Annotated in this window: 48 protein-coding genes and 4 pseudogenes (1 of these 52 cut by a window edge); 26 read left to right on the top strand and 26 right to left on the bottom strand. The window is 71.1% G+C overall.

Annotated features, from left to right (window positions below; genetic code table 11):
• On the top strand, window positions 1–639 hold the 3' portion of the coding sequence (locus tag ACFYYN_RS32685; protein ID WP_500548609.1) for a SigB/SigF/SigG family RNA polymerase sigma factor. 249 nt of this gene lie to the left of the window's left edge; only the last 639 of its 888 coding nucleotides appear in the window; the start codon falls outside the window, past its left edge; the stop codon is at window positions 637–639.
• Window positions 640–665: 26 nt separating this feature from the next.
• On the opposite strand, the gene ACFYYN_RS32690 is transcribed toward ACFYYN_RS32685, so the two are convergent.
• Together ACFYYN_RS32690 and ACFYYN_RS32695 are read right to left on the bottom strand one after the other, a co-directional pair.
• Window positions 666–1,859, bottom strand: coding sequence for an SRPBCC family protein (locus ACFYYN_RS32690; RefSeq protein ID WP_500548610.1), 1,194 nt, complete (start codon window positions 1,857–1,859; stop codon window positions 666–668).
• 4 nt (window positions 1,860–1,863) lie between these two features.
• Window positions 1,864–2,598, bottom strand: coding sequence for a histone protein (locus ACFYYN_RS32695; RefSeq protein WP_500548611.1), 735 nt, complete (start codon window positions 2,596–2,598; stop codon window positions 1,864–1,866).
• Between the two features lie 452 nt (window positions 2,599–3,050).
• Between ACFYYN_RS32695 and trhA the strand changes: the two are divergent.
• Both trhA and ACFYYN_RS32705 read left to right on the top strand, forming a co-directional pair.
• Window positions 3,051–3,700, top strand: a pseudogene (trhA, locus tag ACFYYN_RS32700) (PAQR family membrane homeostasis protein TrhA).
• Window positions 3,701–4,475: 775 nt separating this feature from the next.
• Window positions 4,476–5,747 carry a PP2C family protein-serine/threonine phosphatase gene (locus ACFYYN_RS32705; protein WP_500548612.1) on the top strand — a complete coding sequence of 424 codons (1,272 nt, stop codon included), beginning with the start codon at window positions 4,476–4,478 and terminating at the stop codon, window positions 5,745–5,747.
• Window positions 5,748–5,806: 59 nt separating this feature from the next.
• Here the strand turns inward: ACFYYN_RS32705 and ACFYYN_RS32710 are convergent, their stop codons facing one another.
• The 5 genes from ACFYYN_RS32710 to ACFYYN_RS32730 all read right to left on the bottom strand — a co-directional run bounded on the left by ACFYYN_RS32710 (window position 5,807) and on the right by ACFYYN_RS32730 (window position 8,364).
• The gene (locus ACFYYN_RS32710) at window positions 5,807–6,415 is read right to left on the bottom strand and encodes an alkaline shock response membrane anchor protein AmaP (protein ID WP_500548613.1); all 609 of its coding nucleotides are present in this window, start codon (window positions 6,413–6,415) and stop codon (window positions 5,807–5,809) included.
• Window positions 6,416–6,434: 19 nt separating this feature from the next.
• On the bottom strand, window positions 6,435–6,923 hold the full coding sequence (locus ACFYYN_RS32715; protein WP_500548614.1) for a DUF6286 domain-containing protein: 489 nt from the start codon (window positions 6,921–6,923) through the stop codon (window positions 6,435–6,437).
• Between the two features lie 252 nt (window positions 6,924–7,175).
• Window positions 7,176–7,589 carry an Asp23/Gls24 family envelope stress response protein gene (locus tag ACFYYN_RS32720; RefSeq protein WP_500329176.1) on the bottom strand — a complete coding sequence of 138 codons (414 nt, stop codon included), beginning with the start codon at window positions 7,587–7,589 and terminating at the stop codon, window positions 7,176–7,178.
• On the bottom strand, window positions 7,586–7,777 hold the full coding sequence (locus ACFYYN_RS32725) for a hypothetical protein (protein WP_500548615.1): 192 nt from the start codon (window positions 7,775–7,777) through the stop codon (window positions 7,586–7,588). The genes ACFYYN_RS32720 and ACFYYN_RS32725 overlap by 4 nt, the downstream gene beginning before the upstream one ends.
• Before the next feature lie 92 nt (window positions 7,778–7,869).
• A complete protein-coding gene (locus tag ACFYYN_RS32730) occupies window positions 7,870–8,364 on the bottom strand; it encodes an Asp23/Gls24 family envelope stress response protein (protein ID WP_500329178.1) in 495 nt (164 codons plus the stop codon).
• A gap of 152 nt (window positions 8,365–8,516) precedes the next feature.
• Between ACFYYN_RS32730 and ACFYYN_RS32735 the strand changes: the two genes are divergently transcribed.
• Genes ACFYYN_RS32735 through ACFYYN_RS32745 form a run of 3 tightly spaced genes read left to right on the top strand, consistent with a single transcriptional unit; the run spans window position 8,517 to window position 10,170 of the window.
• Complete coding sequence (locus ACFYYN_RS32735) at window positions 8,517–9,149, top strand: RNA polymerase sigma factor (RefSeq protein WP_500548616.1); 633 nt, start codon at window positions 8,517–8,519, stop codon at window positions 9,147–9,149.
• On the top strand, window positions 9,140–9,799 hold the full coding sequence (locus ACFYYN_RS32740) for an Asp23/Gls24 family envelope stress response protein (RefSeq protein ID WP_500548617.1): 660 nt from the start codon (window positions 9,140–9,142) through the stop codon (window positions 9,797–9,799). The genes ACFYYN_RS32735 and ACFYYN_RS32740 overlap by 10 nt, the downstream gene beginning before the upstream one ends.
• The gene (locus tag ACFYYN_RS32745) at window positions 9,796–10,170 is read left to right on the top strand and encodes an Asp23/Gls24 family envelope stress response protein (protein WP_500548618.1); all 375 of its coding nucleotides are present in this window, start codon (window positions 9,796–9,798) and stop codon (window positions 10,168–10,170) included. The genes ACFYYN_RS32740 and ACFYYN_RS32745 overlap by 4 nt, the downstream gene beginning before the upstream one ends.
• A 56-nt stretch (window positions 10,171–10,226) precedes the next feature.
• Here ACFYYN_RS32745 and ACFYYN_RS32750 read toward each other — a convergent pair whose 3' ends face one another.
• Entirely contained in the window at window positions 10,227–10,628 is a 402-nt protein-coding gene (locus tag ACFYYN_RS32750) for a hypothetical protein (protein WP_500548619.1), read from the bottom strand.
• Between the two features lie 214 nt (window positions 10,629–10,842).
• Window positions 10,843–11,049 (bottom strand): cold-shock protein, encoded by a 207-nt coding sequence (locus ACFYYN_RS32755; RefSeq protein ID WP_499509778.1) that lies wholly within the window; start codon window positions 11,047–11,049, stop codon window positions 10,843–10,845.
• Between the two features lie 286 nt (window positions 11,050–11,335).
• On the opposite strand from ACFYYN_RS32755, the gene ACFYYN_RS32760 reads away from it, so the two are divergent.
• The gene (locus tag ACFYYN_RS32760) at window positions 11,336–11,587 is read left to right on the top strand and encodes an SCO5918 family protein (protein WP_500329183.1); all 252 of its coding nucleotides are present in this window, start codon (window positions 11,336–11,338) and stop codon (window positions 11,585–11,587) included.
• Between the two features lie 13 nt (window positions 11,588–11,600).
• On the opposite strand, the gene ACFYYN_RS32765 is transcribed toward ACFYYN_RS32760, so the two are convergent.
• A complete protein-coding gene (locus tag ACFYYN_RS32765; protein ID WP_500548620.1) occupies window positions 11,601–12,032 on the bottom strand; it encodes a DUF5994 family protein in 432 nt (143 codons plus the stop codon).
• 299 nt (window positions 12,033–12,331) lie between these two features.
• Window positions 12,332–12,898 carry a hypothetical protein gene (locus ACFYYN_RS32770; protein ID WP_500548621.1) on the bottom strand — a complete coding sequence of 189 codons (567 nt, stop codon included), beginning with the start codon at window positions 12,896–12,898 and terminating at the stop codon, window positions 12,332–12,334.
• 305 nt (window positions 12,899–13,203) lie between these two features.
• Here ACFYYN_RS32770 and ACFYYN_RS32775 point away from each other — a divergent pair, with 305 nt between their 5' ends.
• Window positions 13,204–14,493 (top strand): tachylectin-related carbohydrate-binding protein, encoded by a 1,290-nt coding sequence (locus ACFYYN_RS32775; RefSeq protein WP_500548622.1) that lies wholly within the window; start codon window positions 13,204–13,206, stop codon window positions 14,491–14,493.
• Between the two features lie 123 nt (window positions 14,494–14,616).
• Window positions 14,617–14,970, top strand: a complete 354-nt coding sequence (locus ACFYYN_RS32780) for a VOC family protein (RefSeq protein ID WP_500329187.1) — start codon at window positions 14,617–14,619, stop codon at window positions 14,968–14,970.
• 178 nt (window positions 14,971–15,148) lie between these two features.
• Here the strand turns inward: ACFYYN_RS32780 and ACFYYN_RS32785 are convergent, their stop codons facing one another.
• Window positions 15,149–15,322, bottom strand: coding sequence for a hypothetical protein (locus tag ACFYYN_RS32785; RefSeq protein WP_500548623.1), 174 nt, complete (start codon window positions 15,320–15,322; stop codon window positions 15,149–15,151).
• Between the two features lie 178 nt (window positions 15,323–15,500).
• Here ACFYYN_RS32785 and ACFYYN_RS32790 point away from each other — a divergent pair.
• From ACFYYN_RS32790 to ACFYYN_RS32815, 6 genes and pseudogenes are all read left to right on the top strand, one after another.
• Window positions 15,501–16,215, top strand: a pseudogene (locus tag ACFYYN_RS32790) (helix-turn-helix transcriptional regulator); the annotation flags it as partial.
• Between the two features lie 1,284 nt (window positions 16,216–17,499).
• Window positions 17,500–18,681: an alanine racemase gene (gene alr / locus ACFYYN_RS32795; protein ID WP_500548624.1), complete on the top strand. Its 1,182-nt coding sequence runs from the start codon at window positions 17,500–17,502 to the stop codon at window positions 18,679–18,681.
• A complete protein-coding gene (locus ACFYYN_RS32800) occupies window positions 18,678–19,697 on the top strand; it encodes a D-alanine--D-alanine ligase family protein (protein WP_500548625.1) in 1,020 nt (339 codons plus the stop codon). Before alr ends, ACFYYN_RS32800 begins: the two co-directional genes overlap by 4 nt.
• Entirely contained in the window at window positions 19,694–19,963 is a 270-nt protein-coding gene (locus ACFYYN_RS32805; protein WP_500329193.1) for a hypothetical protein, read from the top strand. The genes ACFYYN_RS32800 and ACFYYN_RS32805 overlap by 4 nt, the downstream gene beginning before the upstream one ends.
• 65 nt (window positions 19,964–20,028) lie before the next feature.
• Window positions 20,029–21,174 (top strand): sensor histidine kinase, encoded by a 1,146-nt coding sequence (locus ACFYYN_RS32810; protein WP_500548626.1) that lies wholly within the window; start codon window positions 20,029–20,031, stop codon window positions 21,172–21,174.
• Window positions 21,171–21,818: a response regulator gene (locus ACFYYN_RS32815; RefSeq protein ID WP_500329195.1), complete on the top strand. Its 648-nt coding sequence runs from the start codon at window positions 21,171–21,173 to the stop codon at window positions 21,816–21,818. The genes ACFYYN_RS32810 and ACFYYN_RS32815 overlap by 4 nt, the downstream gene beginning before the upstream one ends.
• Before the next feature lie 18 nt (window positions 21,819–21,836).
• Here the strand turns inward: ACFYYN_RS32815 and ACFYYN_RS32820 are convergent, their stop codons facing one another.
• From ACFYYN_RS32820 to ACFYYN_RS32840, 5 genes are all read right to left on the bottom strand, one after another.
• Complete coding sequence (locus ACFYYN_RS32820; RefSeq protein WP_500548627.1) at window positions 21,837–22,280, bottom strand: cytidine deaminase; 444 nt, start codon at window positions 22,278–22,280, stop codon at window positions 21,837–21,839.
• 78 nt (window positions 22,281–22,358) lie between these two features.
• Window positions 22,359–23,552, bottom strand: a complete 1,194-nt coding sequence (locus tag ACFYYN_RS32825) for an ABC transporter permease (protein ID WP_500548628.1) — start codon at window positions 23,550–23,552, stop codon at window positions 22,359–22,361.
• On the bottom strand, window positions 23,549–24,262 hold the full coding sequence (locus ACFYYN_RS32830) for an ABC transporter ATP-binding protein (RefSeq protein ID WP_500548629.1): 714 nt from the start codon (window positions 24,260–24,262) through the stop codon (window positions 23,549–23,551). Before ACFYYN_RS32830 ends, ACFYYN_RS32825 begins: the two co-directional genes overlap by 4 nt.
• Window positions 24,259–25,383 (bottom strand): efflux RND transporter periplasmic adaptor subunit, encoded by a 1,125-nt coding sequence (locus tag ACFYYN_RS32835; protein WP_500548630.1) that lies wholly within the window; start codon window positions 25,381–25,383, stop codon window positions 24,259–24,261. Before ACFYYN_RS32835 ends, ACFYYN_RS32830 begins: the two co-directional genes overlap by 4 nt.
• Window positions 25,367–25,963 carry a hypothetical protein gene (locus tag ACFYYN_RS32840; protein ID WP_500548631.1) on the bottom strand — a complete coding sequence of 199 codons (597 nt, stop codon included), beginning with the start codon at window positions 25,961–25,963 and terminating at the stop codon, window positions 25,367–25,369. Before ACFYYN_RS32840 ends, ACFYYN_RS32835 begins: the two co-directional genes overlap by 17 nt.
• 124 nt (window positions 25,964–26,087) lie before the next feature.
• Between ACFYYN_RS32840 and ACFYYN_RS32845 the strand changes: the two genes are divergently transcribed.
• From ACFYYN_RS32845 to ACFYYN_RS32860, 4 genes are all read left to right on the top strand, one after another.
• Window positions 26,088–26,798, top strand: a complete 711-nt coding sequence (locus tag ACFYYN_RS32845; RefSeq protein WP_500548632.1) for a response regulator transcription factor — start codon at window positions 26,088–26,090, stop codon at window positions 26,796–26,798.
• Window positions 26,795–28,579, top strand: coding sequence for a sensor histidine kinase (locus ACFYYN_RS32850; protein WP_500548633.1), 1,785 nt, complete (start codon window positions 26,795–26,797; stop codon window positions 28,577–28,579). The genes ACFYYN_RS32845 and ACFYYN_RS32850 overlap by 4 nt, the downstream gene beginning before the upstream one ends.
• Before the next feature lie 327 nt (window positions 28,580–28,906).
• Entirely contained in the window at window positions 28,907–29,251 is a 345-nt protein-coding gene (locus ACFYYN_RS32855; protein WP_500548634.1) for an SDR family NAD(P)-dependent oxidoreductase, read from the top strand.
• Window positions 29,252–30,205: 954 nt separating this feature from the next.
• Complete coding sequence (locus tag ACFYYN_RS32860) at window positions 30,206–32,155, top strand: N-acetylmuramoyl-L-alanine amidase (protein WP_500548635.1); 1,950 nt, start codon at window positions 30,206–30,208, stop codon at window positions 32,153–32,155.
• 147 nt (window positions 32,156–32,302) lie between these two features.
• On the opposite strand, the pseudogene ACFYYN_RS32865 reads toward ACFYYN_RS32860, so the two are convergent.
• Window positions 32,303–32,692, bottom strand: a pseudogene (locus ACFYYN_RS32865) (VOC family protein); the annotation flags it as partial.
• A gap of 413 nt (window positions 32,693–33,105) precedes the next feature.
• Here ACFYYN_RS32865 and ACFYYN_RS32870 point away from each other — a divergent pair.
• A complete protein-coding gene (locus tag ACFYYN_RS32870) occupies window positions 33,106–34,137 on the top strand; it encodes an AraC family transcriptional regulator (RefSeq protein ID WP_500548636.1) in 1,032 nt (343 codons plus the stop codon).
• A 13-nt stretch (window positions 34,138–34,150) separates the two neighbouring features.
• On the opposite strand, the gene ACFYYN_RS32875 is transcribed toward ACFYYN_RS32870, so the two are convergent.
• From ACFYYN_RS32875 to ACFYYN_RS32885, 3 genes are all read right to left on the bottom strand, one after another.
• Window positions 34,151–34,678 carry a YbhB/YbcL family Raf kinase inhibitor-like protein gene (locus ACFYYN_RS32875; protein WP_500548637.1) on the bottom strand — a complete coding sequence of 176 codons (528 nt, stop codon included), beginning with the start codon at window positions 34,676–34,678 and terminating at the stop codon, window positions 34,151–34,153.
• A 19-nt stretch (window positions 34,679–34,697) separates the two neighbouring features.
• Entirely contained in the window at window positions 34,698–36,092 is a 1,395-nt protein-coding gene (locus ACFYYN_RS32880) for an NADP-dependent succinic semialdehyde dehydrogenase (protein ID WP_500548638.1), read from the bottom strand.
• 74 nt (window positions 36,093–36,166) lie between these two features.
• Window positions 36,167–38,368 carry an FUSC family protein gene (locus ACFYYN_RS32885; RefSeq protein ID WP_500548639.1) on the bottom strand — a complete coding sequence of 734 codons (2,202 nt, stop codon included), beginning with the start codon at window positions 38,366–38,368 and terminating at the stop codon, window positions 36,167–36,169.
• 477 nt (window positions 38,369–38,845) lie between these two features.
• Here ACFYYN_RS32885 and ACFYYN_RS32890 point away from each other — a divergent pair, with 477 nt between their 5' ends.
• The 3 genes from ACFYYN_RS32890 (at window position 38,846) to ACFYYN_RS32900 (ending at window position 42,063) form a co-directional block, all read left to right on the top strand.
• On the top strand, window positions 38,846–39,898 hold the full coding sequence (locus ACFYYN_RS32890; RefSeq protein WP_500548640.1) for an NAD(P)-dependent alcohol dehydrogenase: 1,053 nt from the start codon (window positions 38,846–38,848) through the stop codon (window positions 39,896–39,898).
• A 463-nt stretch (window positions 39,899–40,361) separates the two neighbouring features.
• Entirely contained in the window at window positions 40,362–41,726 is a 1,365-nt protein-coding gene (locus ACFYYN_RS32895) for a carotenoid oxygenase family protein (RefSeq protein ID WP_500548641.1), read from the top strand.
• 88 nt (window positions 41,727–41,814) lie between these two features.
• Entirely contained in the window at window positions 41,815–42,063 is a 249-nt protein-coding gene (locus ACFYYN_RS32900; RefSeq protein WP_500548642.1) for a hypothetical protein, read from the top strand.
• 75 nt (window positions 42,064–42,138) lie between these two features.
• On the opposite strand, the gene ACFYYN_RS32905 is transcribed toward ACFYYN_RS32900, so the two are convergent.
• Both ACFYYN_RS32905 and ACFYYN_RS32910 read right to left on the bottom strand, forming a co-directional pair.
• On the bottom strand, window positions 42,139–43,050 hold the full coding sequence (locus tag ACFYYN_RS32905; RefSeq protein WP_500329221.1) for an NAD-dependent protein deacetylase: 912 nt from the start codon (window positions 43,048–43,050) through the stop codon (window positions 42,139–42,141).
• A gap of 590 nt (window positions 43,051–43,640) precedes the next feature.
• Window positions 43,641–47,465 (bottom strand): S8 family serine peptidase, encoded by a 3,825-nt coding sequence (locus ACFYYN_RS32910; RefSeq protein WP_500548643.1) that lies wholly within the window; start codon window positions 47,463–47,465, stop codon window positions 43,641–43,643.
• A gap of 440 nt (window positions 47,466–47,905) precedes the next feature.
• On the opposite strand from ACFYYN_RS32910, the gene ACFYYN_RS32915 reads away from it, so the two are divergent.
• Window positions 47,906–48,454, top strand: a complete 549-nt coding sequence (locus ACFYYN_RS32915) for a GNAT family N-acetyltransferase (protein WP_500548649.1) — start codon at window positions 47,906–47,908, stop codon at window positions 48,452–48,454.
• Window positions 48,455–48,569: 115 nt separating this feature from the next.
• On the opposite strand, the gene ACFYYN_RS32920 is transcribed toward ACFYYN_RS32915, so the two are convergent.
• Window positions 48,570–49,229, bottom strand: a complete 660-nt coding sequence (locus tag ACFYYN_RS32920; RefSeq protein ID WP_500548644.1) for a hemerythrin domain-containing protein — start codon at window positions 49,227–49,229, stop codon at window positions 48,570–48,572.
• A gap of 443 nt (window positions 49,230–49,672) precedes the next feature.
• Here ACFYYN_RS32920 and ACFYYN_RS32925 point away from each other — a divergent pair, with 443 nt between their 5' ends.
• Window positions 49,673–49,894, top strand: coding sequence for a hypothetical protein (locus ACFYYN_RS32925; protein WP_500548645.1), 222 nt, complete (start codon window positions 49,673–49,675; stop codon window positions 49,892–49,894).
• Between the two features lie 131 nt (window positions 49,895–50,025).
• Window positions 50,026–50,436 carry a cupin domain-containing protein gene (locus ACFYYN_RS32930; protein WP_500329215.1) on the top strand — a complete coding sequence of 137 codons (411 nt, stop codon included), beginning with the start codon at window positions 50,026–50,028 and terminating at the stop codon, window positions 50,434–50,436.
• 106 nt (window positions 50,437–50,542) lie between these two features.
• Here ACFYYN_RS32930 and ACFYYN_RS32935 read toward each other — a convergent pair whose 3' ends face one another.
• Both ACFYYN_RS32935 and ACFYYN_RS32940 read right to left on the bottom strand, forming a co-directional pair.
• Window positions 50,543–51,049, bottom strand: coding sequence for an MEKHLA domain-containing protein (locus ACFYYN_RS32935; RefSeq protein ID WP_500548646.1), 507 nt, complete (start codon window positions 51,047–51,049; stop codon window positions 50,543–50,545).
• A pseudogene (locus ACFYYN_RS32940) lies at window positions 51,042–51,152 on the bottom strand (ketol-acid reductoisomerase); the annotation flags it as partial. The pseudogene ACFYYN_RS32940 and the gene ACFYYN_RS32935, both read right to left, overlap by 8 nt.

A 51,152-nucleotide genomic window follows, 5' to 3' on the forward strand; every position in this document is an offset into this window, starting at 1 on the left:
CGTCGTTTCCGAAGCCGCGGTCCCGAGGAGCAGGAGGACATCCTGCAGGTCGGCACCATTGGCCTGATCAAGGCCATCGACCGGTTCGACCTGAGCCGCGAGGTCGAGTTCACGACCTTCGCCGTTCCCTACATCGTCGGAGAGATGAAGCGGTTCTTCCGCGACACCTCCTGGGCCGTGCATGTGCCGCGACGCCTGCAGGAGTTGCGGGTGGAACTGGCCAAGGCTCGTGACCACCTCACTGCGGTCCTCGACGCCCCGCCCAGTGTGGCGGAACTGGCGGCGTACCTGGAGATCGGCGAGGAGGAGGTCATCGAGGGTATGGTCGCCGCCAACGGCTACAGCGCCGGCTCCCTCGATCTGCCCACTGACGAGGAGGGTGAGGGTGGCAGCCGCTCCTACGCCGACACGATAGGTGCCTGCGACCCGGCGATCGAGAAGGTCGAGGACTTGCGGGCGCTCGCACCCATGCTGGACCAGTTGGGTGAGCGCGAACGTGTCCTCTTGCAGATGCGGTTCGGCCAGGAGTTGACCCAGTCCCAGATCGGCGTCGAACTCGGGCTCTCCCAGATGCACGTATCCCGGCTGCTTTCACGGCTGCTCTCCAAGCTCCGTGCGGGGATGCTCACCGACTCCTGAGCCCGCGTCCTCCCGGGGGTGGCCGATCATCGCCGCCTGCGGCCGCCACGTGCCCGCCCGGAGGAGCGATCAGGACTCTGCTCCTCGTCCTCCTCTTCGTCGCCCTCCTCTTCTTCTCCGTCCTCTTCTTCTTCGTCCTCGGGGTACTCGTCCTCTTCTTCCTCTTCGTCCTCCTCTTCGTCGCCCTCCTCTTCCTCTTCGCCCTCTTCTTCCTCTTCGCCCTCTTCTTCCTCTTCGCCCTCTTCTTCTTCGTCCTCGGGGTACTCGTCCTCGCCTTCCTCTTCGTCCTCCGGGTACTCGCCCTCCTCTTCCTCTTCCTCCCCCTCTTCGCCCTCGGGGTACTCCTCCTCGTCTTCGTACTCGTCAGGCTCCTCCGAGCCTTCCTCTTCGGCGGCCTGCTCTTCTTCCTCGATGGCTTCCTCGTGCGTCCGGACCACTTCGCCGTCGCGGATCTCGCCGCGCCAGCCGTCCGCTTCCTCGTCGGTGAGGGTCACGTAACGCTGGAAGTGCTTGAAGTCCAGGCGCAGACGACGCCCTTGGGCGCGCCAGATGTTTCCGGTCTTCTCGAAGAGGCCAGAGGGGTAGTACTCGACCACGAGCACGATGCGGGTGAGGCTGGGTGCCAATTCGTGGAAGCTCACGCAACCGCGCGTGGTGCCCTTGGCGCCCTCCGAGGTCCAGACGATGCGTTCGTCCGGCACCTGTTCCTGCGTAGTGGCCTTCCATCCGCGTGTCGACGGGCCCACCTTGACCTTCCAGTCGCTGTCCTCCTCCTTGCCCCGTGACGCACTGCGGACGCCCTTGGTGAAGCTGCTGAACTTCTCGTACTGAGTCCAGTGGTCGTAGGCGAAGCGCAACGGCACACCCACGTCCAGCACTTCAATGATGTTCATGACCTTGGGCGTACCGGACTTACGGCCCTTGCCCCCTCCGCCGCCGAACACCCCCTTGACCTTGTCGACGACGCTGTCCTTGATGCTCTTCGCCTTCTCACCGATCAGAGCCTTGACCGGTGAGTCCCCTTGGAGCATTCGCAGACCCGCCTTGGGGAGCACGCCGCCCCCGTCAGCCACACCCTGGAGCCCGCTGGTGACGTCGCCGAGTTTGTCCGTGGCCTTGTCCGCCAGATTCTGTACCTGGGCCCCCAGGAAGCTCGTGAACGCGCCGCGCAACTGGTCGAGCCCCGAGCCCTGTTCGCCTTCGCGTGTCGTGCCGGCCATGGGCCTACCTCCGCCGTGTGGATGCCTTCTTCGCCGCCGTCTTCTTCGCCGCCGTCCTCTTGGCCGGAGCGGAGGCCTTCTTCGCAGCTGCCGTCTTCTTCGCGGGAGCGGAGGACTTCTTCGCCGCCGTCGTCTTCTTCGCGGGCGCCGTCTTCTTCCCTGTCGTCTTCCTGGCCGGCGCCTTGTGGGGAGCCGCCTCGGCCGGGCGGCGGGTTCCGCCACGACCGCGCGCACCCTCGTCCCGGCCCGCGTCCTTGCGAGCTGCCCGGCGACGCCTGGGCTCGGGCTTCTCCGGCTCCTCCTCTTCCGTCTCTGCCTCACCCTCGGATGTTCCCTCCTCTTCCTCCTCCTCGGGCTCCTCGGGCTCCTCCTCTTCCTCCTCGTATGCGTCCTCGGGCTCCTCCTCTTCCGGCTCCTCTTCCTTGCGCTTGCCTATGCGCTCAGTGCGTGCCTGCAGGGAGTCGGCCAGCGCCGAGAGCTTGCGGTCGGCAACCGCGCCCATCGCCTGACGGCCGGCTTTCAGAGCCTCACCGCGTAGCTGCTCGCTGAGTTCTTCGAATTGCGGAAGTTCACGCAGCCTCTTGACCCCTTCCGTCAGCAGCTGTTGGGGTTCGAGGCCGACCCGCCGTCCGGCCAGGTAGGTCGCGATGCCGAAGGCCAGCCGCCCCTTCTTGGTCCGGCCGAGGATGTAACCTCCGGCGACCGCGACGGCAAGAGCGACTTTGGGTACGTCGTTCATCGAGTTTCCCTTCGAGAGGGTTACCGAGCTGGTGTTCCGGGTGGCGCCCGCCGTCGCCGGGAACGGGGGCTCGCTCGTCAGGGCGAAGCGCCCACGTGGGGTGGCGGGCAGTGGCCGCGCTGCTCGCTCCGCTATCTCCAGTCTGGGTTGTGACGTCAGCAGGCGCATGTGGAGAGCGGAACGCCATGGAGAATTGCGGCCACCCGATCCGCGCCTCCGCGGTCCGTGAGTCGCCCTGCCACCTCATGCGCCGACGTGGGCGGGCTCCTAGCATGAGGTGTATGTGCGCAGATGACGTCCAGCGGCCTCTGAGGCAGCCGGACTTCACGGCCCACACCGTGCCCACCAGCGCAGTTCCTGGTCACAGGGCAAACGGGACGCGTCAGCGAGCGGTCGGTCTTACCGAGGCAACCGGACACGGAGCCGCGGGGGCCGCCCACCAGGTTGGCGAGATGGCGGAGGCGGCCGCCGGGGCCATGGAACTGCTGAAACCGAGACTCCGTGGCTGGTTGCACGCCGGCATGTTTCCGGCCTCACTGATCGCGGGCATCGCACTGATCTGCCTTGCACGCACGACTCTGACGACGCTCGCCTGTGGAATCTCCTCCGCGTGGCTGCTGTTCGGCACCAGCGCGCTCTACCACCGCGGCACCTGGCGTCCTCGCGGTGAGACGGTCCTGCGCCGACTGGACCACGCCAGCATCTTCGTGATCATCGCCGGCACGTACACACCCCTGACCGTGGTCCTTCTTCCCAGCACAGACGAGCCGTCCTGCTGGGACTCATGTGGGCCGGCGCCCTCGCCGGAGTCGCCTTCCGGGTGCTGTGGGTGGGGGCTCCCCGCTGGCTGTACACCCCTTGCTACCTTGCGCTCGGCTGGTCCGGTGCCTTCCTCCTACCGGACTTCCTGCGCGTCGGCGGGGCCTTGGTGGCGATCCTGATCGCCACCGGCGGAGTCCTCTACACCGCAGGCGCAGTGGTGTACGCGACGAAGCGACCCGACCCCTCTCCGCGCTGGTTCGGCTTCCACGAGGTGTTCCACACCTTCACCCTGGCTGCTTTCACCGCCCACTACGCGGCGATCGCCCTGGCCGCGGTATGACCGGCATGAGGCCTGCGGTTCCTGGCGTGCGCAGCGGGACCCGTGGAGCGTAGCGTGGGATGTGTCCGCCCGGCTGGCCGTGTGAACACCCCACGAGGCCCGGGCCCCAACCGGGCGGGCCCAGGCTGTCCGCAGCATCGCCCCCTCCCGGTTTGCCGCAGCCGAGGCCCGCTTGCGGCAAGGGAATGGATTCCTGCCTCTGATCAGTGGTGACAAGCCTCCACGGGAGGAGCTCATGGCCGTACAACACCGTTTGGTGGGCGGATCCCCACAGGAGGTGTGGGCCGCCCTCGCCGACGGCTCGCGCTACGGCGAGTGGGTCGTCGGCCCCTCACATTCCCAACAGAGCGACGACCGGTGGCCGCACGTCGGGTCCTCCATCGAGTTTGATCCAGCTCCGGCACCGCAGCATGCTCGGCAGGCCGGCCGGCGCCGTGGAGAACGACGTCAGTGAGCAGGAGAAGGCGAGCTGACCCGCGGTTTGCGTGCGCGGGCCGGCGCTGACGGTGCTCCGAGGCGTCCTTGTTCGCAGCGAGGATACGGGCCTCCATGCTGGTGCCATGGACGGCAGCACCGCCGCCCCACGCCGGCAATCGTCTTCGTTGTCCCCGGCACCGGACCGCTGGTGGCTACGGTAGTCGTGTGACAGTCCATTCGATGACGGTGTGCGATCGATCCAACACTTTCTGATGTACCGGAGGCGGTCGTGGGGGCACGGAGACGTTTGCACGAGGGCCTCGCGATCCCAGGCGAGACGCGGCCCGACGGCCTGCCCGTGGCACTGTCCGATCGACGGCGGCTGGCCGCGGTGGAGGCGACCGGGTTGCTGGACACCGGCCCCGAGGCGGCATTCGACGACCTGGCCCAGCTCGCGGCCTCGGTGACCGGCTGCGGGCGGGCGTTCATCACCCTGGTCGACGAGCGTCGTTCGTTCTGGAAGTCCTGCGTCGGGGTGGACGCCGGGGAGGTGGCCGAGCGGCAGATCCCTGTCCGGGAGAGTTTCTGCCCGTTTGTGGTCGGCCGGCACGGGGAGCCGTTCGTGGTCGCGGACGCCGCCGCCGACCCCCGCACGAGTGGCCATCCCGCGATCACGCGTATGAAGATCGGAGCCTGGGCCGGGTACCCGATCCTCGCCCCGGGCGGAGAGGTGCTGGGCAGCATCAGCGTGGTGGATGAGAATCCGCACACCTGGCAGCCCCAGGAACTGGCGGAACTGGCCACGATCGCCCGCGCGGCCAGCAACGAGATCAACCTGCGCACCTCGCTGGCCGTTGCCCAGGACGCCCTCGAGACCGCAAGCACGCTGGCCCGCAGCCTCCAGGACAGCCTGTTGCCCCCGGTACTGCAGAAGGTCCCCGGCCTGGAGACGGCCGCCTCGTACTTGCCGGCGGCCGGTGGCAGCACCGTGGTGGGCGACTTCTACGACCTATTCCGGGCCAAGGGGCCTTGGTGGTGCACCGTGATGGGCGACGTGTGCGGGAAGGGCACCGAGGCGGCCAAGGTCACCGCCCTGGCCCGCTACACCCTGCGCGCCGAAGCCACCCAGCACAAGTCCCCCGCCTCGGTGCTCGATCACCTCAACTCCGCCCTCATGGAGCAGCGCAAGGGAGAGCGGTTCCTGACCGCCGTCTACGCCACTTTCCGCACCACACCCGCGGGAATTGCGGGGCGGCTGTGCACCGCGGGACACCCCCCGGCCCTGATCCGCCGGGCCAACGGCCGCATCCAGGAGGTCGGACGGTCCGGAAGCCTGCTGGGCATCCTCGCCGACGTCAGGCTGACCGACGTACCGTTCCGGCTCGCCCCCGGTGACGCGCTGCTGCTCTACACCGACGGCGCCACCGAGGCCCGGGCCCGTCGCACCGCGTCTTCCGGCGCCCGGCCGCAGTTCGGCGAGGAAGCACTGGCCGCCGCCTTCGCCGGATGCCGAGGAATGGATGCGCAGGGCATCGTCACCCACCTCGGCGACCTCATCGCCGAGCACACGGGTGACTGGGCCAGCGACGACACCGCGCTGCTCGCCCTGCGCGTCCCCCCGCGTCCCTGACGGGGCGTGGGTCGGAGCGGGCGGCCTTGCCGGTGCCCACCGCGCCCGATGAGGGCGCCCTATTCGACGCGTCGCGCTTTGTGCCTGCCGACGTCGAAGCGCGCCCGGGTGGGCAGTTCGGTCAACCCGGTGCTCTCGCGCGCGTGCGCGACCGGGCCGTGACACAGCGCCTGCAGGACCGGGGCGGGTGCGGCGTGATCCGTCAGCGTGACGGCCACGTCGAGCCGGGGGTGCGCCGGGCGTCCGCTCATGTGGGCGCCCGCCCGCCCGACGCCGGGCAGAGCGCTTGCTTCAGCGGCCACGGCGTCGCTGAGGGCGCGGCCGCGCAGTTCGACACCGTCGGGCGGAGGCGTTCCGCCCAGGTGCACCGAGCCTGGACGTTGGCGTCGGAACTGGGCGATCAGCCACAGGAGGGCCAGGACGGTCGCCAGCGTGAGGCCGGCGATGACGGCGGGCCACCACCACCAGCCCTGGTCGCTCCAGCGGATCCGGTCCGCGTTGCTGAGCAGGACGTCATTGTGCGTGGTCAGCGGCCAGCCGGCGGGCGCAGCCACGTGAACCCGACGGTAGAGGTCGAGAGCTGCGGTGAGGATCAGCAGCCCGCCACCCAGCAGCACCAGGCCGCTGATGGCCAGGAGGAGGCGGTTGAGTGTGGATCGGCCGTTCATGGCGCGCTCCCGGGCGGGGTCAACGGGTGTGGTGTCGTAGGCGGACCGCCAGCCGTGGGGCATGTGCCAGAGCGAGCTGGCGGCACTGGTCCTGCAAGGCCTGGGTGAGGTCGTCGCGGACGGTCGCCGGGTCGCGGAAGCGGACGTCCGCTCGGGCGATGACGCGGCGGCGTCCGACCCGGACCCGGGCTCGGGCTATGCCCGGGACCCGCATCGCGGCGTCGCGCAGCACCAGTTCGGCTCCCCGACGGTCCAGCCAGGCCCGCAGTCCGGTACAGCCCTCGGGGGCCCGCAGCGGCAACTGCCGGCGCAGGCCTGGGGTGAGCGCGAGGACGAGCAGCCACAGGCCGAGGAGGACGGCGACGCAGGCGCCGACCAGCAACCACAGGTCGTCGACCGGGCGGCTGGCCAACTCGTCGGCGAGACCGGTGCGCCACGCCCCGGCGCGCTGCCCGGCACGCACGGCGATCACGTCGTACAGCACCACCCCGAAGGCGCAGACTGCCACCAGAGCCACCACGGTGGCCGGGATGCGGCGCGCCGACCACAGGCGAGGTGACCTCGCCCCACGGCCGTCGCGCGCCGGCGACCTCGCTGCGGGAGCACGGATGCCGGGCCGGCCCGGGTCTGCGGCTCTTTCGGTCTTGGGCCGCGATGCATGGCGACCGGGAGGTGCGATACCGGAGGGGAGAGTCATGGGGGTTCCTTGGTCTGTGCGTGACGATGGCCGGTTCCGTCCGGCGCCGCCGAGGCGGCGGGGTCACTGAACACGGTCGGGTCCGCCGACGGTGGCCAGGCGCCGGATCGTCAGCGTGACGTCGCGGACGTCCAGCCCGGTCAGTTGGGCCACCCGTTCGGCGACCTCGCGCTGCAGTTGCCGGCAGGTGACGGCGATGTCAGCGGGGTAGGGAAGGTCCACCGACAACGCCAGTTGTGCCGTTCCGCCGTACGTGGTCGCACGCGCCCCCGGTGCGGCCAGCTCCGTGCGCGGCTGCCTCGGGCCGACGAGTCGGCGCAGCGCCGTGCCGGCGACCCGGACGGCGATGCGGGCCACGACCCGGTCGGGTATCACCGTCGCGCCACGCGCGGCAGGCGGCACGCGGCCGTGGACGTCGTCCGCAGGCTCGCCGGGGGGACGGCCGGACGAACCGGCGGCACGGGTGGTGGTGTTCACCGTGGCCGCCGGGCGGACACGTCCCGCTGCCGCCGGGTGAACACGTCGGAGTCACCCTGCAGGACGAGACCGACGCCCAACCCCACGGCGCCCAGGACCGCTACCAGGAGGAAGGCCCAGAACCCGCCGAAGAAGCCGGCGAATCCCAGTGCCATTCCGGCTGCCAGACCCACTGTCGCTGTATTCATGATTCACTCACCTGTCCCGCGCCGGCGTGTGCCGCCGCCTCGGGCGCGCTTCGTGCCGCGTGGGTGGACCCACTGACGGCCCACTGACGGGGTCATCGGACGCGGCCCTCGCCCGGCTCGGTTTCGTCTTCCTCTTCGTCGTCGGGCAGCTTCACGTCGTCGACGACGAGGTTCACCTCGACGACCTCAAGGCCGGTCATGCGTTCCACGGCGGAGATCACGCTGACGCGGACCTCTGCTGCCACATCGGGGATGGCGTAGCCGTACTCGACGACGACGTCGAGGTCCAGCGCGGCCTGGCTCTCGCCCACCTCGACCTTCACCCCGCGGCTCACGCTTCCGGTCCCGCCGCCGGGGACGCGTTCGCGCATGGCGCCCATGGCCCGGGCCATGCCCGCGCCGAGGTTGTGGATCCCGGGGACCTCGCGAGCGGCAGTTCCCGCGATCTTGGCCACGACGCCGTCGGCGATGGTGGTCTGGCCCCGCGTTTCGGGGGAGGTGTTCGCGCCGGTCGGCCCCTTGAGCATCGTCCCGGTCCCGGCGGAGCCGTCCTGTCCGGTGAAGGGACGGTCGGTGGTGTCCGTCATGGCAGTCGCCTCGATCAGTTGCTGCGGGCACCGGTACGGCGCCCGTCACAGGTTTGGACACATCCGGGAGGCAATTCGTCATGCATATGCGCGAACGGGCATCACATGCCTGAAGGCGGGCACGCGTAACAGCGCAGGGAGGAGGTGCGGTCATGACGCACAGCGCCGGCACTTCCCCGCGCCGATCGGCCGCACTCGGCACGTCCCCGGGCCCCGTTCCCCCAGGCCTGGCCGACGGCCTGCCGTCCGCGCCGGACGACCTGCTGGCGACCCGGGCCGGCGAAGGCGACGAGGAGGCATTCGCGATCCTGGTGCGGCGTCACAGCCGCCCGCTGCTCGCCCTGGCCTTCCACACGCTGGGCAACCTGCAGGACGCCGAGGACGCCGTCCAGGACGCTTTCATCAGCGCCTGGCGGCGCCTGCCCGATTTCCGTCACGGCGCGGCGTTCAGGACCTGGATGTACCGCATCACCGTCAACCGCTGCCTGAACTCGCTGCGCCACCGGCCGGCCCCGGTACCGTTGAACTCGGTGGCCGAACCCGCCGCCCCCGGAATGCGGAGCTCGCCGGCGCGGGCAGCCGAACAGGACGCCCTCACCGACGCCCTGGCCGGTGCGCTCGGCGCGCTGGAACCGCAGCAGCGCATCTGCTGGATCCTGCGGGAACTGCACGGACTCCCCTACTCCCAGATCGCCCACGTCACGGGCACCACCGAGCAGACGGTCCGCGGGCGACTGTACCGGGCACGACGAACCCTGAAGGAGGCACTGGGCCCATGGCGCTAGACGACCATCCCCCCCGGCCTCCGGCGGACGGCTGCCCTCTCGACGAGGTCCGCCGTCACACCGGCGACGAAGTGCTCACCTGCGGGCGCACTCTCAGTCACGCCTGGGAGCAGGCCAGGGACACCGGTCCGCCCGTGGACCCCCACCTCGCCGAGTGCTCGTACTGCCGCGATGCCGTCGACGGCCTGGCCGCACTGGACAGGGCGACGCAGGCGCTGCGGGAGCAGGAACCACCCAGCACACAGAGCCTCGTCTCCCGCGTCATGGACATCGTCCGCAGCGAGGTACTGCTGGGGCCGATGCTGCCGCTGGGCGACCCCACGCGCACTCTGCGGATCGCCGAACACACCGCGGCCGGCGTGCTGCGGAGCGCCGCGGACTCGGTACTCGGCGTCACGACCGCCAGTTGTCGCCTCACCCGAGCCGACGAGCCGACGGGCATACGCGTGAGCATCGCCCTGGCCGCCGCTCTGAACCGCCCTCTGCCCGAGACCGCGGCACTGGTGCGACACGCGGTACGGGACGCCGCGCACAACGCGCTGGGCCTGTTGGCGGCCGCGATAGACGTCACGGTGATCGACGTACGCTACGCCGGATGGCCGCCGAGCATCTCGGAGCCCGCGCACGGCGGGCCGGAACCCGGCCCATGACGGGTTGCGACCCTGCCGACATCCGCCGGAGCGCCGCCGAGGCCGCCCTCGGGGTCGACGGGGTGCTGGGCTTGCAGCCCACTCTCGCCAGCCGTCTCGCCCGAGCCGCTTCACGCCCGGTTCCGGGATCAGCACACGACAGGTTCGCGTCGCCGCTGTCGGGCATCCGCGTGGCGCGCGACCCGGACGGCTCGGGCTGGCAGGTGGAGATACGCTGCGTCCTCGCCGAGGGTCACCGGGCCGTGGACGTCGCCCGCACGGTCCACGACCGGACCCGGGCGTCACTCATGCCGCTCGTCACGGCCCGCGGGAGCGGGGAGGCCCTCACCGTGACCGTCACCATCACCCGGATCGCACGGAGCCGTGCGTGACCCGGCCCCGAATGGGCCCGCGTCCACCGTCGTCGCTGCGAAACGGCGTCGAGAGACTAGGGATTCGTCTCCCGCTTCCCGCGCGGAGGCCCGCCGGACGGCTCCTGCGGGTCCACCCCGGTGGTTTCCGAGGCGTCCTCCGTCCCGCTGGGACGTCCCGAGGGGCCCCGTCGCCCCGTGTCCTGGATGCCCCTCTTGCCGGACTTCCCTGACCGCTCCTCGCCACTGCGGGAGATGCCTTCCACGGGCGTGCCTTCCAGCGAGTCCTCAATGTCCTGCCGGCTCGGCTCGCGGTTCTTCCCGCCCGGCGCATAGGTGTCCGGGTGGAAGGAGCGATGCGCGCTCGGGTTCTCCTCCTGACGGGTCGCGTCCACATCCTGCGACCATCCGTGCTGGTCATCGCCCTTGAACCGGCTCGGACCCTCGCCCTGCCGGCCCTTACTGTGCTTCTTCACCATGACAGCCTTCCTTCATCAACCCCCAGAGGAATGATTTGCCCTATCTGCAACCATGCCCAATATTCGACAGTCAAACGGGCATGCGCGGGGCCACAGGGCAACGTCGCCGTAGCGACCGGCGAAACCTGAGAGCCACCGCCAGGGGGACTGCCGGGGAATACGGAAGGGGCCGGCCCCCGAAGGGTGCCGGCCCCGACCTTGATGCTTTCCGACGTCAGCCGATCGGAACGATGTTCTCGGCCTGCGGGCCCTTCTGGCCCTGCGTGACGTCGAAGCTCACCTTCTGGCCCTCCTGGAGCTCGCGGAAGCCCTGGGTGGCGATGTTCGAGTAGTGGGCGAAGACGTCAGCGCCGCCGCCGTCCTGCTCGATGAAGCCGAAGCCCTTTTCCGCGTTGAACCACTTAACGGTGCCAGTTGCCATGATGAAGCATCTCCTTCTGGAGCAGTTGCCTGAAGTCCACACTGCGCGGACTCCTGTCGCCGCAATGACCCTCCGGAAGGACCGGAAAAACAAAAATGCACCTGTGGGTCAGGTGCACATAACGTTCATGGGTACCAAAACTGCAACACATCAAAGCTAACACACATGCTCCGCCGGCGGCGGATCACGCAGACCGAATTATTCGTGTCGTTCTCCTGTCGCTCCGGCAGCCTTACTGTGCGACGCTGACCCCCCGAGGCACATCCGACCATCGTGTGGAGACCCAGTGCGCTGCATCATCGCCGGTTACCCCTTCGACCTCACCCCCAGCGAGGTGCAGCAGGCCATGAGCGGCGTCTCCCCCGAACCCCTGGCCGGCGAGTCCGTACGTATCGGGCAGCAGTACTACCCGGTCAAGCAGGTGGGCGCCGTGATCACCCGCCAGGATCGACGCGACTTCACCGCGGCGGAGGTCACACGTGCCATGACGCGCCTCGGATTCACCTGCCACACCGTCACCGCCGCCACCGACGTCTGATCGTCGGTGGCCCTCACCTCGGCGGGCACCCGGCGCGGGGGCCGTCGGAAGCGACGACGGAGTCCATGAGACGGCGCGCCTCATCAGGCGTCGCGCCCGGAGGCACGACCAGGAGGTCGCAGCGGCCGACCCCGTAGGACACCAGACAGATGGTGTTCGGCCGCGGGGTCGCGGCGGCCCGGTTGATGTGCATGCTCCGGCCGCCGAACCGCAACTCCTGCGGCCCCATGCGCCACATCGGACCGCTCACCGTGATGCGGCTGATGCCCGGCCAGCGTTCGTCCAGGGCCGCCAGCAGACCGGGCAGGCCCTTGCCGAGATCGTGGGTCCGCGGCCACCACACGCCGTCCAGCCAGTGCGGCCCCAGGTCGCGCCGGACCAGCCTGACCCGGACGGGCCCTTCCTCGGCCCCAAGGCGGGCGGACTGCATGCTGCCGATGGGCATCTCAGCCACCCGTCCGTGAAGCGGCGGCGAGCCGATCGTCGTCGCGGCCATGACGCCGCCTTCCGGCCCGGCTGGCGCGCCGGGCGTCCTGTTCCGACGACGACGCCAACGCTGATGCCAACGCACGAAATGCCTTCGGTGCCCCCACCGTACTCCTGATTACCGACGATCAAGGCCGTTATGGCTCTGACCAGCGAGAACGGAGGCTCCACCTGGTTCGAGGCCGGTGGGCCGCCCCGGCGGCTCCTCAAGCGGCCCGGGGGCCGCGGCCCGCACCGCCTTGAGGTGCAGCTGTTCAGCTATTCATTGCCGGCGGCAGGATCCCCGTCACCGAGCCCCACCCACCAGCTTCCGCTGTCGTTCACCAGGAGCAGTTCCTGCCGCTGCCCCGTCTTGTCATAGGTCAGGACGATGTCGTTGAAGTACGGGACCGTTCCTTCGACGACCACGGGCTCGACATGGCCCTCGGCTCCGTCGGAGTACTCACGCACGAACGTCGCGGCGTCCTCCTGGGGGTGCTCGTACGCCGGACCGGACAGCTTCGCCAGCCCCTCGACGTCTCCCGCCTTGAGCCGCTGTACGTACACCTTGATGAGGGTTTCCACCTCGTCGGCCGCCTCCGCCACATCCGGGTAGTCCGATTCCTCGGCCCGGACCGTCACATCGACTCCCGGCGAATCGGCGAGCACGTAGGGCGTCCGGAAGAACGCCGCCCCAACACCGAACGCAATGCCGGCGACGGCCACCAGGGACACCGCCCCGGCCACCGGAACGGTGCGGCGCAGTCCGAGCCTGTGTCTGATGCTCAGGTCGGCCGCACGGGCATGCGGAAGTTCCACGCCTCTTGGACGCACGGTTCCCCCCATTGCGATGTTTCTCCGTGTCCTACGGAGACGGTCGTGGCGATCTCCATATAAAATTGGTCTGTCCGCGACAAGAATCGCGCAGCAAGTCCACCAGCGCGCCCGGCGCACCGTCAGGACGCATTGGGCCAGGGACGTTTACGTCCATTCGTCTTCTCTTCCGAGCCGCGTGACCTGCGGCGAGAGTAGTTCCCGCCACCGGGCGGGGCGTCACACCCGAGACATCCTTCACAGCTGCACCTGCAGGGCAGCTGTTTGGGCCGGGGATGTGCCTTCGCCCGCTCGAACTACCCACCGCAGGAGAAATCATGAGGCTGGGCCATGCCGTCCGTCGTACCACCGCCGCCGTGGTCGCCGTCAGCGCGATGTCCCTCGGCTTGGTCGCGACCACCGCCGGAGCCGCGCACGCCGTCGCGTCGTGCACGGGTGACGTGTCGATGTACGGCACGCTGTCCGACGGCCGGCTGACGTACACGCAGATCGAGCCGAACACCGGCGACCGCGTGAAGACGCTCATCGGCCCGAACCTCGGCTTCACCCCCAAGGCGATGGCGTCCCTCAACTTCAACACGGTGCTGGTCACTTCGACGACCGGCGACCTCTACCGGGTCGACGTGCAGACGAACAACACGTCCCTCACGCTCGCGGGCGTCGTCAAGATCTGGGACGGCGGCTGGACCTTCGACAAGTTGGTCTACGACGGCGCCGGTCACCTCTACGGGACGGTCGACGGCCAGCTCCACCAGTACTTGGTGTCGCAGGCCAAGCCCGCAGGGTCCGCCCACATAGGCCAGCACGTCGTGATCGACACCGGCTTCGTCCTCAAGACGCTCGCCGCCGCGGGCGACGACCGCATCATCGCCTCGACCGCGGACGGCCGACTGCTCAGCTACAAGATCAACGGCGTGAACGACTGGGACAGCTCGGTCCTGAAGCCGAGCGGCTGGTCGGCGGTGGACTCGCTCTCCTCGCCGGGCGGCGGCCTCTACTACGGCCGTACCAACGGCGGCATGTACTGGTACCACGACTCGGACCCGACCGACGGTGACGGCAGCGACATCGCGTACCACTCCGACGACCCGGTGGACGCGTCCGGCTGGACCCAGAGCCTGCTGTCGGCCTACGCGAACAACTGCGCCTACGTGGCGCCGGCCCCGCCCAAGTCCGTGCTGGGCGGCACCATCTACCGCAACGAGGTCATCGCCCGGGCCAAGGACTGGTACAACCGCAACATCCAGTACAGCCAGAGCGCCTACGCCACCGACGTCGACGGGGACCACTCCTACCGCACCGACTGCTCCGGCTTCGTCTCCATGACCTGGCACCTCACCACCTCGCTCACGACCGAGACCCTCCCCAGCGTGAGCACGCAGATCAACAAGGCCGACCTCAGGCCCGGTGACGCGCTGAACGACTACTCCGACCACGCGGTCCTCTTCGCGGGCTGGAAGAACCAGGACGCGGGCACCTTCTACTACTACGCCGAGGGCAGCACGGCCACGGACAAGAACTACTCGACCGCGAACGTCTACAGCGGCGACATCGGCGGCCACCCGGCCTCGTCGTACGTCGCCCTGCGCTACAAGAAGATCGCCTGACGCCCCACCCGACGCCTCGAAGGCCCCGCCGGTCCCCGCGGGGCCTTCGAGGCTTCCTCGACCCGGAGCTCCGAGCGCTTCAAGCGCCTGCGTGCGAAGGGGCGGCAGGCCTACACTCGGAAGATGACCTTGGAATGGGAACAGGTAATCGTTCACTCGGTGAATCCGGTGGCCTTGGGGCAGTGGTGGGCCGAGGCTCTCGGCTGGGTCGTGGTCCACTCCTCCGACGACGAGTTCGAGATCCGGCCGGAGCCGGATCGCATGCCAGGGTTGGACTTCGTCCGGATCAACGAGCTCAAGCAGGGCAAGAGCCGCCTGCATCTCGACTTCAGGCCCGATGACCAGGACGCCGAGGTGGCCCGTCTCGAGGCCCATGGCGCCAAGCGCGTCGACATCGGCCAGGGTGACCAGTCGTGGGTCGTCATGGCGGACCCGGAAGGCAACGAGTTCTGCATCCTCGGCAACCGACGTCAGTGAGAACCCCCGCGCCTGACACCGATCCACTCAGGCGGACGGCGGCGGCCGACGCCCACCAGCCATAAAGGGCGGCGCCCCTTCGCTACGAAGGGGCGCCGCCCTTTGCATGCCCGGCGGCGTCAGTACGAGGTGTTCGCCCGCAGGAAGGTCAGGCGGTGTCGGGTGGTCGCGGGGCGGCCTACTGCCAGCCTGCGTCCGCCGGGGTGACCTGCCAGCCGGCGTCGGCGACGAGGACGGAAGAGGACGGAACCGCGTCGGCCGTGGACGGACGCGTGACCATCGGGGCGGCGAGAGCCGCAGCGACGACGAGAGAGCAGACCGCGGCGACCTTGGCGATTCGGTTGCGAAGCATGCCTGGTTCCGTTCCTTCCGGAGGAGAGATGCGATGTCCGGCCCGTCCTCGCGTCCCGCGGTGACGCTCGGCCCGGCCGGTGACCAATAGGTTCGTCGCAGCTCAAGCCTGTGGAAAGGCTTCAGGGATGGACGGAAGGGCCTTGGACTGATGCGTCCACACGGGCCGGTTCAGTCCACGGGCCGCCGCGGCCCAGCTCGTCTCCGAGTACGCCGAGCTCCGCCCCGCCACCAGCCATCCCGGGGTGGAGCATCTGGTGGGCCTCGACCGGATACGCGACCGGCTGACCGTGCTCACCCGCGAGGTACGCGAGGAATTCCTGACCTTCGCCCCTGGCGGTCCGCAGACCGCGGAGAACATGGCCGCTTCACGGCCGCTCAACGAGGACCTGCTCGACCGCGGGGTGCGCATGCGCACGATCTACCTCGACAGCGTCCGCACCCACCGGGCCACCGTCGAGCACGCCACCTGGCTGGCCGGACTGGGCGGCCTGATCCGCACGACCCCGTCCCTGCCGACCCGGATGATCATCATGGACCGGCTGACCGCCATGATCCCGGTCAGCAGCGACGACACCGCCGCGGGCGCCGTCCTGCTGACCGGCCAGGGCACGCTCACCGCGCTGTGCGCGCTCTTCGAGACCACCTGGGACGCCGCCCAGCCGCTCGGCGAGATCGTGCCGACCGACCCGCACGGACTCACCGGCCAGCAGGCGACCACCCTCCGGCTCCTGGCCGAGGGCCACACCGACGAGGCGATCGCCAAGCGGCTCGGGGTGTCGCACCGCACGGCCCGGCGGCGCCTCCGAGCTGATGGACCGCCTCGACGCACGCAGCCGTTTCGAGGCCGGCGTGCGCGCCGTGCAGCGGGGCTGGCTGCCGGCCCGGTTCTGAGGCCCGGGCCGCAGGCACCGGCCTGGTGGGCCTTTGCGGCGCGTCGGCCGCAAGACCACGTCGGACGGCGTGGGGTGTGGCTACGCTTGTCGAGTTGTCCGCGGCCACCACCGCGGGCACGGCCCGAGGGCCCCGATGGCGACACGGGGCCCTTCTCCTTGTCCGGGCGGCCCCGGCCAGGGGGCATCGTGAAACACAGGCCGGAGCCGCTGCCGAGACGGTGATCGCGGCCGGCGGAACCGCGCCGGGAGCCCGCCCGGCCCCGTGCACCATCACCACACGCAACCGGGCAGGCGGCTCCCTAGGGTCGCCTAGCCTCCCACGCGCTACCGAAACCTCGGGAGACGAAGCCCTTACGACGCATCGGCTCGTGATCAGCGCGGACGACGTCGCTCGCCTCAGGGTGCGCTCAAGGCCTGCCCGCTCCGAAGGGATACACGCCAGGCGGTCCGCGGGAATCCCCGGATTAGCGACGCGAAATGCGGAGGCCCTCGTTCGAGGGGGGTTACGTTCCACCCCCGGTGGGCCTGACCCCGGGTGGCGCCGACGCCGACGCCGGCGGCGGCGGAATCGGCCGGGACACGGAACAGCCAGGTCTTCAGGCCGCGCCCCGCCGGGGACGACTCGAATGCGCCGAAAGCCCGCACGTACGTCCGCTCGACCAGTCCCCCGCTGCGGCGCGGTCATCGGTCAGGTGGATCGACGCGGCGTACAGCCGGTCGAGAAACGGCACGGGGTCGCAATCGAACCCGGCGACGACGTCGGACGGGCGCGCCGCGTCGGTGCCGTCAAGGGCGCGGGAACGGCGGGCAGCCGCGGGAGGCCTGGTGCGGGAGGGGACCTGGCGGGGATGTGTCGCACAGCCGCTGATCACCTTTCTGAACACCCGCCCCGGCTCAGGTGGCCGGGGTCCGGCACATCCAGGGCACCATCCGCGCCGAAGGCCGGGACCCCCGGACCACACGGGGACGCGCCTCGGCGGCGGGGTGACGGAGCGGTCTTCGTTCTCGTCTTTCGGTGGCAGCCGCGTTCAGCCGAAAGTCGTAGCGGCGCCCCAAGGGGTCCGACTTCCGCCCGAAGCGGACGGCCACCGTCGCTTCATAGCCTTCCTGGCATGAGCTCCGGCTCGTGCACCACATCCGCGGGCGGCCCCGCCCGGGGCTGCAGGGCCGGGCCGAGCGCCCGGACCGGCGGGGGCTCACACCTCACCCACCTGCGGTGATGCCCTGAGCCTTCCCGGTCGCAGGGCACCGGCCTGACTGTGACACCTCCGAAGGGCACCCCATGCACCGCGTTCCACCGATCGGTTCCGCCGTCCGTACCGCCGACCCACTCCGTACGCTGCCCGGCCACCGGGCCGGGCCGGAGCTGCGGGTGGACCTGACGGCGGTCGCCGCGAACACCCGGGTCTTCGCGGCGCGCGCCGCCCGCGTGATGGCCGTGGTCAAGGCCGGCGGCTTTGGACACGGCGCGGCGGAGGCCGCTTCCGCCGCCCTGGGCGCGGGGGCGACCTCGCTCGGCGTGACGTCCGTCGAGGAGGCGCTGCACCTCAGGCGAGCGGGATTGCGGGTGCCGATCCTGAGCTGGCTCAATCCGGTCGACGCCGCTTTCGAGGAGGCGCTGCGGGCGGGTGTCTCACTGGCCGTTCCCGGGCACGAGCACCTGGCCGCCGTGGCCCGTGCCGCGTCCCGGACGGGCCGGACCGCCGAGGTCCACCTCCAGTTGGACACCGGGATGGCCCGCGAGGGTGCCGACCCCCGGGAATGGGCCGACCTGTGCCGTCGGGCCAGGAACGCGGAGCGTGCGGGCCTGGTCCGGGTGGTCGGCGTCATGAGTCACCTGGGCTGCGCGGACACCCCGGGCGACCCGTGCACCGACCAGGCCCTCGAGCTGTTCCGGGCGGCGACGGTCACCGCGGCCGAGGCCGGTCTGCGGCCGGCCCTCCGGCACGTGGCCGCCACCTCGGCGACCCTCACCGACCCGCGGACCCGGTTCGACCTGAGCCGTGTCGGCGCCGGGCTCTTCGGCATCGATCCGACGCGGACGACCCCGCTGCGGCCCGCGCTGACGCTGACCGCCCCCGTGGTCTCCGTCCGCACGGTCACCGCCGGGACCCGGGCCGGCTACGGGCACACATGGAGCGCCCGCCGCGGCACCCACCTGGCACTGGTGGCCGTCGGATACGCCGACGGGCTTCCCCGCGCCGCGTCAGGCCGGGCCGAAGTGCTCCTCGCCGGGCGCCGCCGCCCCGTCGTGGGCCGGATCTCCATGGACCAGATCATCGTCGACACCGGCGAGCACCCGGCCGCCCCCGGCGACGTCGCCACCGTCTTCGGCGCCGGTGACCATGGCGAACCCACCCTCCGGGAGTGGGCCCGCTGGTCCGGCACCATCGAGCACGAGATCGTCACCGGCCTGGGCGCGCGACTGCGCCGCACGGTGCAGCAGCCGGCGGTGGCCGCATGATCCCCGTGTCCGAGGCCCGGCGCGTCCGGGTCGCCGTGATCGGCGGCGGGCGGAGCGACGAGCACGAGGTGTCCCTGGCCTCCGCCGCATCCGTCGGCGCGGCACTCGATCCCACCGCCTACGACGTGCTGTCGCTCACCATCGGGCGGGACGGGGTGTGGCGGGACGCCGCCGGGCACCCGCTGGCGGGCACGCCCGCGGCGAGCCTGTCCGCGGCCCTGACCCTGCTCGCCGGCTGCGACGTGGTGTTCCCCGCGATGCACGGCCCGCAGGGCGAGGACGGCACGCTCGCCGCCCTGCTCGACCTCGCGGACCTGCCGTACGTCGGCGCCGGTGTGCGCGGCGGCGCCCTGGCCATGGACAAGTGGGCGACCAAGCTGGTGGCCGAAGCCGTCGGCATCGCCGTCGCCCCGGGCTTCCTGGTCACCGCCGCCAACGCCGACCAGGTGCGCTTCCACGGCCCGGTCGTCGTCAAGCCCGTCGCCGCGGGGTCCAGTCACGGAGTGGCCCTCGTCACCGAGGCGGCAGAGCTCGCCCCGGCCGTCGCCGCGGCGCTCCGGATCGACGACCGGGTCCTGGTCGAGGACCTCGTGAGCGGACGCGAGGTCGACCTCGCCGTGCTGCAGCGCGCGGACGGGCGCCTGACGGTCGGGCCGCCGCTGGAGATCCTGCTGGACGACGGCCGCCTCTTCGACACGGAGCAGAAGTACGACGGCGGAGCCCGGTTCCGCATACCCGCCGCCCTGTCCGCCGCCGAGCTGGACCGGCTCACCGAGGCGTCCCTCGACCTGTTCACCGCGCTGGGGTGCCGCGGAGTGGCCCGCTGCGACTTCTTCCTCACCCCCGACGGTCCCGTGCTGAACGAGGTCAACACGATGCCCGGCATGACCGCCCAGTCCCAGGTCCCCAAGATGTTCACGCACCAGGGCCTGGGCTACCCCGCACTCCTCGACGAACTGGTCCGGGGGGCGCTCGCCGCACCGGACCCGTCCTCCCCGGCGCAGGTGCGGCCGTGACCGGGCAGCACCGCCTCACCACCGACCAGGGTCCCGGCGCCGCCGCGATCCATCACGAGAGCAACGGAGGGCACCACCGCATGCACCACCTGCTGCGCACCGCCAGGGTCTACGCCCAGACCGTCTTCGACGTCGTCGTCCTGGGCACGGGAACGGACGACATCCACACGAAGCCGGAGCGCACAGCGCCTCCGCCCCCGGCGCCGGACGCGGCCACACCGATGGTGCGCGCGGATGGATCCGGGGCTTCCGGGGCGTATCGGTGACACTGGAGGCGACACCCGGAGCGGTTTCCGCTCGGCAGGCGAGCGGAAGTGGAGACGACGAGAACGTGGGCACCACAGCGGACGGCGTCTTCGAACGGGCGGTGCGGGGCATCGGGTGGCTGGCGGCCACCGGGGCCCTGCTGGTCCTCGGCATCCTGGACGTGAGCCTGAACCAGGCCCATCCGTTCACCGTCCTCCTGGCGATCATGGTCGCCCTGGTGACGCCACGGCTGACCGCCGTCCCCCTGGGCAACGGCGCGCTGTGGCTGGGAGCCCTCGTGCTGCTGGCGACGCTCGCCACTCCGCCGGCCGACTACAGCACCGTGCCGTTCGGGTTCACCGCCGCCGCCGTGACCGTCCTGGTCATCGGGGTGACCGCATGGCGGGCCGAGCCCATGCGCGCCTCCTTCGCGGTCATGCTCCTGCTGGCGGGGCTGGTGCTCGAACCCCTGAAGTCCCACCAGCGCATCGCCCTGGCCCTGGCCCTGGCCCTGGCGCTCGGCGGCGTGATCGCCGCCGCCACGGGCCTGTCCGTACGGATGCTCCAGACCAACCGCCAGCGCCAGGTGACCGCCGCCCAGCTGGCCCAGCGGACGGGCATCGCGTCGGACCTCCACGACTACGTCGCCCATCACGTGACCGGCATGGTCGTGCTCGCCCAGGCCGCCCAGACCGTGGCGGCGAGCAAGCCGCAGGCCGTGCTTCCCGCCCTGGAACGCATCGAGGCGGCCGGCGACGAGGCCATGACCGCCATCCGCCGCATGGTCACCCTGCTGCGCGAGCCCGACGCCCAGGCCCGCCTGTCACCACCGGGCACGATCGCCGACATCGCCTCCCTCGCGGGACACTTCACCTCCGAGACCGGTCCTGACGTGAGGCTGCGCATCGAGGGCGACTTCGACGACATCGCCATCGACGTCCAGTCGGCGGTCCACCGGGTGGTCATGGAGGCCCTCACCAACGTGCGCAAGCACGCGGACGCGGTCCGCACCCTCGACATCCACGTGCGCCGCCAGGACCGGCCCGACGCGGTGACCGTCGAGGTCACCAACGACGGCCGCAGCCGTGGCGGCCACCACCCCGACGGCGGCTACGGCCTGGCCGGCCTGCACGAGCGCGCCGCGGCACTCGGCGGTTCCCTGAACGCCGGCCCCCGGCTCCCGGAGGGGTGGAGCGTGCAGGCCCGGATCCCCGCCGGGGGGGCACGATGACCATCCGTGTCCTGCTGGCGGACGACCAGGCCATGGTCCGCACCGGGTTCTCCCTCATCCTCGGCGCGGAGGACGACATCGAGGTCGTGGGAGAGGCGAAGGACGGCGTCCAGGCCCTGGAGATGTCCCGCACGCTCAACCCCGACGTCGTCCTGATGGACATCCGCATGCCGCGCATGGACGGCCTCCAGGCGCTCCGGGAACTCAACCGCCCCGGAGCCGGCGACGCCCCCAGGATCGTGGTCGTCACCACCTTCGACGACGACGAGTACGTCTACCAGGCACTGGACAACGGAGCCTCCGGATTCCTCCTCAAGGACTCCGGCCCGGCGCTCCTGACCGAGGCGGTGCGCGCGGCGTACTCCGGGGAAGCCCTGGTCAGCCCCGCGATCACGATCCGGCTGCTGCGCGGCATCAAGCCGCCCCGACCCGCCGCGCCGGAAGCCTCCGACCTGTCCTCCCGCGAGACGGACGTCGTCCGGCTGGTGGCCGAGGGCAAGACCAACGCGGAGATCGCGGCCGAACTCTTCGTGTCGCTGGGAACGGTCAAGACCCACCTGGGCAACGTCCAGACGAAGCTCTCCGCCCGCAACCGCGTCGAGATCGCCCTGTGGGCCTGGCGCACGGGCCTCGCCGGCGGGTAGGGCCGGACCGGCGGCTCGTCACCCGCTGTGCTGCGCCGAGGACGGCCATTCCCCGTCGGCGAATTGCCGCCCCCAGTAGTGGGGGTTGACCTCCGACGAGGTCCGCGCCTCCCGGGCGGTCGGATCGTCCTCCTTGGGGACCGCAACCGCCACGGCCGGTCCCCAGAGGGCCAGTCGCTCCTGGCAGATGCCGCACGGAGGAAGGATCAGGACCCGGTCCTGCTCCGGGTCCCTGCAGACGCAGAAGGACGCGACGACCACCCGGTCCTGCGTGAAGGCCTGTATGAAGGCACCGGTCTCCTGGCAGAGGGCCACTGAACCGTGCAGGTTGTCCAGTCCGACGCTGGTCAGGATCCCGCCATCGGCCGGCCGCACGGCGGCCGCACCACCCGGTTCGCCCGGCGGCCGGCCCCGGTTCATGAGGTCGACGGCGGCGTCCACCAGCGCTTGACCGAGGCGCATCGGCCGGAGTCCGGCACATCCGGCAACCGCATCAGCACAACGGTGCCGGCCCGCACCGCACCCCGGCCCACACCGGCGTCAGACCGCCGACAGGGCCTGTGTCGGGGGCAGGCGCGAGGCGCGCAGGGCGGGGTAGACGCCGGCGGCGGCGCCCACGGCGATCGCGCCGGCCATACCGGTGGCGAGGGCGAGGGGCGGCAGGACGGGCGGCCAGGACTGGGAGATCGCGTATGCGGCCGTGCCGGCCGCTCCGAGCAGGGTGCCGCTGAGCCCGCCGAGCACGGACAGCATGACGGACTCCGTCAGGAACTGCCCCCGGATCTGGCGGCGGTTCGCGCCGAGGGCGCGGCGCAGACCGATCTCGCGGCGTCGTTCCAGGACGGAGACGAACATGGTGTTGGCCACGCCGATGCCGCCGACCAGGAGGGCGACACCCGCGAGACCCAGGAAGAGGGCGGAGAAGGCGTGCTCGGTGGCGCGTTTGGCGGCCAGGGCGTCCGAGGGCCGGCTGACCTGGACCAGTCCGGGCAGCTCGGGGTTGACGGAGTCGGGCAGGACCGCGCGTACCGCCTCGATCCGTGACTCGCGCGCCTTCACGTAGACCACCGTGGGATGCCCGTCGAAGGCCAGGACGTCGCGCGCCGCGTCCCAGCCGACCAAAACGGAACTCTCCAGGTCGGGGGTGAGCGGCATCGGGTCGAGGATGCCGATCACCGTGAACCGGTGCTCGCCGATCGTCACCAGTGGCTCCCGTCCCGGGAGGACCCGGTCGATCCCGAGCCGCGACGCGGCGCGCGTGCCGAGGACGGCTGTCGGGAAGCGCTCGGTGGCCCGGCCGAGGAAGTGGCCCGCGCGTACGGTGCCGCCGACGGTGGACAGCAGGTTGGTCCTGGCGGCGAGAACGGTGATCCCGATGGAGTCGTTGGGGTCGGACAGGTCGGAACGCCGCACGGTCGCGTGGGTGTTGGCGACGGCGGTGGCACTGGTCACCGGGCCGATACGGGCCGCCATCGCGTCCGCCGCCTCCGGCAGCCGGGCCTTCTGCTCGGTGTCGGGCTGGGGCTGGGCGCGCAGCATGTTGGTGCCGAGCGCGGACAGTTCCTCCATGAGCGCCCGCTGGCTGGACGCGGGGATGCCGGTGACGACGACGAGCGTGGCGATGCCGATCGCGATGCCCAGGGCGGACAGCGCGGCGCGGGTCCTGCGGGTGCGCAGGCCCAGCAGTCCCAGCCGCAGGACGTCGAGGGGGGACAGCCGGATCGGTCGGTTCATGCCGGGCTCCCGGCGGTCGTGCGGGTGGCGGTGTCCGAGGCGACGCGGCCGTCGCGCATCTCGATGCGGCGCGGCATGCGGGCGGCGATGTCCCGGTCGTGGGTGATGACGGCGATGGTGGTGCCTTCCTGGTTCAGTCGCGTGAGCAGGTCGAGGACGGCCTGGCCGTTGGCGCTGTCCAGGGCTCCGGTCGGTTCGTCCGCGAGGACGAGGGCGGGTTCGTTGACCAGTGCGCGGGCGATGGCGACCCGTTGGCGTTCGCCGCCTGACAGTTGCTGGGGCAGGTGGCGGGTGCGGTGCGCCAGGCCGACCCGGGCCAGCGCCTCCTCGGCGCGGGGGCGGCGCAGCCGGGACGGCACGCCGGCGTAGAGCAGGCCGGTGGCGACGTTCTCGGTCGCGTCGAGGCCGTCGGTGAGGTGGAAGTGCTGGAAGACGAAGCCCAGCAGCCGTGCGCGCAGCGCGGACAGCCGCCGGTCGGACAGGCCGGCGGCGGCGTGGCCGGCGATCTCGACCGTGCCGCTCGTGGGCTGGTCGAGGGTGCCCATGATGTGCAGCAGCGTGGACTTCCCGGAGCCGGAGGGGCCCACGATGGCCAGGAGTTCCCCCTCCTCGACGGTGAGGGTGACCCCGTCCAGGGCCGTGACGTCGCCCGGGTAGGTCTTGGTCACCTCGCGCACGACGAGGGCGAGGTCGGGTCGCCCGGCGTTCATGAGGAGGTCACCACCGTCATGCCCTCGCCGACCCCCGTGCCGCGCACCTCGACCAGGCCGTCGGCGAACACGCCTGTCTCCACGGCGACCAGGGAGGAGTCGGGCCGTTGCAGGGCGTAGCCGCCTTCGCTGAGCGCGAGGAGCGCGGTGACGGGGACGGCCAGGACGCCCTTGCGGTCGGTCGCGGTGAAGCGGACCTGGACGGAGGCGGAGTCCAGGTCCTTCACGTCCGTTGCCCGCTGTGGCGTGATGGTGACGGCGACCGTGGGCGCGCCGGTCTGAACCGTCTGCTCCTCGCCGGAGCCGCCCTGGACGGCGCGGGCGACGGTGGTGATCCTGCCGGGGACCTCGCGGCTGTCGGGCAGCGTGATCGTCACGCTCTGCCCGGTCCGGAGTGCGCCGACCTCGGTCGCGTCCACGCTGACCGCCACCGACTTCGCGGTGGTGGTGTACGTCAGCAGTTCCCCGGCGACCGGGTCTCCGAGGGCGGCGGTGACGGTGTTGACGCGCGCCCTGCCCGGAAGGACCAGCGCTTGGCCGGGCTTCAGGGTGCCGGTCGCCGTCTGCCCGGTGTCGTGCTGCCAGCGTCGGAGGGCGGCGCTGAGCGCGGGGGTGAACTCGGAGCCGCCGGTCGTGAGACGGGAGGGGCCGGGGTCGGCGGTGTACCCGATGTCGTAGCCGAGGGCCCGAAGGTTGTCCGCCAGCACCGTGACGTCATGGCCGTGCAGCCCGGGCTCGTCCAGTGCGCGGAAGAACGGGGTGTCGCCGAAGAAGACGGTGACGGGCCGGTCGTCCACCCAGTACAGGGGCTTGCCGCGCGCGGTTGTCGCGCCCGGAGGGGGCAGTTTGGTGATCACTCCGGTGCCGTTGCCCTTGAGCGTCCGGAGCGGGCCGTAGCCGAGGGTGCCGGGCAGGGTCCGGTCGGTGGAGAGGTCGGTCTTGACGACCTTGACGGTGTGGAGCGGGATCGGGTGTTCCGGCGCGGTCTGCGGGCTGCCGTGCCGCGCGCTCCAGGCCGCGGTGGCCCCTCCCGCGCCACCGGCGGTCAGGAGCACGGCCAGGGCCACGGTGAGCCGGCGCCGTCGCCGTCTGGGGAGGCGGTGGTCAGCGGTCCTTGCCACCGAAGGCCTCCATCGTGCAGCTCTTGTCGACCTTGGTCTGCTCGGTGTCGCTCATCGTGGTCTGGCCGTCGTAGGTCCAGCCGGAGTTGTCGGGCAGCGCGACGACCTTGAGTCCGTGGGAGTTCAGGCACGTGACGTAGGCGCGGTAGTCGTCGTCGTAGTGCGGGTTCCTGTCACGGTCCAGTTCGGGGGGCTGCAGGGGGAGTTTCCCGGCACAGGTCTTCTGCGCGGCCCGGGCGGTGGGGCTGTTGTCGTGCTGGTCGATGGAGTAGGGGCCACGGGACAGGATCATCTTGTGCCCGTGGTCCTTCAGGCAGGTGGCGTACGCGTTCCAGTAGCGGTCGCGTTCGGCGTCGGAGCTGTCCAGGCGCAGTTGCGGACGGCCTTCCTCGGCGCTTCGTGAGGGCGCGGCACCGGACGCCGTGGCGGACGGCGAGCCCGTCGCCAGGGAGGCGACGTCGCGCTTCCCGGACTCGGCGTCGGTGTGCCCGGCGGACCCGCCGCACCCCGCGAGGAGGGTGGCGCACGCGAGCGCGGCGGCCGCGCCGAGGCAGCGGTGAGGGAGACGTGAGTGGTTCATGCCGCTGGATCGTGGCCGACGGATGTCAGCATCCTGTCAGGAAGTGTTCGTGATCCGGTGGCCCCGGCGCGGACGCCGCCCGGGGCGCCCGAATGCGCCACTTGGCCTACTTATACTCCCGGTCATGAGCGCCCACATATTGGTTGCCGAGGACGACGAGAAACAGGCGGAGCTGCTGCGGCTCTATCTCGAGCACGAAGGGCACTCCGTGACCGTCGTCCACGACGGGCGCGCCGCTCTGGAGGAACTGCGCCGCAATCCCCCGCAGCTCCTCGTGCTGGACGTGATGATGCCGAGGGTCGACGGGCTGGACGTCTGCCGCATCCTGCGCCGCGAGTCCGACCTGCCGGTCCTGATGGTGACCGCCCGCTGCACCGAGGACGACCTGCTGCTCGGCCTCGACTTGGGCGCCGACGACTACATGGCCAAGCCGTACAGTCCGCGGGAGCTCACCGCCCGGGTGCGCACCCTGCTGCGCCGTGCCCGCCCCGCCGCGCCCCGCGTCCCCGAACCGGAACCCGAACCCGATCCGGTGCTGACCGTCGCCGGCCTGAGCATCGACCCGTCCCGGCACCAGGTCACCTGCGACGGCGCCCCCGTGGACTGCACGCCCGGGGAGTTCCGGCTGCTGGAGACGCTCGCCGCCCAGCCGGGCCGGGTCTTCACCCGGGAGCAGATCCTCGGGCACCTGCACGGCACGGGGCGCTACTTCACCGTGCGGACGGTCGACACGCACGTCATGAACCTGCGCCGGAAGATCGAATCCGATCCCGCCCGGCCTGTGCGCCTGCTGACCGTCTACGGTGTCGGCTACGTCCTGTCCGACAGCGCGTGAACGCCCGCTTCCACCGCAGCCTGGTCGTGCGGCTGCTCGCGCTGTCGGTGCTGATCTCCGTGTGCTCGATCGCGGCCACCGCCTGGCTCGCGGTCCGCACAACCGCCCGGGCGATCCGGCAGGAGCAGGGCCAGGCCATCTCGGACGACTCCCGGATCTACGAGGCCCTCGTCGCCAGGGCCGCCACGCACGCCGACTGGCGGGGTGCGCAGGCACTGGTGGACCGCCTCGCCCGGGAGACGGGACACCGCGTCGTCCTCACCACCCAGGACCGCCGGCCGATCGCCGACTCCGACTCCGGCCGGAGGGCCCCGTTGCCCGACCGGGCGTCGGCGACGGTGGACGCGCTGTCCGTCGACGCCGGCATCTCGGGCTCCCGTGGCAGCGACCGCATCGACTCCCGCGCGGTCGGCCCGTTCCGCCTGACACCGGCGGAGCGCACGGAACTGACCGCCCTCGCGCAACGCCGCGTCAACTGCTTCGACCAGATCCCGGGCATTCGCGCCACCATCGCCACGGCCCCCAACGGACGGCCCCGCGTGGACGCGCCGGGCTACACCGGAAGCAGGTGCGCCAACGACGCCCTGGACCGCCCCACCCGCACCGAGGCCCGTGCGCTCGCCCAGCTCGACACCCTGGTCGGCACCTGTCTGAGCCGCCGCGGCAGCGGTCCGGTACGGCTCGCGCCGGACCTGACCTGGACGGGCACGGGAAGCCGTACCCCCGTGGACGATCAGCTGGTCCCCTCGTGCCTCGACAGCGCCCGCCGCGAGCAGCTCGCCTCGTACGTCGCCCCGGCCGCGCTCTTGTTCATCGGCTCCCCGGACCAGGCCGCCGCCGTCTCGCCGTTCGACCTGTCCGCACCCAACCGCCTCCGCATGGCCGCGGTCGTCGGCAGCGTGCTCCTGCTCACCGTCGCCGTCACCGTCGGCCTGGGCCTCCGGTTGGTCAGGCCGCTGCGGGCCCTCACGGCGGCCGCCCACCGCATGAAGGCGGGTGACCTCGCCGCTCGCGTCCAGGTGACCGGCAAGGACGAGATCGGCCGGCTCGCCGAGGTGTTCAACGAGATGTCCCGGCACCGCGCCGAGCTGGAACGGCTGCGCACCGAGATGGTCGGTGACATCGCCCATGAGCTCCGCACTCCGCTGAGCAACATCCGCGGCTGGCTCGAAGCCGCCGACGACGGCGTCGTCCCGGCCGACCGCGCCCTCGTCGGCTCGCTCCTCGAGGAGGCGCTGCTGCTCCAGCACGTCGTGGACGACCTCCGGGACCTCGCCGCCGCCGACGCCGGAGCGTTGCGGCTCCAGAGGGTGCCGTGCGACGTCGCCGAACTCCTCCAGCAGGTCGTCACCGCCCACCGCGGACGCGCCGACCACGCCGGCGTCGTCCTCCGCGCCGAGGACGGGGGCGGCCTCGGCACCGTCGACGCCGACCCGGTCCGCCTCCGTCAGGCTGTGGCGAACCTCGTCTCCAACGCGGTCCGCCACACCCCGTCAGGCGGCACGGTCACGATCCGGGCGCACCGGGAGGACGACACGGTCGTCATCGCCGTGGCCGACACCGGCGGCGGAATCCGGCCCGAGGACCTGCCCCGGGTCTTCGACCGCTTCTGGCGTGCCGAGAAGTCCCGCAACCGCGGTACGGGCGGCAGCGGTCTCGGTCTTGCCATCGTGCGCAACCTCGCTCACGCGCACGGGGGTTCCGTCACCGCCGAGAGCACCTACGGCGAGGGCTCGCTGTTCACGCTGCGTCTGCCGGCCGGGGGTGGGCGTCGGCGTTAGGCGTCCGTACGGGCCGTTCCCCCCTCCGGACCGGGCGGAGCCGAACGGCGCCTTCACGTGCCGTTCGCCGCCAACGCCTCGACACCCGCGCGCAGGGAAGGTCATGGCCGCGACGACGTCGTCACGTGTCGGCGTGGGGCCGAGGGACGAGCACAGCGCCGCCGCCGCGGCGGCCGTCATGCGGGCGTCCCTCTCGTCGGGAGGCGTGTCCATGTCCTCGACCAGACGACGTGCCCCGGCCTCGACGATCTCGGCCATGCGTGCCTTGTGGGGGCCCAGGAGCTGCGGGTTGAGCGCGAGCATGCGCTCGGTGAGTGCGCTCGGCTCATGCGGGTGGTCCGGTTCGCCGTACAGCCAGTGCTCGACGGCGTCGATGATGCTCCAGCCCGGGTGAACAACGTCTTCTCGTCGCCGGACCTCGGGGCGTGGCTCGGCAGGCCGTTCTGGGAGTTGCCGCTCGCCGCGTGGGATCAAGTGCTGGACATCGGCACACGGTCGCACTACGTGGCGAGCGTCCGTGCGGCACCGCTGTTGTTCGCGGCGGGCAGGGGGCTGATCGTCAACATCTCGTCGGCAGGCGCACGCCAGTACTCCCACACCACCGCGTACGGCGTGGGCAAGGCCGCGCTCGACAGGATGACGGCGGGCTCCATGCCGTCCGCCGTGCAGTAGCCCGTGCCGCTCCGGCCCGGTCGGGTCGTGGCGTCAAGGTTCTATACAGCACCGCGCTTCACCTGATCGGATGGTGGAGCCGTTACGCGGAATGCCCCGTGCACTGTCGTGGCGGTACTTCGCCGAATGTGCGCAAGCGGAAAGTCAGTGGGGAAGGTTCGTCGTGTCCGGCATCGCCAAAGAGAACACCGCCGCAGTCGTACCGTTTCGGCACGATCCACGCGAATCTCGACGCTGACGGTTTCAACGACCGAATTGACCCTTGGCGGCCGGTCACATGCCGGCCGGCCGTCAGGAGTTGCAGGGGTTGACGTCTCTCCGGCCACGGCAGGGTCGGCTCAGCCGACGCCCGCTCATCCCGCCCTCCCCAGGGGCCGGAGATCGTCGTGTCACCTGCACGGCAGAGGGCCCGCAACACCACTGCGGCGTTGCGGGCCCCTGAACGCGCACGCGCGACGTGCCGCAGCCGCGGTCGAGGGCCACCACGGGTGCGAGCCCGCTCCCCCGTGCTCCGCGGCGCCTTGGCACAAGCCCCCCGACGTCCGGCGTCCATGTCGTGCCCGCCGGACGTCGGGGACCAAGAAATGTCATCCGCGTGCCTCGTGGCAGAAATTACCGGCGGGGGTGGACAAATGACACCCGCACGCTCCCGGTGAACTGACGGCGCGAAAGGCCCAACCGGCCTGCCCCTGAAAAGCATTCACGCCATGTTCACAACTTCCGGGAATTTCTCCCGGTGGCACTGTCTTCTTTGATTCCGTCCGCCGCGCTCTGCTAGCGTCACCAATCGTCCTCAGGTCGATTGCGAGCGAACGCCGGACGCGGTTCGGCGCCGACAGACGGCAGGCACACCTCCGTAGGGAGTCCGGAGTGCCGCGCAGAACGGCTCATGCCGTGTCAGTCAGCTCGCCCACAGGGCGACATGACCGTCTCAGACACACTCGGGAATAATTGATGACGACAGAGAGAACGACTCGCCGGCGGCATGCCGAACGGCGTCGGCCCGTGCTGCTCGCGGCCGCGGCACTGGCGGTGGCCGGTGCGGTGGCGGTGCCGGTGGTGGCACAGGCGACGGGCGAGAACTCCCCCTCCACCTCCACGCGGCAGGCCGACTTCACGGCCGCGGCCGCGGAGTTCGACGTACCGGAGCAGGTGCTGCTCGCGGTGGCGTACCAGGAGTCGGCGTGGGACGCGCATGCCGGGCAGCACAGCACCGATGGCGGTTACGGGCCGATGCATCTCACAGATGTCACGCCGTCGATGCTCTCCGCCGGTGACGCCGGCATGGCCGGCCGGGCGGACGTGGCCGAACTGGCCGCGGACCCGGCACTGCACACGCTCCAGGCCGCGGCGAAGCTCACCGGCCTGTCCGTGAAGGACCTGCGCGAGAACGCGACGGCCAACATCCGTGGCGGGGCCGCCCTGCTGGCGTCGTACCAGGAGGCGACCGGCGGGAAGGCTTCGACGGATCCGGACGACTGGTACGGCGCGGTGGCCCGCTACAGCCAGTCCACGCAACGGCAGGGCGCCCGGGCGTTCGCCGACCGGGTCTACGCCACGTTGAAGAAGGGCGCGAAGCGCACCACGGCCGACGGTCAGCGGGTGGCACTGGCGGCCGGGCCGGGAGTGACCCCGGCCACCGGCCAGCTGGACCGTCTGCGCCTGACCACGGCGGCGACGACGGACACCGAGTGCCCCACCACCGTGGACTGCACCTTCGTGCCGGCCGCCCCGTCCAACGGCCAGGTGTCCGACCGCCCGGCCAACGGGATCCGGATCGACTCGATCGTCATCCACGACACCGAGTCCTCGTACGAGTCGGCGATCGCCACGTTCCAGACGGCGGGCGGGAGTTCCGCGCACTACGTGATGCGGTCCGCCGACGGTGCGGTCACGCAGATGGTCCCCACGAAGGACCTGGCGTTCCACGCGGGCAACTACTCCACCAACATGCACTCCATCGGCATCGAGCACGAGGGCTACGCCGCACACGGGGCGACCTGGTACACCGAGGCCCAGTACGAGGCCACGGCGGAGCTGGTGACCTACCTGGCCGAGCGCTTCGACATCCCGCTCGACCGGCAGCACGTCATCGGTCACGACAACGTTGTCGGCCCGACGTCGGCGACCGTGTCGGGCATGCACTGGGACCCGGGACCGTCCTGGGACTGGGAGCACTTCATGGCCCTGGTCGGCGCCCCGCTGACCGGCAGGCACGGTGTCGGCCAGGTCGGCAGCGTCGTCACCATCGCCCCCGGCTTCGCCGGCAACCGGCAGACCGTCCAGATCTGCCCGTCCGACGACCCGACCGGCGCCACGCCTGCCTGCACGGACGTCGAGCAGCCCGCCAACTTCGTCTACCTGCGCACCGCGCCGGACGACACCGCGCCGCTCTTCGGCGAGCAGTCCATCCACCCCGGCGCCGCCGGGACGAACCGGATCAACGACTGGGGCAGCACCGCCCAGGCCGGCCAGCAGTTCGTGGTCGCCGGCAAGCAGGGCGCCTGGACCGCGATCTGGTTCAGCGGCAGCAAGGTCTGGTTCCACAACCCGAAGGGCCGGAACACCGTCCCCGCCCACGGCGTGACCGTCGTCAAGAGCGGCAGGACCTCCGACACCCCGCCGGTGAAGGTCTACGGCTCCAGCTACCCGGACGCCGCGGAGTACCCGGCCGGGTACGGCGCCTCCACCCAGGCCCCGCTGAGCATGTACAGCATCCCGTCCGGCCAGGCGTACGTCGCCACCGCGCCGCCCGCCCTGACCGACGACTACTTCAAGGCCGACGGCAAGGTCGTCTTCGGCGCCAAGAAGATGTTCACCATCCAGTACAACCACCGCACCGCGCTGGTCTACGAGGGCGACGTCAGCGCCAAGCGCCCGGTCAACCCTCCCAGCCACGGCTGACGCACGGCACGGCACCGCATCCGTGGTGGTGTCCGGGGCATCCGCGCCCCGGACACCACCACGCGTGCTCGTCGCGCGGCCCGTCCAGGCCGTCGCCGTACGGGCGTCCGTCAGGCGAGGGCGAGGAACTCGGTTGTCGGGGTCGCGGAACACGACGGTCGAGTAGGCGAACGGCTCGGTCTCGTCCCTGATGGGTGTGTGCGCGATGCCCAGCTCGTCGAGCCAGGTCATCCAGGACTCGAGGTCGGTGCGGGAGCCGACCTGGAAGGAGATGTGGTCAAGACCGGTCCGGGATTCGAGGAAGCCCTCGTGCTGGTTCCCCGTGTTCTTGTGCAACCCGATCACCAGGCCGGAATCCGGGGTGACCAGCAGCACCCCGTACCCCGTCGATTCCCGGTAGAGGTGGTTGAACCTGTAGTCGACGCGTTCGGCGCTGAACAGCCGCTGGTACCAGTCCAGGCTGCCCTCCAGGTTGGACACGGTGAAGGAGAGGTGGTGGACCCCGGTGATCCTGGGGCCGGCGATGACCTGGGCCATGGCATACCTCCGGTGGCGAGTGCTGGGCCCCTCCGTCGCGGCGTCCGCGACGGGCACGAGCCGGCGCCGCCCGAGAACGGGACGCGAAAGTGCCGATGTTCCCTATGGATCGATTGTCGGCGGGCGCCGCTTGGGGGTGCACATCGTGTGGGATTCGGCGTGGACGGTCTGCGGCAGCACACAAGGCCTTCTGAAAATGCGTGCCACGCCATGGAAGATCCGTGCCACGGACGTACCGGATCCATTCCGCGGGGCGCGTGGCGAGTTGTTGAATTCCGAACCAGTAGTACACTCGAACACGCACGCATCGGTTGGCAAGGCATCGATCGCTCGGCACCTCCGGTGGAGGATCGCGAAGTGATCGTGAGAGGGTGCAGGTGGAATACGAGCGATCGGCAGGCTTGGCGACCGCCATGCCGAGTCCCGACAGCACCATCACCTACCGCGCCGGAATGCGCCTCACCGCCGAACAGGCGGAATCCTCCGAGCGGCATTTTCGTCACCGGGAACACAACCCTTTCGGAGAGCACGGTCCGTTCTCGCACCTCACACGCCTCGCCGTCCCGCACTCCGCCGCTTCTCGCGGATTTCGCTTCGACGCACGTGGCCAGCTCATCGACGGATTGCTGTCCGCCCAGGTCTACGTCGATTCCCTGACAGGGGTTTCCGGGAAGAACCTGCCCCAGGATCCGATCGTCGCCGACGTGGTGACCTCGGGCTGGATCGAGTTTCTGGCGGGCAAGAAGACGTACTACGTCAAACCAGGACAGATCTGCATCCGCGACACGAAGGCCTCCTGGCGGTTCTCCTGCTCGTCGGCCACGAATGTGCACGTCATCTCCATCCCGCGTCACCTGGTGCTCCCGCACGTCGGATCGGGGAAACATCTGGGCCAGGCTTACGTCGCCGACACCTCGGCGCCCGAGGTGCGGTTCCTCCTCAACTACCTCGAGGCGGTGCGGAGCAGCAGCCGGGAACTGGAGACGTCGGACACAGCACGGCGCATGGCGCGTGACGCCTGCGCAACCCTGTTCTCGGGCATCTTCTCGGAACGTCCCGGTTCGGCGCTCGACGACCACCCCGGGGCCATCGTGGCGGCCGCCAGGAACGTCATCGAAAGGCATCTCGAAAGCGGAGACCTGTCTCCGGCGATGGTCGCCCGGCACGTGGGAGTGTCCCTTCGGACGCTGCACCGGAGCTTCTCGGCCGCGGACGACTCCGTGATGGCCTGCGTCCGCAGGCGGCGTCTACAGAAGGCCCACGACGAACTCGTGGACCCGGACACCACGGCCGGGATCGCCGAGATCGCGGCACGCTGGCGCTTCTCGGACACCAGTCACTTCATCAGGAACTTCAAGTCGGGTTACGGGGCCACTCCCGCCGCGTACGTGCGGGACCGCCGAGCCGTCGGCGGTGGCGACGACCCGGGCCGCGGCATCCTGTAGGCCCCGGGCCCTGTCATCGCTCGAAGGTGCCGTACATGGTCGCCCGCGCGATCGCGTGCGTGAACAGCTGGAACTCCATGAGGGCGGGTGCCGTCGTCTCGGACACGTCCAGCTTCTCCACGTCGACGGCGTGCACCACGAGGAAGTAGCGGTCCGGGCCGTTCCCCGGAGGTGTCGCCGGACCGAGGTACCTCCGGTAGCCGGCGTCGTTGGGCAGCGTCACCGCTCCGCCCGGCAGCGCGCTTCCGTCCCCCGCCCCGGCCGGCAGGTCGGTCACGGAGGCGGGGAGGTTGGCCACGGCCCAGTGCCAGAAGCCCGAGGCGGTGGGCACGTCGGGGTCGAACATCGCGACCGTGAAACTACGGGTCCCCTCGGGGAAGCCGGACCAGCTCAGCTGCGGTGAGACGTCCGATCCGCCCGCTCCCAGGATGCCGCTGACGTGCTCGCGCGCCAGTTGCCCGCCGTCGGCCAGGGACTGCGAGGTCACCGAGAACGCCGGGATCGGCGGCATGAAGTCGTAGGGGGCATAGGGCTTGATCATGACGGTCCCTCGCTTTCGGCTACGACGTGCCGCCCGCGCTCTCGCCGATCCAGACGGTCTTGGCGTTCATGAACTCGCGCATGCCAAGGTCCGACAGTTCGCGTCCGTACCCGCTGCGCTTCACGCCGCCGAAGGGGATCTCCGGGTAGCTGGTCGTGTTGCCGTTGATGAAGGCCATGCCCGACTGCACGTCACGTACGAACAGCGCCCGGTCCGCCTCGTCCTCGCTCCACAGGTTGGAACCCAGCCCGTACGGGTGGCCGTTGGCGATCCGGAGTGCCTCCTCCAGCGAGGACACCGTCCACACCTGCGCCACCGGACCGAAGACCTCCTCGTGGAACATCTTCATGTCGGCGGTGACGTCGGTGAGCACCGTGGGAGGGTAGAACCAGCCGGGCCGGTCCGGTCGTTCCCCGCCCACCAGCACCGTCGCCCCCTTGCTCACGGCATCGTCCACGTAGGCCTCCACGTCACGGCGGCCGGACTCGGTGGCCAGCGGGCCGACGTCGGTCCCGTCGTCCATCGGGTCCCCCACGACCAGCGCGCCCATCTTCGCGACGAACATCCCGATGAAGGTCTCGGCGATGTCCGCGTGGACGAAGAACCGCTTGCCGTTGATGCACGACTGCCCGTTGTTGAGGCATCGTGCCCTGACCGCGGCGTCGGTGGCCCGCTCCAGGTCCGTGGACGGCATCACGATGAAGGGGTCGGAACCGCCGAGTTCGAGGACCACCTTCTTGATCGCGTCCCCGGCGATGGCGGCCACCGACCGTCCCGCGGGCTCGCTGCCGGTGAGCGTCGCGGCCGCCAGGCGCTCGTCCCGCAGCACCTGCTCGACCCGTCCGGAGGAGATCAGCAGGGTCTGGAACACGTCGTCCGGGAAGCCGGCCTCACGGAACAGCCGCTCCATGTAGAGAGCGGTCCGGGGCACGTTGGAGGCGTGCTTGAGCAGGCCCACGTTGCCCGCCATCAACGCGGGCGCGGCGAACCGCATCGCCTGCCACAGCGGGAAGTTCCACGGCATCACCGCCAGGACCACACCGAGCGGCTGGTAGGTGACGTACGTCCGCCGCGCACCGACGCTCGGGCCGTCACCGGGCCGGTCCCGCAGGAACGCGGGTGCCTCGGCGGCGTAGAAGCGCAGCCCGCGCACGCACTTGACCACTTCCTCCCGGGCGGACCGGAGCGTCTTGCCCATTTCCGTGGTGAGCAGCCGGGCGACGGCGTCGGCCTCCTTCTCCAAGTGGTCGGCGGCCTGTCCGACCCATCCCGCTCGCTGCTCCGGTGTCGTCAGGCGGTACGACGCGGCCGCGGCGGCCGCCCGGGCCAGTTTGTCCTCGAGTTCCCCGGGGGTGAGTTCGTCGAACCGTTCGAGGACCTCGCCGGTCACGGGGCTGATCGTTGCGATGGCCATGCTTCCACGCTAGGACCGGCCATTCCGACCGGCAATTCAGGCCGCGCCTCGAGGCATCCGGCGTCGCGGCGACGTCAGCGCCACGGGGAGGTCGTCGTACCGGCCGCCGTGCGCGGCGAGCGGGCAGCGTCGATCGCGCGCCGCAGACTGGCCAGCCAGATGGCGGCGTCCACGGCGTAGTACAGCAGCGGGTCGGGGGCCCGGCCGGGCGACGCGAGGCAGACGTCGTGGATCACGGTCGTGTCGGCCGGGGCGTCGTCGGTGGTGCCGTCCACGGGGGCGGCCTGCGCCTCGCCCGAGCGCAGTGCGTGGCTGAACGGCAGCGTGGACAGCCGTAGCCTGTGGGCGGCGTCGCGTAGGTGCGTGGCGCTCCGCGGCCAGGCGGACAGCGCGCCCGGCGGGCAGTTGTCCAGCAGGACCTGCCCCATCGTGATGACCCGGTTGCCCACCAGCATGATCACCTGGAAGTCGGTGTCGGAGGCCGCCCCTTCGCGCCGCGGGGGGTGTCGTTCGGTGGCGTACTCGGCGTAGCTCGCCTCCGCGATCCGCTGCGCGAGCCTCGCCCTGGGCAGGGCGTCGGTGACCCGCACGCCCTCGGTGATGGTGCCGGTCACGTCCGTGACCGCGCGGGTGCCCTCGTCCAGCACGCGCGCGCAGGCCCTCCGCAGCTCCCCGGTGCCGCCGTGAGGCCACGCGAGCAGTCCGACGACCGCACCGATCAGCGCCCCGGCCAGCACGTCCAGCACCCGGGCTGCCGCCAGCTCGGGCCCGCTGGGGGCCACCTGCGCGAAGGCCGCCGCCACGGTGAGGGTGAAGAACGCCTGCCCCCATCCCGGACCCAGCACCGTGCCCGACGCGAACGCCAGCAGCATGCAGGGCGGCAGCATCACCGTGTACACGGCCGGCGCGTCCGCGGCGAAGTGCAGGATCAGTGCCGCGACGACCGCCCCTGCGAGTGTCCCGCGCAGCGCGGGCCGCAGAGCGGTACGGGTGTCGGCGGCACTCGTCCGCATCACGGTCAGGGTCGTCAGCAGCGCCCAGAAGCCGTGCGCCAGGCCCAGCTGGCCCACGACCAAGCGCGCCGCCGCAAGGGCCACCGCGATGCGCACCGCGTTCTGGAAGCACACCGACCGCGGGGTGAGATGGGCCAGCACCCGCCGGTAGTACAACTCCGCCGTCGACCGGCCCACGTACCAGAACGCGCCCCGTACCTCCGGAGACGCGGTCCCGGCGGGCACCGGGGCGCCCAACGCGATCCGGGTCGCCGCCACCACCAGGTCCGCCGTGTGCGTGATGTCGAGGGCGATCGCGCCGTTCCGCACCATCGTCGCCGAGTCCGTGCCCGCCTCGCGCGGTTGGCCGCGGTGCGACTCGAACGCCCGCACCGCGTCGCCGCACAGGGCCGGCATCGGCGGCGGTGCCTTCCCCGTCAGGGCCCGCGCCACGTCCTCGCACGTGGCGGCGGACGCCAGCAGCAGCCCCTTCGCGACGGGTTCGCTCAGTGCCGCCCCCTCGGCCGCCGACTCCTCCAGCTGCCGTGCCTGCGCCAGCAGATGTCGCATGTGCCCGGCGCCCTCGGACAGCGCCCGGTCCCGCGCCGACGCCGACACCGGACGCTCGTCGGCGGGTACGTGACTCATGCGCAGCGCCTGCGACACCTCCAGCAGCAGCGCCGGGTCGGAGCGCCGCGGCGGATCCGCCGCCAAGCCGTACAGGGCACCGGCGGCCACCTGCCCCGCCCGCGCCAGCCGGTCGTGGTAGCGGCCCGGACACGCCGCCGGCCACAGCCACAGCTCGGCGGCCGCCATCAAGGCCATCCCGGCGACCAGGCCCGTGAGCCGCAACCCCAACGTCGAAGGCGCGTACGGCGGGAAGCACGGCAGGATGTAGAACAGCTGCAGCCCGTTGGCCAGCCCGACGAACTTCGGCCCGCCGACCCCGCTGTACGTCACGAGGAACCCCACCACGAGCATCCCCAGCGCCGCCGCCCACCCGTACGCCGCCAGCCCTGTACCGAGCGTCACCAGCGCCATCGCGAGCGGCAGCACCGCCAGCAGCGTCACCGCCCGCTGACGCGGCGTCCCCGGCACGGACGACAAGCCACCCGCCGCGACGGCACCGAAGAGGGCGTAGATCGCGACCGTCCGGTCGCCCAGCCCGTACCGCGCGGCATAGAACCCCGCGCACGCGACCACCGTGACGCGTGCGGCACGGCGTACCGCCGCCAACCCGCGATCCCGGGCCCGCAGCCACTCCGTCCAGCGCCGCACTCCCACCGGTCAACCGTAGGCCTCGGTGGGTGGCCGGGCGACCGCGCGCCTGCTCAGCGGACGTCGAACGTCCCGCCGGCGCCGGCGACGCACAGCGGCACGGGCCCGCTCCAGCGCGCCGGTGCCGCCGTGCGACCACGCATCCGGCGTGGCACTCCCCTCCACCAACCGTAGGTCCCGGCCGGGCAGCGGGCCACCGCGCGATCCTGCGGTACCGCGGTGCCGCCGCTCCCGCCCGGAGGGCGTGAAGTGGCACGCACATTCAACCGAGTTGCGGTCAGCGACCGGACGGCGACGGATCGCACTCCCCCGCCCTCGGCTCCGGATGCGCGGCGTCGGCTGGCGCAGGACCCTGGAGGTATCCGAAGCGGAGCGGCGGCCACCTCGACCGGCGCAGCATTGCGAGATCGTCACGCTGCACCGGCACGTAGTGCTGCCCGCCGGCGAAAGCGAGGCACCCCCATGCAGATGCAAGCAGCTCGGATGCACGGGTACAAAGAGCCCCTGCGCGTCGAAGACGTCCCCATGCCCGACCCGGCGCCGGACGAGATCCTGCTGAAGGTCGCCGCGACCGGCATGTGCCGCAGCGACTACCAGCTCCTCAACGGCTACTTCGAGGGCCCGTTCCCCGTGGACCTCCCCTACATCCCCGGCCACGAGGTCACCGGCCGGGTGGCGGGGATGGGCAGCGCCGTACCGAAATCGGTGGGCTACTCCGAGGGCGACATGGTCGTGGTCAACCCTAGCTGGGGCGACGGCACTTGCCGCCAGTGCCGGGAGGGCAACGAACAGCTGTGCAGCGGCAACGGCAGGTGGGTGGGCTTCGGACCTCCCGGAGGCTTCGCCGAGTACATGGCCGTGGAATGCCGCCACGCGATCCCCGTCTCGGAGAACGCGGCGAAGACGCCCGAGGTCCTCGCCCCGATGACCGACGCGGGCATGACCCCGTACCGCGGGATGCGCAAGCTCCGGGACACCGGCAAGCTCGGCCCAGGCCGTACCGTCGCCGTCACGGGCATCGGGGGCCTGGGCAGCTACGCCGTCCAGTACGCGAAGCTGCTCGGCGGCGGAGCGACCGTGGTGGCCCTCGCCCGCAAGGACGGCAAGCTGGACGTGGCGAAGGAGAACGGCGCCGACTACGGGATCAACGTCCGCGACAAGTCCACCGAGACCATCCAGGACGAGCTGGAACAGCTCACCGGCCGCAGGACGATCGACGCCATCCTGGACTGCGTCGGCAGCAACGCGTCCATCTCCATGGGGTTCGACCTGCTGGGCCCCGAAGGGGTACTGGCGGCCGTCGGCCTCATGAGCCACCACGTCGAGCACAAGCAGTTCCCCTTCGTGGGCACGGAACTGACCTACATGGGTTCCTTCTGGGGCAACCACCTGGACCTCGTCGAGGTGCTCTCCCTGGCCGAAGCCGGCCTCGTCAAGCACAACGTCACCAAAGTCAGGCTCGAGGACATCAACGACAACCTCGAGGCCCTCGGCCACGGCGACGTCATCGGCCGCCAGGTCATCGTCTTCGAATGACGCCCGCGCGGCCGCGCGGTAGGTAGGCCGGCCCGCCGACGGCACGGCTCACGTGCGCGCCGCCCGCCTGTTTCAGGTGGGCGGCAGCGTCTTGTCGGTCGCCGTCAGATGACCGAACACCTCCTCGGGCCGCCCTCTTGGGCGGCCGCCGCGCCGAAGAACGGATTTCCGTGGGCGGTGCTCTCGTGCGCCTGCGAACGTGCCTCGTCCGCGAGGGCGTTGATGCACCCAGCGGTGGCGAACCACTCGTCGAACCAGCTGTCGTGGCTCCCGGGCTGATCCGTTCGGCGGCGGCCTCGACCTCGCCGAAGTCGGCGCCCCCGTAGGCGATACGCCCCGGCGAACGAAGTGTGGGGAAGCCTCACGCGGCGGGGTTCTCCGGGGTCAGACGTTCTGAATCTCGATATGCCGGACCGGAACGTCCCGGCCGTACCGTTGGTGCGTGCGGTCGAAGGGAACCATCATGACCAGCGAGAACTTCACCCGTCGGTATCTCGGCGCAGGCAATTACGCCCCTCTCACCGAAGAGGTGAGCGCGTCCGACCTGCCCGTCACCGGCGAGTTGCCGCGCGACTTGAACGGGCGCTACCTGCGGATCGGACCGAACCCGCGGGGCGAGGTCGACCCGGCCACCCACCACTGGTTCAACGGCGCCGGGATGGTGCACGGCATCCGGCTCCGCGACGGCAAGGCCGAGTGGTACCGCAGCCGCTTCGTCGAGAGCGAGCAGGGCGCGCCCAACACCAACGTCCTCAGCCACGCCGGGCGCATCCTCACCCTCATCGAGGCCGGCAGGCCGCCGGTGGAGATCAGTCCCGACCTCGCCCGCATGGCGGTCTGGGACTGCGAGGGCGCACTCGACCGCGGCTTCACCGCGCATCCGAAGGTCGACCCGGCGACCGGCGACATGCACGCCATCACCTACAACCTGCGGTTCAGCTCCCTCCGGTACGTCGTCCTCGGAGCCGACGGCAAGGCCAGGCACAGCAGTGACATCGAGGTCGACGACGGCCCGATGGTGCACGACATGGCGCTGACCGAGACACGCGTCGTCGTGCTCGACCTCCCGGTCACCCTGGCCGCCGCCAAGCGTCTCGCGCAGGCCGGCGGGCCCCTGACCAAACTTCCCCTGACCTGGGACGAACGTCACGCGGCGCGGATCGGGATCCTGCCGATCGGCGGGACGGCCGGGCAGGTGCAGTGGATCGAGGCGCCGCGCTGCTTCGTGTTCCACGTCCTCAACGCCTTCGACAACGCCGACGGCTCGCTGACGATGGATGTCGTGCGGTACGACCGCATGTTCGTCCACGACGTCTGGGGCCCCAGCGAATCGACCCCGACCCTGGTGCGCTGGACGGTGAACCCGGCCCTGGGCACGGTCGGGGAGGAGGTGATCAGCCAGTTCCGCGTGGAGTTCCCGCGGATCGACCCCGCGCTGACCGGCCGGGCACACCGCTACGGATGGTTCGCGGGCTTCAGCGCACACGGTCTGATGATCACCGACGACGTGGAACGCGACCCGACCGACGGCTTCGGCACCGGACCGTTGATCAAGGTCGACACCCACACAGGCGTCACCAGCGTCCACGACTACGGCCCCGGACGCGTCACGATGGAGCCCGCGTTCGTCCCGCGGCCGGACGCCACGGACGAGGACGACGGCTGGATCCTCTCGGTCGTCCACGACGTGAACGTCAACCGCGGCGAACTGGTCGTCCTCGACGCAGCCGACCTCACCGCCGCTCCGGTCGCCAGGGTGCACCTGCCCAGCCGGGTCCCCTTCGGCTTCCACGGCAACTGGATCGACGACAAGAACATCACCGGCTGACCGCCTGGCGGCGAGCCCCTGCTCCGTGGCCGCCGTGCCCCGTTCAATTGCCTTGTCGCGATGACACGGGGGCGGCGATTCTGGATCGGTGCCAGGACAGGGGAAGAGGAAGCGGCGCCAAGAAGCGGCGAGGCAGCGGGTCGCCGCCCGCACCGCGCCGGGCGAGGGCCGGTGGGAAGTGGTCTTCGAGACACGGGACCAGGCGGAGTTGCGCACGCACCTGCGTCGTCTGCAGGAGGCGCGGGTCGACGAGGCCACGATCCGGATCGACATGCTCTGCGGCCGGCTCGTGCAGCCGACCACGTATCGGCTGAGCCGGTTCGTGGCGGCACCCTGACGATTGGTCCTGTGGTGGGCGGGCCGGACGGGCGCGGTCGCCCGGCCGGATCACCGGCAGGTCGTCAACGGGGCGTCAGCAACCCGCCGGAGCCGCCGCCTGACCGTCGACGGGGAGGTCCAGCCGGCCGGCCACGGAGGTGAGGGCCGTTCCCAGCGGGAGCTCGACGCGGGCGAGGGCGTACTGGTCGCCGCGGGTCGGGTCCCGGTTCACGATGAGCACCGGCTTCCCGGCCTGGGCCGCCTGCCGGACGAACCGCAGCCCGGACATCACCGTCAGCGACGATCCCAGCACCAGCAGCGAGGACGCCTCACGGACCAGCTCGCGGCACCGCTCGACCCGTCCCGGCGGAACGGCCTCGCCGAAGAACACCACGTCCGGCTTGAGGACGCCGCCGCAGACCGTACAGGGCACCACACGGAAGTCCCCGACCTGGTCGTCGGTGAGGTCGGCGTCACCGTCCGGATTGATCCCCGCGGCCACCGGCTCGAAGCCGGCGTTGGCCTCCTCCAGCCGCCGGGCGAGTTCGCCGCGCGGGCTGAGGGCGCCGCAGGAAAGGCAGACCACCCGGGCCAGGCTTCCGTGGAGCTCCACCACGTCGTCGCTGCCGGCGGCCTGGTGCAGGCCGTCGACGTTCTGGGTGATCGCACCCGAGAGCAGGCCGTGCCGCCCGAACGCGGCCACCACACGGTGCCCGGCGTTGGGGCGGGCGCGGCCGAAGGTCCGCCAGCCCAGGTGGCTGCGCGCCCAGTACCGGCGCCGGGCCTGTGCGCTGCCGGTGAAGTCCTGGTAGGTCATCGGGGTGTGCCGGCTCAGGCTCCCGCCCTCGCCGCGATAGTCGGGGATGCCCGACTCCGTGGAGATGCCCGCCCCGCTGAGCACCAGCACCCCACCGGCCCTCAGCGCATCGGCGACCGGCTCCAGATCCGTGGTGCCCGGTGGTAGGTCCTCGGGAGGGGTCCAGCTCAGGGTGGGGCGCATGCGCATGCCGCAAGGGTACGCAACGGCGTTCCCCAACGCGTCCTGCGCCTGCTCCAGCGGGAAGCGGTGCGTGACGATCACGGCGAGCGGGAACCGCTTATGGCACATCCGGGTGATCCGGATCGTGTCGTACACGTGCCGCGGGGTCGTGCAGGCCGAGCCGATGACACGGATGTTGGCGCCGCGCCCGTCCGTGATCTCCATGACGGCGGCGGCCCGCTCGTGCTCGTCGGTCTTCGTCACGTCGATCGTGGTCGTGGCGGCGAGGCCGACCGGGCCCGAGCCCTGGACGATGACGTTCTGCCCGTACCGGATGCCGCCCAGCCGGCCCGGGGCGTGCGTCACCGTGGGCATGGCACAGCCGAGCGCGACGAGGGCCACGGCCGGGACGTCCGGCGGGATCTTGACCTGGACCGTCTCGACGGCGACACGCTCGCCGCGCCGGCCGACTGGTTCGAGGCTGGCATCCCGCTTGGACTGAGCCGCCCCACCGCCCACGCCCCACGGGGAACGGCGGGTGCCGGGGGGTCGTACCCCCGGCACCCGCCGTGATGGCTCGGCCCGCGCCTCCGCGGGGTTGCCGCGGAGGCGCTTGCTCACTTACCGAGCAGGTAGGCCCGTTCCACGGTCTGCTGCACCGTGTTGCCCGCCTTGTCGGAGGCCGTGACCCGCAGGGTCACGTACGCACCCTTCCGCTGGTCGCCCGGGCGCTCGATGGTCGCGGTGAACCGGTTGTGGCCGCGGTCCTCGACACGGACCCGTCCGTTCCAGCTCGTGCCCTCGTCGAAGGACGCCTCGACCTTGAGCTTGACCCCGGTGGGGGCGGCCAGCCCGTCCTGGTTCCGGACGGTCAGGGCGAGTTCGTGCCGCTTCCCGCCGTCGACGGTGTTCCGCACGTCGGCCGGGACACCGTAGTCGACCTGGAGGAGGGGCAGCAGGGTCTCCTCGGCCGCGGTGTCCGAGCGGAAGCCCCAGGACGTGAAGGTCCTCGTACCGGTCCGCCAGTACTCGGTGTCACGTCCGGTCGTCAGCTCCAGACGGTAGCCGGCCCGGCCCGCGGGGACGGCGAAGTTCCCCCAGGCGCCCGCGGACTCGCCCACCTTCTTGCCGTCGCGGTAGAGGACGGCCGTCACGCTGTCCCCCTGGGGGTAGGTCGGGTCGTCCAGCGTCCCGGGCGCGCTACCGACCCTCCCGATGCCGCCGCCGGCGGCGGGTTCCTGCTTGCGTGCCCAGTGACCCGCCGCGTCGGTGTACTCCGGGATCGCCACGCTGAACAGGTCACCGGTGCGGACGGCCGGGCGGCTCCAGCCGCGCGGGATCGACGGCCGTACCACGGCCTCGTACCACTCCTCCGAGGCCTTCTCACCGGTCTTGAAGGTGCGGGGGGTGTCCCGCAGACCGGACTGCAGCGCACCGCCGTAGAACAGGTCGGGGCCGGCCATGAAGTCCACGTAGTGCATGAACTGCGTGTCCCCGGAGGTGACGTACTCCGTGCGGGTCTTGCCCGTCGGCGCCCAGCGCGAGGTCTCCCAGGCGACCTGCGCGTAGGGTCGCCAGCTGAACCGCTGCTCGCTCGTCCAGTGCAGTGGGCCGTTGTCCGCGTAGGAGGCCTTAACCTGCGCGGTGTTGCGGTTCGTGACGGTGTACGTCACGTTCTGCGGGATCTGCTGCTGCCAGTTCGCCGCGATGTCGTACAGGTACGGGCTCTCGACCGTCCCGGAGACGTCGACGACGGCCTTGTGCCTCTTCATGTACTGCAGCAGCTTGGCGCCGTCGTCCCCGGTCATCCGGATGACGGGCACGACGGAGCGCGTGTCCATCGGCTTCCAGCTGGTGTAGGCGAGGAACCCCTGGGGCAGGACGATCACGACGCCCTTCGCACCCGCCTTCGCGGCCGTCTCCGCCAGGTCGTATCCGTCCATCGCGTAGTCGTCGCGGATCACCGCGAGCTTGCCCCGCACGGTGGCGGGCCGCAGGTCCGGCTTGTCCCTCGTCCCGGCGTCCACGGCGACGAGCCGCTCACCGTCGGGGTCGAACGGCGTGGACTGCTTGGCGTAGAACGACTCCAGGTCGAAGTCCGCCCCGCGGACCTCGGTGATGAGGTCGGGAGCCGTCATCTCCCAGCGGGAGTTGAACTCGAACTCGCCCTCGGTGACCTTGGACGTGGGGTTCACCCACAGGTCGACGTCCCCGCCGCCGTCCTCGTAGTAGATGCCCATGGTCTGCTCGACGCCGTCGATCTTCCGGTACATCTGGTACGTCAGGTTGTTGCGGCGCTCGGCGGGCTTGGGCGTGCTCACCTGCACCGGCTTGGCCTTGCGCGCGTCCAGGGTGACGGTGGTGTCCTTGGTGACCTTCACCTCGGGATCGATCACCTGGATCACCCGGACGCCGTCGCCGCCGTCCTCCGCCAGCGTGCCGCCGATCAGGTAGGTGCCCTCCTCGACCTGGGCGACCCCCGAGTCGGTGAACTGGACCTCCGTGTCCCCTCCGAAGACGTCCAGCAGGGCCCATGCCGTGGGCTCGCCCTCCAGTCCGAGGGAGTCGATGGTCAGCTTGTGCATGGGAGCGCGCACCCACAGGCTGAGCGTGGTGTGCACCGACACGCCGCCGGTGGACGTGGCGGTGACGTAGCCGTAGTAGGTGCCGCGGCCCGCCTTCGCCGGGTCGACGCCGACCGGCACCTCGACGGTCGCGCCGGGGGCGACGCGGACGGTGTCAGGACCCAGCGTCAGCGCCTGAGCGGGGAGTTCCTTGCCGCCCTTGGCCTTCAGCGCCGCACGCAGGCTCAGCGAGACCTCGTCGCCGGAGTTGTTGGTGTAGCGGATCACCCCGGCCCGCTGCACCGGCGATGCGTCCCGGTCGAACGGGCCCAGGATGATCGTGCCCGTGGCGGTGACGGGGGACGTGAACGCCGCCTTGACGTCGACGCGTCCGCCGCCCTGCTCGGTCGGCACCTGGCCGGACACCGTGTGGGACGTGCTGATCAGCGCGTCCTTGAGCTGCTCACCCGTCCAGTCGGGGTGCTGCCCGGCGATCAGGGCCGCCGCACCGGCCACATGGGGCGTGGCCATGGATGTACCGCTTGCCGCGATGTACCGGTCGTCGACCGGTTCGCCCATGGTCGTGCCGGCGGCGCGGGCGGCGACGATCCCGACGCCCGGAGCGGTGATGTCCGGCTTGGCCGCCTTGTCGCCGAAGCGCGGGCCACGGCTGGAGAAGGAGGCCAGCGAGTCGTCGCGGTCGACCGCGCCGACGGTGAGGGCGGCGTCGGCCGCGCCGGGCGAGCCCACCGTCATCTCACCGAGCTCGCCGGTGTTGCCCGCGGCGACGACGAAGAGCGCGCCGCTGCTGCGGGAGATCTCGTTCACCGCCTGGCTCATGGGGTCGGTGCCGTCGGTCTGCATGTCCGCGCCGAGGCTCATGTTGACGACCCTGGCGCCCTGCGCCGCGGCCCACTCCATGCCCGCGATGACCTGGGACTCGCTGCCGGAGCCGTCGTCCCCGAGCACCTTGCCGATCAGCAGGTCGGCGCTGGGCGCCACGCCCTTGCGCAGGCCCGCGGAGGCGGCGCCGCTGCCGGCGGCGGTGGCGGCGACGTGCGTACCGTGGCCGAAGTGGTCCTGGGTCGAGCCGCTGTCGCTGAAGTCCTTCGCCTCGCTGACACGTCCCGCGAGGTCCGGGTGCGTCTGGTCCGCGCCGGTGTCGAGGACCGCGACCTTGACGCCCTCGCCGTGGAAGCCGGCCGCCCATGCGGCGGGCGCGTTGATCTGCGCGGTGCTGCGGTCCAGCGTGGGACGCACCTTGTGGTCCAGCCAGACCTTCGGGGTCTCGGCCGCAGCGCTCGCCACGGACGCACCCGCCGCGGGCGCGAGTTGCTTCCAGAACGCGGCGAGGTCCTTGTCGGCCACGCGCAGCGCCTGGGCGTCGATGCTCGGCAGTCGCCGCGGCTCGGCCGAGTCGTCCTGGAACTTCGCGAGGGCGTCCGCCCGCTTGGCGGCGGCACGCGCCGAGCCCTTGGGCGCGGACACGATCAGGGGCAGGGCGTCGGTGTGCGCCTCGTCGTACCCCTGGGCCACCAGGCCCGCGACGTCGAACAGCCCCTCGTCCAGCTGCCCCGTGCGGACCAGCACGGCCGCGTCGGAGGGCAGCACCGTCAGGGCGCCGCCCTTCTCGGTCATCTGGAAGAAGACGTCCTCCCGGCCCGGCGCGCGCTGCACCGACGCCGTCTTCTTGCCGTTCGGCGCGTCGCTGACGGTGACCCGGTCGCCGGTGATCAGGCGGACGGTGGTCGCGCGGTCGTGGGTCGCCGGCGTACCTGCACCGGTCTCCGACGGGGACTGGGCTGCAACGGGCGTGATCGCACCCGTCGCCACCGTCGCCGACATCGCTATCACCGCCCAGAGGCGGATGCGTCTCATTGGTGTCTACAGCCTTTCTGTCAACCCGGCATCCGGGCAGGGCGCCTGAGAGTGGGCGTCATGACGCGTCGTGGTGAACCCGGCCGTGTTCGACGGCGTTGCAGGTTCGGGCCGGGGGTCGCCGCCGCCGGGCACTCCCGTGCCGGGAGCAAACCCCCTGTACAACTGCGGTTCACCGGACCTTCGGAATCATGCGTCGCACCAACCGGGCCTGTCACCGATCCCGCCTGGCACAACTGGGCCATGTCCCAACGGCGACACGGAGCTTTCTCCGACATGTCCCGGAAACGGCGGAGGTACCCCTGGGGGCGCCGCTTGGGTTCGCGAGTCCTGGGCCGTCCGACCCGACAACGTACCCGGGGGACCGGGGAGTGCGTCGGAAAAGGATCACTCTCGTGACCTTCTCTTCGGCAGAGGCCTAGCATGGCCGCATGCGCCACATGCCCCACACGCCGTCGCGAGTCGAACTGCGCCCGCTCACCCTCGCCGACCAGGATGAGTTCTGCTCGCTCGTGAGGGCCAGCACCGAGCTCTACGGGCCGTGGATGCAACTGCCCGCGACCGCGGAGGCGTTCCAGGACTGGATGCACCGCTTCGACGACGGCACCAACCTGGGCTTTCTGGTCCGCGTTCCGGACACCGGTGCGGCCGCCGGCACGGTCAACATCAACTCGATCATCCGGGGCCGCTACCAGGGCGCGTCCCTCGGTTACGCGGCTTTCGCCCCGTCTGCGGGGCGGGGTTACATGACCGAAGGGGTCGCCGCAGCCATGCAGCACGCCTTCGAAAACCTGCGCCTCCACCGGCTGGAGGCCAGCATCCAGCCGGCGAACAAGGCGTCCTTGGCCCTGGTCCAGCGCCTGGGCTTTCGCCACGAGGGTCTGTCCCCCGACTACCTCTACATCAACGGGGCCTGGCGCGACCACGAACGGTGGTCCATCACCGCACCATCCCCGTGGACGCCCGATCCTTCCCTTCCCGAGGTCTAGGCACCATCGGAATCGGACCGGGACCGTCCACGAACACGCCGACGGCGGTCCCGCCGTCGGGGCCCGGAGCGGGCACTCGAAGCGGAGCCGCCGTGGGCCGCCCGGGCAAAGGGTGTCAGTCGCCGATACGGGGCGGGGTGCCGGTGCCGTACACGCGCTCGGCGTGGGCGGCGTACGCGCGCCCGGCGGCGTCCGTCAACGTCGAGCGGTGCGCCTCGGGCAGCTCCGCGAGGAGCGCCTCGACGACCTCGGGGTCCGCCTCGTACATCGCCATCCCGAGGGACAACGGCAGGACCTCCTGCGGTGTCCGGGCCATCCCGTGCTCACCGAGTTGCCTCCACTCGGCCGCGGTGACGTACTGCTCGGCGAGCGGGAGTACCTCCTTCTCCTCCAGCGCCAGGTGCTCCAGGAGCGCGGACAGCAGTCGGTCGAGTGCGGTCGCGAGGCGTCCGCCGTGCTCGGCGGTGGCGCGCCACCGGGGCAGCAGTCCGGTCACCTCTTCGTAGGTCTCCTCGATGGCGGCGTGCTGCTCCTCCATCGTGGGCACGATCGCCGTCGCCCGGTCGCCCCCGCGTTCGACCAGGCGCGGCCAGAGCAGCAGATCCTCGCCCTCGTGGTGCAGGTGCAGCAGGAAGCACACCTGCTCGGCGTGGGCACCGACCGTTCCGGCGCGCTCCACGTCGCCCGGCGCCACGTCGCGCACCAGTCGGGGAAGGAGGCGGAACTCCCGGCGCAGCATCGTGTGCGCCATGTACATGTCTCGGACATCCGCCATGGGCTCGTTCGCCTGCGTCACTTGAAACCTCACTCGCTGTGGCAACCACTTCGGGGGCCACTCTCGGTGGGCCGTCACCCTGGTACGTGCAACGGCCCGGGATCAACCGGATCGATCACTTTTGAGGTCGCCTCCACCGACGGCGCCCTCCAGGCCATCGCCATTCCGAAAGCGGGACGGCGAGAGCCGTTTCGACAGCGCGACCCGCGCACCCCTGTGCGTCATGTGCATTGCGTGGTGCGCCGGTTCATGTGCATTCGGCCGGCGACACCACGGTTCTCCGGTACCGAATGGCCGGTAAAGGTAGTTTAACGATAAACAACGCTTCCGGTCGCCCTGTACCTGGCCCTGAGAGTCCTAGGAACGCCAGGGCCCGTACCGACCTTTCGGTGATCACGCAGGCGTCATAGGGCCACCGGTGCGCCGCTTCCGTTGCGGATCTGATGGGCCTCAATGAGGCCGTGGAGCTCGCCGCGCGTCTTCCCGGCGCGGTGATCATCGGCGGTGACGGCAGCCGTGAACTGCTGGTCTACGACGGCCGGCAGCATCCCTCGCTGTACATGGTGGACGTCTCGGCCGAGGGCTGGTCCGATGCCATCCACCAGGCCGCGTCCATCACCGAGTTCATGGCCCGGTTCGCCGAACAGGGCCGGCTCTGGGAGTAGGCGACACATCCGTCTGCGCATCGCACGTTCCTTGGCGGCCGCGCTCGCCGCCGATCGAAGCCGGGCCCCTGTCACAGCCGGGGACGCCGTCTTGTCCTCACTGCGGACAGTCCACCTTGCTGGAGGAACACATGAGCGCAGACCACGCACACCTGCCCCCGGGCGTCGAGGTGATCGCGACCCTGCCGGATGCGCAGCCGCGGATCCCGCAGGGCTCTGAGGCCAGGACCATCCGGGTCACCCTGCAGCCCGGCGACGCCGGCGCGCCGCCGCACCGGCACCCCGGGCCGCTCTTCGGCTACGTCACCCAGGGCGAGATCCTCTTCGAGCTCGAAGGCCAGCCGCCCCGGGTGCTCAAGGCCGGAGACGCCCTGTTCGAGCCCGGCGGCGACGTCATCCACTACCAGGGCGCCAACAACCTCCAGGACGCACAGTCCCAGCTGGTGGTGACGATGTTCGCGCCTCCCGGCACCCCCGTGCTGACCGTGGTCGGCGCGGACGAGCTGGCCGAGCGGCGGCACCTGCGGTACAGCCCGTCCTGACGCCCGGGAGGGCGACAACCTCGCCGCTCCGGGCACGTACGGAGGCAGAGCGGACTGTGCCCATCGGGAGGTCCCGATGGGCACGGTTGCCGCCGTCACACGTGACCTAGTCCGCGGACGGTCCGGGTCCGACCGGGGGACGGAACACGGCGGCCTGTCCGTGGTGGGTTCCGTCGGAGTCCTCGAGGTTCCACATGCACACGTCCTCGATCCGGAACATCCGGCCGTCCTTGTGCTGCCGCAGACCCTGGTACCCGTCGGCGTAGCCGCGTTCGTCCACCGATGCGAGCAGCGCGTCCCGGTCCTGCTGTGCGTCCGGCGCGGCCGACCGGCGCGACGGGAGGCCGATGAACTCCTCCCAGGTGTAGCCGAAGGACCGCTGCGCGGTGCGGTTGGCGTAGACAAACAGCGGGTCGGCCGACGTGTCGTGCGCCAGCAGCCCGAAGGGCGCCTCCTCGTAGAGCCACTGGGCCGCCTCGGCGTCCGATGCCCACACCGGCGGGCACAGGTGGACGCCCACCAGACGGCGGTAGCTGTCGAGGAGGAGCGTGGCAAAGCGCGGATCCCCGCGCCGGTCGGACGGCACGGGGATCCGCCGGGAAGGGTCAGTCACCGTTCTCGACCCAGCTCATGAGCTTGCGGAGCTTCTTGCCGGTGGTCTCCAGCAGGTGGTTCTCGTCGGCCTTCTTGTACTCGTTGTACCGGGGCAGGCCGGC

The sequence above is a fragment of the Streptomyces sp. NPDC001902 genome, assembly GCF_042891295.1.
In the GTDB taxonomy this organism is placed as follows: Bacteria; Actinomycetota; Actinomycetes; order Streptomycetales; family Streptomycetaceae; genus Actinacidiphila.

What these genes read in the sequence shown, in the direction of transcription:
- ACFYYN_RS32875 (WP_500548637.1), bottom strand. Translation starts at nt 34,678, where the DNA reads ATGATCAAGCCCTATGCCCCCTACGACTTCATGCCGCCGATCCCGGCG.
- ACFYYN_RS32735 (WP_500548616.1), top strand. Translation starts at nt 8,517, where the DNA reads ATGACGCACAGCGCCGGCACTTCCCCGCGCCGATCGGCCGCACTCGGC.
- ACFYYN_RS32820 (WP_500548627.1), bottom strand. Translation starts at nt 22,280, where the DNA reads ATGCGCCTCGGTCAAGCGCTGGTGGACGCCGCCGTCGACCTCATGAAC.
- ACFYYN_RS32765 (WP_500548620.1), bottom strand. Translation starts at nt 12,032, where the DNA reads ATGCCCATCGGCAGCATGCAGTCCGCCCGCCTTGGGGCCGAGGAAGGG.
- ACFYYN_RS32800 (WP_500548625.1), top strand. Translation starts at nt 18,678, where the DNA reads ATGATCCCCGTGTCCGAGGCCCGGCGCGTCCGGGTCGCCGTGATCGGC.
- ACFYYN_RS32915 (WP_500548649.1), top strand. Translation starts at nt 47,906, where the DNA reads ATGCCCCACACGCCGTCGCGAGTCGAACTGCGCCCGCTCACCCTCGCC.
- ACFYYN_RS32745 (WP_500548618.1), top strand. Translation starts at nt 9,796, where the DNA reads ATGACGGGTTGCGACCCTGCCGACATCCGCCGGAGCGCCGCCGAGGCC.
- ACFYYN_RS32725 (WP_500548615.1), bottom strand. Translation starts at nt 7,777, where the DNA reads ATGAATACAGCGACAGTGGGTCTGGCAGCCGGAATGGCACTGGGATTC.
- ACFYYN_RS32895 (WP_500548641.1), top strand. Translation starts at nt 40,362, where the DNA reads ATGACCAGCGAGAACTTCACCCGTCGGTATCTCGGCGCAGGCAATTAC.
- ACFYYN_RS32730 (WP_500329178.1), bottom strand. Translation starts at nt 8,364, where the DNA reads ATGACGGACACCACCGACCGTCCCTTCACCGGACAGGACGGCTCCGCC.
- ACFYYN_RS32870 (WP_500548636.1), top strand. Translation starts at nt 33,106, where the DNA reads ATGCCGAGTCCCGACAGCACCATCACCTACCGCGCCGGAATGCGCCTC.
- ACFYYN_RS32845 (WP_500548632.1), top strand. Translation starts at nt 26,088, where the DNA reads ATGAGCGCCCACATATTGGTTGCCGAGGACGACGAGAAACAGGCGGAG.
- ACFYYN_RS32920 (WP_500548644.1), bottom strand. Translation starts at nt 49,229, where the DNA reads ATGGCGGATGTCCGAGACATGTACATGGCGCACACGATGCTGCGCCGG.
- ACFYYN_RS32690 (WP_500548610.1), bottom strand. Translation starts at nt 1,859, where the DNA reads ATGGCCGGCACGACACGCGAAGGCGAACAGGGCTCGGGGCTCGACCAG.
- ACFYYN_RS32855 (WP_500548634.1), top strand. Translation starts at nt 28,907, where the DNA reads ATGCGGGTGGTCCGGTTCGCCGTACAGCCAGTGCTCGACGGCGTCGAT.
- ACFYYN_RS32780 (WP_500329187.1), top strand. Translation starts at nt 14,617, where the DNA reads ATGACCTTGGAATGGGAACAGGTAATCGTTCACTCGGTGAATCCGGTG.
- alr (WP_500548624.1), top strand. Translation starts at nt 17,500, where the DNA reads ATGCACCGCGTTCCACCGATCGGTTCCGCCGTCCGTACCGCCGACCCA.
- ACFYYN_RS32695 (WP_500548611.1), bottom strand. Translation starts at nt 2,598, where the DNA reads ATGAACGACGTACCCAAAGTCGCTCTTGCCGTCGCGGTCGCCGGAGGT.
- ACFYYN_RS32710 (WP_500548613.1), bottom strand. Translation starts at nt 6,415, where the DNA reads ATGAACGGCCGATCCACACTCAACCGCCTCCTCCTGGCCATCAGCGGC.
- ACFYYN_RS32770 (WP_500548621.1), bottom strand. Translation starts at nt 12,898, where the DNA reads ATGGGGGGAACCGTGCGTCCAAGAGGCGTGGAACTTCCGCATGCCCGT.
- ACFYYN_RS32910 (WP_500548643.1), bottom strand. Translation starts at nt 47,465, where the DNA reads ATGAGACGCATCCGCCTCTGGGCGGTGATAGCGATGTCGGCGACGGTG.
- ACFYYN_RS32905 (WP_500329221.1), bottom strand. Translation starts at nt 43,050, where the DNA reads ATGCGCATGCGCCCCACCCTGAGCTGGACCCCTCCCGAGGACCTACCA.
- ACFYYN_RS32750 (WP_500548619.1), bottom strand. Translation starts at nt 10,628, where the DNA reads ATGGTGAAGAAGCACAGTAAGGGCCGGCAGGGCGAGGGTCCGAGCCGG.
- ACFYYN_RS32755 (WP_499509778.1), bottom strand. Translation starts at nt 11,049, where the DNA reads ATGGCAACTGGCACCGTTAAGTGGTTCAACGCGGAAAAGGGCTTCGGC.
- ACFYYN_RS32740 (WP_500548617.1), top strand. Translation starts at nt 9,140, where the DNA reads ATGGCGCTAGACGACCATCCCCCCCGGCCTCCGGCGGACGGCTGCCCT.
- ACFYYN_RS32880 (WP_500548638.1), bottom strand. Translation starts at nt 36,092, where the DNA reads ATGGCCATCGCAACGATCAGCCCCGTGACCGGCGAGGTCCTCGAACGG.
- ACFYYN_RS32925 (WP_500548645.1), top strand. Translation starts at nt 49,673, where the DNA reads ATGGGCCTCAATGAGGCCGTGGAGCTCGCCGCGCGTCTTCCCGGCGCG.
- ACFYYN_RS32775 (WP_500548622.1), top strand. Translation starts at nt 13,204, where the DNA reads ATGAGGCTGGGCCATGCCGTCCGTCGTACCACCGCCGCCGTGGTCGCC.
- ACFYYN_RS32840 (WP_500548631.1), bottom strand. Translation starts at nt 25,963, where the DNA reads ATGAACCACTCACGTCTCCCTCACCGCTGCCTCGGCGCGGCCGCCGCG.
- ACFYYN_RS32860 (WP_500548635.1), top strand. Translation starts at nt 30,206, where the DNA reads ATGACGACAGAGAGAACGACTCGCCGGCGGCATGCCGAACGGCGTCGG.
- ACFYYN_RS32830 (WP_500548629.1), bottom strand. Translation starts at nt 24,262, where the DNA reads ATGAACGCCGGGCGACCCGACCTCGCCCTCGTCGTGCGCGAGGTGACC.
- ACFYYN_RS32890 (WP_500548640.1), top strand. Translation starts at nt 38,846, where the DNA reads ATGCACGGGTACAAAGAGCCCCTGCGCGTCGAAGACGTCCCCATGCCC.
- ACFYYN_RS32825 (WP_500548628.1), bottom strand. Translation starts at nt 23,552, where the DNA reads ATGAACCGACCGATCCGGCTGTCCCCCCTCGACGTCCTGCGGCTGGGA.
- ACFYYN_RS32785 (WP_500548623.1), bottom strand. Translation starts at nt 15,322, where the DNA reads ATGCTTCGCAACCGAATCGCCAAGGTCGCCGCGGTCTGCTCTCTCGTC.
- ACFYYN_RS32815 (WP_500329195.1), top strand. Translation starts at nt 21,171, where the DNA reads ATGACCATCCGTGTCCTGCTGGCGGACGACCAGGCCATGGTCCGCACC.
- ACFYYN_RS32930 (WP_500329215.1), top strand. Translation starts at nt 50,026, where the DNA reads ATGAGCGCAGACCACGCACACCTGCCCCCGGGCGTCGAGGTGATCGCG.